General features: G+C 55.1%; 42 protein-coding genes and 1 tRNA gene (2 of these 43 cut by a window edge). 29 read left to right on the top strand and 14 right to left on the bottom strand.

Translation table 11 applies throughout. The annotated features are described in order from the left end of the window. The 6 genes from FEM03_RS01030 to FEM03_RS01055 form a co-directional block, all read left to right on the top strand. Positions 1-21 carry the final stretch of a YceI family protein gene (locus FEM03_RS01030; RefSeq protein WP_166442526.1) on the top strand. It extends 909 nt beyond the left edge of the window, so the window shows 21 of its 930 coding nt (coding positions 910-930); its start codon lies off the left edge, out of view; the stop codon is at positions 19-21. Between the two features lie 40 nt (positions 22-61). Continuing rightward, on the top strand, positions 62-853 hold the full coding sequence (locus FEM03_RS01035) for a hypothetical protein (RefSeq protein WP_138084314.1): 792 nt from the start codon (positions 62-64) through the stop codon (positions 851-853). 55 nt (positions 854-908) lie between these two features. After that, complete coding sequence (locus tag FEM03_RS01040) at positions 909-1,874, top strand: AraC family transcriptional regulator (protein ID WP_138084315.1); 966 nt, start codon at positions 909-911, stop codon at positions 1,872-1,874. 216 nt (positions 1,875-2,090) lie between these two features. After that, complete coding sequence (locus FEM03_RS01045; protein WP_138084316.1) at positions 2,091-5,783, top strand: hypothetical protein; 3,693 nt, start codon at positions 2,091-2,093, stop codon at positions 5,781-5,783. Positions 5,784-6,062: 279 nt separating this feature from the next. Continuing rightward, positions 6,063-12,299 (top strand): alpha-2-macroglobulin family protein, encoded by a 6,237-nt coding sequence (locus tag FEM03_RS01050; RefSeq protein ID WP_138084317.1) that lies wholly within the window; start codon positions 6,063-6,065, stop codon positions 12,297-12,299. A gap of 9 nt (positions 12,300-12,308) precedes the next feature. Further along, positions 12,309-12,836 carry a Pycsar system effector family protein gene (locus FEM03_RS01055; protein WP_138084318.1) on the top strand — a complete coding sequence of 176 codons (528 nt, stop codon included), beginning with the start codon at positions 12,309-12,311 and terminating at the stop codon, positions 12,834-12,836. A 362-nt stretch (positions 12,837-13,198) separates the two neighbouring features. On the opposite strand, the gene FEM03_RS01060 is transcribed toward FEM03_RS01055, so the two are convergent. Next, positions 13,199-14,191, bottom strand: coding sequence for an alpha-ketoacid dehydrogenase subunit beta (locus FEM03_RS01060; protein ID WP_138084319.1), 993 nt, complete (start codon positions 14,189-14,191; stop codon positions 13,199-13,201). 35 nt (positions 14,192-14,226) lie between these two features. Further along, on the bottom strand, positions 14,227-15,303 hold the full coding sequence (locus FEM03_RS01065; RefSeq protein WP_138084320.1) for a thiamine pyrophosphate-dependent dehydrogenase E1 component subunit alpha: 1,077 nt from the start codon (positions 15,301-15,303) through the stop codon (positions 14,227-14,229). A gap of 164 nt (positions 15,304-15,467) precedes the next feature. Here FEM03_RS01065 and mnmG point away from each other — a divergent pair, with 164 nt between their 5' ends. After that, positions 15,468-17,381, top strand: a complete 1,914-nt coding sequence (gene mnmG / locus FEM03_RS01070; RefSeq protein WP_138084321.1) for a tRNA uridine-5-carboxymethylaminomethyl(34) synthesis enzyme MnmG — start codon at positions 15,468-15,470, stop codon at positions 17,379-17,381. A gap of 38 nt (positions 17,382-17,419) precedes the next feature. Here mnmG and FEM03_RS01075 read toward each other — a convergent pair whose 3' ends face one another. Both FEM03_RS01075 and FEM03_RS01080 read right to left on the bottom strand, forming a co-directional pair. Next, positions 17,420-18,220 (bottom strand): hypothetical protein, encoded by an 801-nt coding sequence (locus tag FEM03_RS01075; protein WP_138084322.1) that lies wholly within the window; start codon positions 18,218-18,220, stop codon positions 17,420-17,422. A gap of 139 nt (positions 18,221-18,359) precedes the next feature. After that, entirely contained in the window at positions 18,360-19,307 is a 948-nt protein-coding gene (locus FEM03_RS01080; RefSeq protein ID WP_138084323.1) for a GDP-L-fucose synthase family protein, read from the bottom strand. Between the two features lie 113 nt (positions 19,308-19,420). Between FEM03_RS01080 and FEM03_RS01085 the strand changes: the two genes are divergently transcribed. The 10 genes from FEM03_RS01085 (at position 19,421) to bamJ (ending at position 31,861) form a co-directional block, all read left to right on the top strand. Next, positions 19,421-19,495, top strand: a tRNA-His gene (locus FEM03_RS01085). 37 nt (positions 19,496-19,532) lie between these two features. Continuing rightward, positions 19,533-20,258, top strand: coding sequence for a ribonuclease III (gene rnc / locus FEM03_RS01090; protein WP_138084324.1), 726 nt, complete (start codon positions 19,533-19,535; stop codon positions 20,256-20,258). A 330-nt stretch (positions 20,259-20,588) separates the two neighbouring features. Further along, positions 20,589-21,686 (top strand): chorismate synthase, encoded by a 1,098-nt coding sequence (aroC, locus tag FEM03_RS01095; protein WP_138084325.1) that lies wholly within the window; start codon positions 20,589-20,591, stop codon positions 21,684-21,686. Positions 21,687-21,854: 168 nt separating this feature from the next. After that, the gene (locus tag FEM03_RS01100; RefSeq protein ID WP_206170786.1) at positions 21,855-23,558 is read left to right on the top strand and encodes a tetratricopeptide repeat protein; all 1,704 of its coding nucleotides are present in this window, start codon (positions 21,855-21,857) and stop codon (positions 23,556-23,558) included. Positions 23,559-23,637: 79 nt separating this feature from the next. Further along, the gene (locus tag FEM03_RS01105; RefSeq protein ID WP_138084327.1) at positions 23,638-26,004 is read left to right on the top strand and encodes an ABC transporter permease; all 2,367 of its coding nucleotides are present in this window, start codon (positions 23,638-23,640) and stop codon (positions 26,002-26,004) included. A gap of 50 nt (positions 26,005-26,054) precedes the next feature. Further along, positions 26,055-27,320, top strand: a complete 1,266-nt coding sequence (locus tag FEM03_RS01110; protein WP_138084328.1) for an efflux RND transporter periplasmic adaptor subunit — start codon at positions 26,055-26,057, stop codon at positions 27,318-27,320. A 567-nt stretch (positions 27,321-27,887) separates the two neighbouring features. Further along, positions 27,888-29,312 carry a sulfatase gene (locus FEM03_RS01115; RefSeq protein WP_138084329.1) on the top strand — a complete coding sequence of 475 codons (1,425 nt, stop codon included), beginning with the start codon at positions 27,888-27,890 and terminating at the stop codon, positions 29,310-29,312. 95 nt (positions 29,313-29,407) lie between these two features. After that, positions 29,408-30,898 (top strand): DNA-3-methyladenine glycosylase 2 family protein, encoded by a 1,491-nt coding sequence (locus FEM03_RS01120; protein WP_138084330.1) that lies wholly within the window; start codon positions 29,408-29,410, stop codon positions 30,896-30,898. Then, positions 30,895-31,401: a methylated-DNA--[protein]-cysteine S-methyltransferase gene (locus FEM03_RS01125; protein WP_138084331.1), complete on the top strand. Its 507-nt coding sequence runs from the start codon at positions 30,895-30,897 to the stop codon at positions 31,399-31,401. The genes FEM03_RS01120 and FEM03_RS01125 overlap by 4 nt, the downstream gene beginning before the upstream one ends. A 64-nt stretch (positions 31,402-31,465) precedes the next feature. Continuing rightward, positions 31,466-31,861 carry a BamJ family beta-barrel-assembly machinery protein gene (gene bamJ / locus FEM03_RS01130; RefSeq protein ID WP_138084332.1) on the top strand — a complete coding sequence of 132 codons (396 nt, stop codon included), beginning with the start codon at positions 31,466-31,468 and terminating at the stop codon, positions 31,859-31,861. A 54-nt stretch (positions 31,862-31,915) separates the two neighbouring features. On the opposite strand, the gene FEM03_RS01135 is transcribed toward bamJ, so the two are convergent. Together FEM03_RS01135 and FEM03_RS01140 are read right to left on the bottom strand one after the other, a co-directional pair. Continuing rightward, positions 31,916-32,422, bottom strand: a complete 507-nt coding sequence (locus FEM03_RS01135) for a hypothetical protein (RefSeq protein ID WP_138084333.1) — start codon at positions 32,420-32,422, stop codon at positions 31,916-31,918. Positions 32,423-32,442: 20 nt separating this feature from the next. After that, positions 32,443-32,955 (bottom strand): hypothetical protein, encoded by a 513-nt coding sequence (locus FEM03_RS01140; protein WP_138084334.1) that lies wholly within the window; start codon positions 32,953-32,955, stop codon positions 32,443-32,445. Positions 32,956-33,049: 94 nt separating this feature from the next. Here FEM03_RS01140 and miaB point away from each other — a divergent pair, with 94 nt between their 5' ends. The 5 genes from miaB to FEM03_RS01165 all read left to right on the top strand — a co-directional run bounded on the left by miaB (position 33,050) and on the right by FEM03_RS01165 (position 38,225). Then, positions 33,050-34,426 (top strand): tRNA (N6-isopentenyl adenosine(37)-C2)-methylthiotransferase MiaB, encoded by a 1,377-nt coding sequence (miaB, locus tag FEM03_RS01145; RefSeq protein WP_138084335.1) that lies wholly within the window; start codon positions 33,050-33,052, stop codon positions 34,424-34,426. 43 nt (positions 34,427-34,469) lie between these two features. Then, a complete protein-coding gene (locus FEM03_RS01150) occupies positions 34,470-35,060 on the top strand; it encodes a hypothetical protein (protein WP_138084336.1) in 591 nt (196 codons plus the stop codon). 7 nt (positions 35,061-35,067) lie between these two features. Continuing rightward, positions 35,068-36,015 (top strand): glycosyltransferase family 9 protein, encoded by a 948-nt coding sequence (locus FEM03_RS01155; RefSeq protein WP_138084337.1) that lies wholly within the window; start codon positions 35,068-35,070, stop codon positions 36,013-36,015. Positions 36,016-36,060: 45 nt separating this feature from the next. Continuing rightward, positions 36,061-36,711 carry an adenylate kinase family protein gene (locus tag FEM03_RS01160; RefSeq protein WP_138084338.1) on the top strand — a complete coding sequence of 217 codons (651 nt, stop codon included), beginning with the start codon at positions 36,061-36,063 and terminating at the stop codon, positions 36,709-36,711. Between the two features lie 614 nt (positions 36,712-37,325). Continuing rightward, positions 37,326-38,225 carry a sigma-70 family RNA polymerase sigma factor gene (locus FEM03_RS01165; RefSeq protein ID WP_138084339.1) on the top strand — a complete coding sequence of 300 codons (900 nt, stop codon included), beginning with the start codon at positions 37,326-37,328 and terminating at the stop codon, positions 38,223-38,225. Between the two features lie 78 nt (positions 38,226-38,303). Here FEM03_RS01165 and FEM03_RS01170 read toward each other — a convergent pair whose 3' ends face one another. Both FEM03_RS01170 and FEM03_RS01175 read right to left on the bottom strand, forming a co-directional pair. Further along, positions 38,304-38,960 carry an SDR family NAD(P)-dependent oxidoreductase gene (locus FEM03_RS01170; RefSeq protein WP_138084340.1) on the bottom strand — a complete coding sequence of 219 codons (657 nt, stop codon included), beginning with the start codon at positions 38,958-38,960 and terminating at the stop codon, positions 38,304-38,306. Positions 38,961-39,051: 91 nt separating this feature from the next. Further along, a complete protein-coding gene (locus FEM03_RS01175) occupies positions 39,052-39,810 on the bottom strand; it encodes an STN domain-containing protein (RefSeq protein WP_206170801.1) in 759 nt (252 codons plus the stop codon). Here FEM03_RS01175 and FEM03_RS01180 point away from each other — a divergent pair. From FEM03_RS01180 to FEM03_RS01205, 6 genes are all read left to right on the top strand, one after another. Beyond that, positions 39,773-40,942, top strand: coding sequence for a M29 family metallopeptidase (locus FEM03_RS01180; RefSeq protein ID WP_166442528.1), 1,170 nt, complete (start codon positions 39,773-39,775; stop codon positions 40,940-40,942). The genes FEM03_RS01175 and FEM03_RS01180 overlap by 38 nt on opposite strands. Positions 40,943-41,008: 66 nt before the next feature. Then, positions 41,009-41,761, top strand: coding sequence for a putative 4-mercaptohistidine N1-methyltransferase (locus FEM03_RS01185; protein ID WP_206170787.1), 753 nt, complete (start codon positions 41,009-41,011; stop codon positions 41,759-41,761). A gap of 327 nt (positions 41,762-42,088) precedes the next feature. Then, positions 42,089-47,230 (top strand): alpha/beta hydrolase, encoded by a 5,142-nt coding sequence (locus tag FEM03_RS01190; protein ID WP_166442529.1) that lies wholly within the window; start codon positions 42,089-42,091, stop codon positions 47,228-47,230. Further along, positions 47,227-48,240, top strand: a complete 1,014-nt coding sequence (locus FEM03_RS01195) for a carboxypeptidase-like regulatory domain-containing protein (RefSeq protein WP_138084343.1) — start codon at positions 47,227-47,229, stop codon at positions 48,238-48,240. The genes FEM03_RS01190 and FEM03_RS01195 overlap by 4 nt, the downstream gene beginning before the upstream one ends. A 326-nt stretch (positions 48,241-48,566) precedes the next feature. Next, entirely contained in the window at positions 48,567-50,663 is a 2,097-nt protein-coding gene (locus FEM03_RS01200) for a sulfatase-like hydrolase/transferase (RefSeq protein ID WP_206170788.1), read from the top strand. 105 nt (positions 50,664-50,768) lie between these two features. Continuing rightward, positions 50,769-52,004 (top strand): PQQ-binding-like beta-propeller repeat protein, encoded by a 1,236-nt coding sequence (locus FEM03_RS01205; RefSeq protein ID WP_138084344.1) that lies wholly within the window; start codon positions 50,769-50,771, stop codon positions 52,002-52,004. A gap of 30 nt (positions 52,005-52,034) precedes the next feature. On the opposite strand, the gene FEM03_RS01210 is transcribed toward FEM03_RS01205, so the two are convergent. Continuing rightward, positions 52,035-53,081 (bottom strand): GGDEF domain-containing protein, encoded by a 1,047-nt coding sequence (locus tag FEM03_RS01210; RefSeq protein ID WP_166442530.1) that lies wholly within the window; start codon positions 53,079-53,081, stop codon positions 52,035-52,037. 145 nt (positions 53,082-53,226) lie between these two features. Between FEM03_RS01210 and FEM03_RS01215 the strand changes: the two genes are divergently transcribed. Beyond that, positions 53,227-54,639: a TonB-dependent receptor gene (locus FEM03_RS01215; protein WP_138084346.1), complete on the top strand. Its 1,413-nt coding sequence runs from the start codon at positions 53,227-53,229 to the stop codon at positions 54,637-54,639. Between the two features lie 12 nt (positions 54,640-54,651). On the opposite strand, the gene FEM03_RS01220 is transcribed toward FEM03_RS01215, so the two are convergent. The 5 genes from FEM03_RS01220 to FEM03_RS01240 form a co-directional block, all read right to left on the bottom strand. Then, positions 54,652-55,485: a GDSL-type esterase/lipase family protein gene (locus FEM03_RS01220; RefSeq protein ID WP_138084347.1), complete on the bottom strand. Its 834-nt coding sequence runs from the start codon at positions 55,483-55,485 to the stop codon at positions 54,652-54,654. A gap of 65 nt (positions 55,486-55,550) precedes the next feature. After that, positions 55,551-56,408 carry a class I SAM-dependent methyltransferase gene (locus FEM03_RS01225; RefSeq protein ID WP_138084348.1) on the bottom strand — a complete coding sequence of 286 codons (858 nt, stop codon included), beginning with the start codon at positions 56,406-56,408 and terminating at the stop codon, positions 55,551-55,553. Further along, positions 56,326-56,907: a ferritin family protein gene (locus FEM03_RS01230; protein ID WP_138084349.1), complete on the bottom strand. Its 582-nt coding sequence runs from the start codon at positions 56,905-56,907 to the stop codon at positions 56,326-56,328. Before FEM03_RS01230 ends, FEM03_RS01225 begins: the two co-directional genes overlap by 83 nt. Next, positions 56,904-57,167 (bottom strand): hypothetical protein, encoded by a 264-nt coding sequence (locus FEM03_RS01235; RefSeq protein WP_138084350.1) that lies wholly within the window; start codon positions 57,165-57,167, stop codon positions 56,904-56,906. The genes FEM03_RS01230 and FEM03_RS01235 overlap by 4 nt, the downstream gene beginning before the upstream one ends. Positions 57,168-57,195: 28 nt before the next feature. Beyond that, positions 57,196-57,671, bottom strand: partial view of a ferritin-like domain-containing protein gene (locus FEM03_RS01240; protein ID WP_138084351.1) — the 3' portion only. 238 nt of this gene lie beyond the right edge of the window; 476 of the gene's 714 nt are visible here — the last part of the coding sequence; its start codon lies off the right edge, out of view — the gene reads right to left on this strand; the stop codon is at positions 57,196-57,198.

Consider the following 57,671-nt stretch of genomic DNA (forward strand, 5'->3'; position numbering starts at 1 on the left):
GTGGCCAACTTGAAAGACTGACCAGTTAACATCGGCAACATGCGCTCGAGAGCCTCGTTCGATGAGACACTTCTTTACAATACTAACGCTGTTCTTCGCATCCATTGCGCCATCATCAGGAGATTATGGGGCTTATGCTGACCGCGTAAAAATCTGGGCTGAAAGTGAAGCACTACTCGTGTTGCATAACCATGACTGGAGCGATTCGAAAAAGATAGCTGATGCCTTTGATCCATTGCGGGACGAAGAGGTGCATTTTCACTCAAAAAATCAGTTCGCTTACGTAAAAGTTCTCAGCAAGGAAAATGGAGAAGTTCTTTGGAATTCTCCTTCACCCGCCTTCTCCCATTTATGGGTAAGTCCCGACTCCAACTACGTGATTGGTCTTTCCAACATCAAAATTAACAACCCCTATCAACTCGTTATTTTTGATCGCTCGGGTAAGGTGCTCTACAAGCATCACGTCACGTCATCTAAAGCTGAATTCACCCAGAATGAACTGGAAGACTTCTTGTTCAAATATCCAGCCACCAAAAAAATATTGTTAACCGGCAGATTGATTCACGACGGAAGATCATACATTGACTTCGCGCGCATGGGCATGCCAGTTGCCATTCCTGAAAAAGCTTGGGAAGAACTTAAAAATAGATCAAAGCCCGATCCCTTCGTTCCGTGGGTCATTGAGAGTGTCACCAATTCGGTCCGGTGGTTCGATGAATCTGAACCCAACCTCGCGATTGTCGAAGAAGATTCAAAACGCTTTCTGATGATTGATAGCATTTATGGACCGCCTGCCTCCGAAGACAACCTTTCCAAGATGAGAATTAAAATCGAAATACCCCGCTCAGAGTAATTGGGAACTCACCGTGCACTACGCTGTCTTGACTTACTAAGTGCCTATCGCGGACATGAGCCCCAAACAGCAGCTGATTCACTTCCTGGGCCAACAGCCTCATGAGGTCTTCAAGCTCAGCGGACGCATCGACAGCCGCCGCTACCTTCCGCGCACCTTTCCCTCCGAACTTCCACTCATTCTCAGCCTTCAACAGTATCCGGGCTACCAGCGCATGGTCGGCGAAAACTGGCTGCACTGGCATGATTACTTCGAGTTCTTTGTCGCTTTGAGCGGCAATGGACATTTTCGCAGCGGACATGACCTGTTCCATTTTCATCCGGGCGACATCGTGGTGGTCGATCCACTCAAAATCCACGGCGTGTGGGAGATGGACGCCAAACACACGGCTCTGGTGGTCCTTTTTCCACGTCACCTTGTCGCGAGCGACACCTCCGGCACCAGTCTCGACGAAGCGTATCTGGCTCCGTGGGAACAGCGCAGTGGGGGAAGGCTGCCTCTCATTCAACACGATGATCCCGCCGCCGCCAACGTTCATTCCGCGCTGCTGGCATTCGCTCAAACTTGGTTCAATCCTTCGCCCGCATCCGACCGATCATTGCAATTGAAACTGGAGCTGCTCACCGTGTTGTTTCATCTGCGTCAGGCGTTTCCGCTCGAACCCTCATCTTCCGTTCCAACAGCGGATCGCGCCTTGCAGACCGAGCGTTTGCGCCGGGCCCTCGACTACCTCTCACAGCATGCCCACGAACCGCTCACCCAGTTCGACGTTGCCAAAGCCGTTGGCATGAGCACCAGTCGTTTCCGCGCCTTTTTCAAGGCCACCACCGGCTGGGGATTTGCCCAGTTCGTGCGCGAACAACGCGTGGAACGCGCCGCCAAACTCCTCCGCGAAAGCAGCGACAGCGTCGCAACCATCGCCCATCTCACCGGCTTCGCAGACCAAAGCCATCTGTTGCGCTGCTTCAAAGCAAAACACGAAGTCTCGCCCCTGACCTACCGCCACCGCCATCAGGGGTAACATACCGCAGGCATTGGGGAGCATACGCATCCTGCATATCGTTCTCGGCATCTTGCGTAGAGCACAATTCACCAAGATCCACCGCACTTCACACCTCGTCTCCAAAATCACCGCGAGCGAAATATACGAATTTTCAGGCGAATCATCCAAGCAACACCCGCCTCCGATTTTTTATTCTTTGGCAGTTAACTGTCCCCGCACCCTGCCTCACTCATCATGACGAACCACATCAAACTTCTCGCTGTCGTCGCCTGCCTCACCCCCTGCCTCGGCGGCTTCTCCTTCTCCCAACAGGTCATCCCGGAATCGCCCGCCATCTGGCGTGAAGTGACCGGCGTGATCACCGACTACTCCACCACGCCCGCCACCCCAAAATTTACCCGACCGCACATGCCCGGACTGCGTGTCACCTCCGATGGTCGCGTCGGCATCATCGTTGAAGGCGGCGGCACCGAAGGAAGCACCCCGCGTTTCGCCCTGATGATGCCGGAGAAAATGACGCAGCCATTCCTGCTCAGCAATCCCTACGGTCCCGACTCCGCGAACTCCCACACCATGAGTTCGACCACCTTCAAATGGATGGACGGCTACACCACCGCTTTCCAGAGCCGCCTGCAATACACCGACGGCGTTAAAGGCGTTTCCCACGCCGCGCTCTGGAACGACAACCCTCCCACCGTCAATGCCAGCGGCCAGGACGTGTATGACGTCAAAGTTTTCGTCAGCAGCAACACCAATGTCAACGAAGTGCGCCGCACCCAATTTTTCGTCACGCCCATCCGCATCATCGTCAGCAATCCCAAAACCGCCAGCGCCGCCATCACTTCCATCACCAAAACCGGCACCACCATCGCCGGGCCGGAATTTCCCTTCCACGCCGCCGGATTCGAACCCGTCGTGGCTGGCGATGGCCGCTTCCTCATGATCCGCGTCGGTTCCCCCAGCATGCCCTGGACCAATCCCAACACCGGGGCCGCCATGCCCGCCCAAGGCTGCGACATCGTCTATTCCTACTACCCCAGCGGCAACAGCGCCGACGCCTCGCAGTGGACCAATCTCATCCCCATCACCTACGCGCCCTACGACAACCGCATCAATACCAAATTCGGCTTCGCCATGGCCCCGTTCCGCGACGCCGAAGGCACCCTCATCACCCCCGGCGAAGACCTCGGAGCCTCCTACCCCTGGCTTGATCGCGACGCCAAAAACCTCTTCATCGAAGCCATCAACGACACCCTCCATTACAGCGTCAGCGGCAACTGGAACAACAGCCGTTACCCGCAAACTGCCGTTCCCGAAGAACCCGCCTCCTACCTCGGTGAAGACGGTGGCAAACACCAGGGCGTCTCCTTCCTCGGCCTGTGGAGTCACGGCAAACTGGTCCAGATCGACAACCTCAACAACGACATGGACTACGCCATCGGCCTCGGCGATTCCGGCAACGGACCCCAACAACGCCTCGTCAATCTCTTCCAGCCCAACAGCGGTCCCTACGGCAACGAAAGCGGCTGGCTGCGACTCGGCTATGGTCGCGCCACCATCAAGATGCCCAAAGGCGAAAACGACAACGGCAACATCATCGACTCCCTCGAAAACCTCCTCAACTACCGCACCAAATTCTTCCCCGTCACCCTGCGCGACGTCGTCTGGCCCCTCACCAACGGCAAACAAACCGATGAACTCGCCTTCGATGACTACGTCGATCCCGACGCCTTCATTGTTGCCAACATGACCGGACTGCTCACCTTCAACGTCGCCGGTGCCGCCAGCTCCAGCGGCAGCAACAGCCTCGTCCACCATAGCGGCTGGAACAACACCACCAAAACCTTCTCCAACCCCGTCAAACTGCAAAACGCCGCCACCGCCCCAACCACGCATTGGATCACTCCCAAACACGGCCTCGTTATTGGCAATGGCCGACTCGAACCCGCCGCCACCGGAGGCGTCCATGGCAAAGGTTTCTACATGAACGGCAGTATCGGCCTTGAATTCACCGTCGACGCCCAACCCCAAAGCGTCTCCAGCAAGGACTGGTATGTCGGCCTCTTCGTCGACTGTCGCCACATCGACGACAGCACCGAACGCCGCCTGCTCACTTTCCCCGACAACACCTCCATCCGCCTGCGCGGTCGTCGTCAGATCATCTATGCCGATGCCGCAGGCGTCATCGTCAACCGCATCACCATCCCCCTCGTCAGCACGTCCACACCCGCCAGTGACCTGCTCGATGACCTCCTCCCCGACCGCGGCTGGGCCCACCTCGCCTTCCAGATTCGCAAAGGCGGAGCCGAAGTCGACTTCCACCTCAACGGCCTCCTCTACCACCGCTGGCAGGACGTTTATACCGGCCTGTTCCAGCTTCCTCCTGGCAAACTCACCATTGGCAAACCCGCCAGCGCCGCCGTCACCGGCTTCCATGGTTGGGTCGATGACTTCAAAGTCTTCGCCCACGCCGTCGATCTCGAAACCGCCGCCAACCACGCCAACGGCACCCTCATCGGCCTGCCCTCCACCTACACCGGCCAGTGGAAAACCAAGTTCGCCGACCGCTTTCCCACCTGGGCACACGAAGAGGTCACCAAGGTCTTGAGAAACAACGGCGAAGCCACCCATCCCCGCTACGCCGTCTTCTACAACTACATGGCCGACAACCAGATCCATCGCGGCAGCATCCCCGCCGGCACCGTTTCCTTGCGCAACAGCATCCACTTTCCCGAAGGCCCGCTGTTTCACAACGCCCCGCGTCCCGACTCCGTCACCAACCAGTTCTGCATCACCTGTCACCACACCAACGGCAAAGGCGGACTCGATCTCGAAGCGCTCGAACTCGACACCATGCTCCTCGCCAAAGAAGACAATCGCCGCCAGCCCATGCAACCCCCCAAACGCATCCATGGCCGCATCCCTGCCGGACTCATCGACAGCACCAACCAGCCCACCGCGCTCACCGACCTTCCCGCTGGCGGCAAATTGATCGACGAATGGATGCTCAGTGCCTACACCGGACCCGCCGTTGTGCAATCCTTCACCCTCGTCGATGCCAACACCGGCCGCGACCTAATGCCACTAACCAGCGGAGCCGTCGTCGACCCCGCCAAACTCGGCACCACCAACCTCACCATCCGCGCCAACCTCAACACCGCGCAGGGAAGTGTCGCCATGCAATACGACAGCAACTCCGTCAACACCCGGCACGTGCCACCCTATGCCGTGTTTGGCAACGCCTCCAACCCACTGCTCGGAGCCACCCTAACTCCCGGTGCCCACAGCATCAAAGCCACCCCCACCGGCGGTGCTTTAACCACCGTGAACTTCACCGTCGCCGGGGGCACCACCCGAGTCATCGCCGATTATCGCGACGACTTCAAACCCGTCGCCCCTCTGCCCGGCTGGAGTTACTGCTGGAACCAGACTGGTGCCGTCTCCAACCCGCTCTCCTACCGCAACCTCGCCTGGACCCCCAGCTCCAGTCGCTACGGTGTCAGCGGCCTCGTGGTTCCCGACATGACCGTGCCAGAAGGAGCGTATGCCTCCCTCAACTCCACCGGTGGCCATCCCGGTCGCGGCACCGCTCAAGCCACCGCCGCCGACCGCTTCGCCATTGCGGGTTACACTGTCAAACTCGCCGGTTACTACGGCATCAGCAGCAGCTTCGTCACCATCGGCACCGCTGCCAGCAACGGCGGACAAGTCGTCATCTACACCGACACCAACGGCGGGGCCACCTTCACCAACAAACACACCTCCACCTTCGCCCCCACCGTGGCCCATCCCTTCAACGGCAACGTCGGCTATCTTCAACCCGGCGACACCATCTACGTTGGCATCGGCCCCAACGGTCACGATGGCAGCGACAGCTTCACCCTCGACTTCAGCATCGTCTATAAAGAGTCCAGCAATCCTCTGTAACGCACCTCACTTACCCCAAGCCCGCATCTTCAAAGGTGCGGGCTTTTTTGTTTGGTGGTCGTTCTATCCCTACTCACAACCACAGATGAACACAGATAGACACAGATACTATCTCCATAAGCCCATCAACAGAAGCCCATCTGCGTTCATCTGTGGTTAAAAGAATTCATCCCCTCGGTCACATCACAAAAACTTCCCACAAAATTCCAAGATTGCCGCCGCTCATGCGTGAGGACTAAGATAACCCACTGCCAACGTTCCCCACCCGTTCTACACCTCATGAAATTTTCGAATCCTTCCATGTGGACCATCACGCTTCTGGCCCTGCTTTCTTCCCTTGCATTCGCGGCCCAAAATCCCACGCCCGAAGACGCCCTCAAAAAAGCCACCAAACTCTCCAAACAAGGCAACCACAAAGAAGCCTACGACCTGCTCATCCCCTTCCTCCACGACAAGGACCGCGTCCAAGACCCTCAACTGGTTGCCGACCTTATGCTAACTGCTTTCCGCGGTTCCATCGCCCTCGGCGAGACCGGCATTTCCATCGACGATTTCCTCTCCACCACCATCGCTGCGCATCCCACCAACTGGCGCGTGCTCCAACTCGCCGCCGAATGGTTCATCCTAAGCAGCGGCAGCCAGGGAAGCATCGTTGACGGCAAATACCTCCGCAACCGCTGGGACGGCCAACGTGCCCAGTCTTTCGAACGCGACCGCGTCCAGTCCCTGCGATGGATGCACCAGGCCGGCGAACTTGTCCTGCAAGATCCCGACGCCAGCGCCGATCAACGCGCCCAGTTGCTCATCGCCGAAGCCGAACTGTGGCTCCGCAGTCGCGCCGCCTGGCAACTGCAATCCCTCACCGACCTCACCCAGCTCCCGGAAGTCGAAATCGTGGAAGGCGGTCGGGGCAGGGGATTCGCCCCGTGGTATCCGCAAGGCGACGGCTCCACCGGCTATCCGGTCGATGCCCAGGGCAACATCGTCTATTTTAAAGTTCCCGCCTCCTGGGAAACCGCCGCCAACGATGGGGAACGCTGGCGCTTCCTCTTGCAACGCGCTGCCGACACCCAGCCCAACGCCTCCGTGCAAGTTAGCTACCGACTAGCCGAGCAATTCAGCCGCTGGTTCGATGTCAGCACGCTGCAAGGCTCATCCGTCTGGAACCTCATCGGCCAACGCGCGGAAGCGGGGAACGATCAGGCATCGCAAACCAAAAAGAGCATTGTCGACCTCCCCTCGCTTGCCGAAAACGAAACCATCACCCGCCTCGCCACCGGCATCAAACGCCATACCCTGCCCGACGAATTCAGCTACCTTTCCATCCTCAAAGAAATCTCCTCAGGTAACACCCCCTACGCCCAATCTGCCCTTCAACTCCGCGCCCAAATCTATGAAAACCGTCGCCAGCGCGACACCGCCGCCGACCTCTGGCAGGAGCTTCTCGACCGATTCGGCAAAGACAAAAATATCCGAACCATCGCCGAAGTCCGACTCAAGCAACTCCTCGGCAACCTTGGCAAACTCGAAACCAGCGAACCTCAACCTGCCGGTGAACCCGCCACGCTTGGCCTCGTTTTCCGCAACGCCTCCAGCGTCAAACTCACCGCCCGCCCCATTCTCGTCGACAATCTCCTGGACGCCACCCGCGACGAACTGCGCGCCCGATCCAAAGGCAAAGCAGTCGCCGATCGCAACGAATGGCACTGGCTCACCCAAGCCTTCGGAGCCATCCTGCAAAACACACTCGACATCAAAAAGCGCAAGATCGATCAATACATTGGCAAACCCGTTGCCACGTGGGAACAAGCCCTGCAGCCCGCCGCCAAACACGCCGACCGCCGCATCGTCCTCGAAACCCCCCTTCGCGATGCAGGCGTTTTTTTGGTCGAGGCCACCTTTCCCGACGGCAACACCCACCGCTGCATCCTTGAGCTCGTCGACCTCATCACCCTCACCAAACCGCGTCATGACACGCCCGGTCAGTTCGGTTTTGTATTGGACGCCAACACCGGCAAACCCGTCGCCAACGCCACGATCCAAGCCATCGGTCATCGCCAGGAATACGGCGACAACAACAACCGTCCGCAACGTCTTTGGCTGATCTCCGAACAGCAGCTTCAATCAAACGAACAAGGCGCCTTCACACTCAGCACCGAAGATGCAAAACCTTACCAATGGCTGCTTCAGGTGAAGTCACCCGATGGTCGCCAAAGCGTCCTCGGTCTCCATCACTATTATCATCAGCATCAAACCACTGAATACGACAATTACCAGCAGCAGAAGGTCTTCCTCACCACCGACCGGCCCGTTTACCGGCCTGATCAAAAAGTCCATCTCAGCGTCTGGGCCCGCCGTGCCACTTACGAAGAAAACAAAAACGGCAACGAATTCGCCGAACGCAAATTCACCGCCGAAGTTTTCAATCCACGCGGCGAAAAGCTCTTTTCTAAAGATGGCATTCTCGATGAACAGGGAACCGCCGACCTCTCATGGATGCTCGCGGAAAATGCGGCGCTTGGTGCTTATCAAATCAACCTTCGCGTGGATAACATGATCACCCAGGGCAACCTCTCCTTCCGGGTCGAGGAATACAAAAAGCCCGAGTTCGAAGTGATCGTCAAAACCCCCGAACAACCCGTGCTTCTTGGCGAATCTTTTGAGGCGACCATTGAAGCTAAATATTACTTCGGCGGCGCGGTCACCGAGGCGCAGGTTCATTACAAAATCGAACGCACCCGTCACGACTCCACCTGGTTTCCCGTTCGTCCCTGGGACTGGCTGTATGGACCCGGCTACTGGTGGCGCAACTCCGATTATCCATGGCTTCCGGGACACCGCAGTTGTATTGCCTACTGGCCGTCCTGGTGGCCTCGTCATACCGATCCTCCTGAAGTCGTCGCCGAAGCCACGGTTCCCATCGGTCCCGATGGCAAGGTCAAAATTCCCATCGACACCGCCCTCGCAAAGGAACTTCACGGCGATCAGGATCATCGTTATCAAATCACCGCTGAAGTGGTCGACTCATCGCGGCGCATGATCGTCGGCAGCGGATCCGTCATCGCGCCCCGCCAGCCCTATCAAGTTTACGTGTGGACCGACCGCGGATTCTACTCCGCCGGAGCCGAAGCCAAAGTCTCCATCACCGCCCGAACCCCCGATGGCAACGCTGTCAAAGGCAAAGCCGTGTTGCGGGTCTTGTCCATCACTTACAAGGAAAATCAGGAACCCGCCGAGAAAGAAGTCGCCCGTTTTGAACTCCAATCGGACGGCGATCAAGCCAGCACCCAAACTCTCCAATTTCCTGTGGCCGGCCAGTATCGTCTCGCGGTGGATTTCGAGGATCAGGCAGGTCACCAAGTCGAAGGAAGCGCCCACACTTCCGTGCGCGGTCCCGAATTTGAAGGCAAAGACTTCCGCTTTCCCGATCTCGAAGTAATCGCTGAAAAAAGCGAATACCAACCCGGTGAAGACGCCTCATTTACCATCAATACCAACCAGGTCGGCGGCACCATTCTGGTATTTGAACGGCCACGTTTTGGAGCTTATTCAAAACCTAAAACCCTCACCATCGCCGACGGAAAAAGCACCACGTTTACCCTCCCCGTCAGCTCAAACGACCAGCCGAACTTCTTCATTGAAGCGGTGACTGTCCATGGCGGCAAGATTCACACCCAAGTGGTGCAAGTTCCCGTTCCGCCGACCAAACGAATCGCGGAAGTGAAACTAACGCCTTCCCAGGAAACTTATCAACCACAGGCAAATGGAACCGTGCAAGTGCGCATCACCAACGCCGCTGGTGAACCGATCCAGGGACGTGTGTTGCTCACCGGCTATGACAAAGCTCTCGAGTATATCTCCGGCGGCTCAAACATACCGGCGGTGCGCGATTTCTTCTGGGGTTGGAAACGCAGCCACCATCCCACCGATTTCAGCTCGCTGGACACCGTGCGGCCGCATCTGCCCAACGAAGGTTTCCAATGGCAGCCCATCGGCGTGTTCGGTCGACAAGATGTCTCCATTGGGAATGGCATGATCAGCAGAAGCAGGGGCGACGGGATCGTAATGGAGAGTGCCAGTGGTGGCATGCTCGCCATCAGCGCCGCACCCATGTCCGCAGTCGCGCCCGCGCCAATGGCAAAGGCCCAGGCGGCCGACTTATTCGCCGCTGCACCACAGGAAGGTTCAGGTTCTGCCCTGGCCGAAGCCGCGCCAATGATCCGCCAGGAGTTTGCGGATCTTCTCACCTGGAATGCCACGGCCAAGACCGATGCCAATGGGGTCGCCAGTCTTCCGCTCGACTTTCCGGATGACCTCACCACTTGGAAACTCCGCGCCTGGGCACTCGGACCCAATAGTGAAGTCGGCGAGGCACAGGTGGAAATCATCTCCCGCAAAGACCTCTTGGTTCGCCTACAAGCCCCGCGCTTTTTTGTCGAAAGAGATGAAGTCGTTCTCTCCGGCATCGTGCACAACGATCACAAGGATACTCAAAACGTGCGCGCCGTTCTTGAACTCGACGGAAAGAACCTCGCCCCCATGGACGACACGTCCGTCGAACAACGTTTTGAAGTTCCCTCAGGTGGGGAACATCGTTTCGACTGGCGGGTGAAAGTGCTCGCGGAAGGGGAGGCCACCATTCGTATCAAAGCACTCGCCCAGAAGGAAAGTGACGCCGTGGAAAAAACGTTTCCCGTCTTCGTTCACGGCATGGAACGTCAGGATGCCTGGAGCCTCGCCATCCGGCCCGATCAAGCCGATGGAAAAGTCACCTTCAACGTTCCCGAAAAACGCCGCCCCGCACAAACACGACTCGAAGTTCGCTACAGTCCCAGCCTTGCCGCCGCGATGGTGGATGCGCTGCCATTCCTGATCAGCTACCCACATGGTTGCACTGAACAAACCTTGAACCGCTTTGTTCCCACCGTCATCACCCAACGTGTGTTGAACGATCTCGGACTCGATTTGAAAGCCATTCGCGACAAACGCGCCAACTTCAATGCCCAAGAACTCGGCGATCCAAAACGCCGTGCGGAACAATGGCAGCGCTGGAAAGATCAAGGACCTGTCTTCGATCCCGAAGAAATGAAAAAGATGACCGCCGCTGGCATCGAACGCCTACAGTCCATGCAAGCCGGTGACGGCGGATGGGGTTGGTGGCCGGGTGCCAGAGAGGGCAGTGTCCATCTCACTGCCCAAGTGGTGCAGGGTCTGATCCAAGCCAAAACCGCTGGAGCTGACGTTCCCGCCGATATGCTCGCCAGCGGTCTTCAATGGCTGGAGCGTCATGAAAAGGAAGCGCTGCGCCGATTGATACTGCCCAAAGAACATCAGCAACACAAAGCGTGGCCCGACCATCAGGATGCCCTGACCCATGGCGTGCTGGTCTCCGGCGGATTGGGCGACTCCACCATGCGCAGCCGCCTTTACGAAGACCGGCTCAAGCTCTCCAAATCGATGCAGGCCGTCGTCGGACTCGCCTGCCATGCCCTCAACGAGATCGAACGTCGCGACATGATCATTCGCAACCTCGAGCAATTTCAAAAACTCGATGAAGAGAACCAGACCGCCTGGCTGGATTTTGGCAACGACCATCGCTGGTGGTCTTGGCACGATGACGAAATTGAAACCCTTGCCGCCTATCTTCAGCTGCGCATTGCCCGCGATGCCAAAGACGCAGTTTCTCCACAATTAGTCAAATATCTGCTTAACAATCGTAAACACGGCACTTACTGGCGCAGCACCCGCGACACTGCCGCCGCCATCAGCGCTCTCGCTGCTTACATCAAAGCCTCCGGCGAAACCGCCGCAGACATGTTGGTGGAGCTTTGGATGGATGGCAAGATGTTGAAAGAGGTTCCCATCAACAAAGACAACCTGTTTACTTATGATCATTCTCTGGTGCTCACTGGCGACGAACTTCCCACCGGCGATCATCAGTTGGAAATTCGTCGAAAAGGAAAAGGTGCTTTGTATGCCAATGTCTATCTCACCTGCTTTACTCTAGAAGATCACCTGCGCGCTGCCGGCCTCGAAGTGAAGGTTGAGCGCCTGTTGTATAAGCTAGTTCCCGAAGACACCAAAGACCTCGTGGCCGGTGCCCATGGCCAGGCGTTAAATCAAAAAGGGCAACGTTACCGTCGCGAAGCTTTGCCGGAAAACGCGAGTGTGACCAGTGGTGATCTAATTGAAGTGGAACTCATTGCGGAGAGCAAAAACGACTACGAATATCTGATGCTTGAAGACTTCAAACCTGCTGGTTGCGAAGCCGTTGACTTACAGAGTGGTTATGTTTGGGATCAGGGACTGAACGCCTATCGCGAATTCCGTGACGAGAAAGTGAGTTATTACATCGAGAACTTGCCTCGTGGTCGACATAGCATGACTTACCGTTTGCGCGCCGAAATTCCTGGTAGGTTCAGTGCCCTTCCCAGTGTGATCAGTGGCATGTATGCGCCCGAGTTGAAGGGTAACTCTGAGGAGAGAAAGGTTAGCATCGCGGATCAGAAAAAGTAGCTCATCATCATGACTCCACCTATTGAATTACCTGGCCCAATCCCGACCGCATCCCCCGTAAGTGTCATCAACATGCTGCGCAGTGCGCAACAGCATCACATCATGCTGAGCTCCATGGCCGATCAGAAATCGAGCTTTCTCATGGGTGCCTCAGTGGTGACGCTGACCTTGATTCTTGGTAAGTCCGAAACCAGCGTGGCGCTGATGTGCCTCGCCTTGGGGGCACTGCTCTCAGCCATCTTTGCCGCACTGGCACTGATGCCAAGGTCTTCGCGCTCCAAATCGAAGTCACAGTCCTTGAGTTTCAATCCGCTGTTCTTTGGTCACTTCACTGACATGGGCGAGGAGGAGTATTTGAAAGTGATGGCCAAGATCATTGAAGAGGACCGGACCGTCTTTGAGGCGATGAGTCGCGACATGCACCAGATGGGTATGGTTTTGCGCCATAAAAAGTTTTTCTATCTCTCGTGGGGCTACCGTTGTTTTGTAGTGACACTGGTCATCACGCTGGTGGTTGCGGTGTGGGGATTGTGGTAACAACTGTTGGCACTAGGCCAAGCCACCAAAGGAGGACAGTGCCCATTCAACTTACTTGAGAAGACGATGCTGCCCTGAAATTCCGAGGCTCATTATTTGTCCCAACGGGACTATTCATAACAGCCCGGCACGAGGTGCCGGGTATGGTGTAAACAAATGGAATCGTCCTGAAGGGACGGCTCATGCACTCAATATAACCACATTCTGCTGCATGAAGCGTCCTTTCAGGACGCAATTACCTGCTGATCGAGAACCCGGCACCCTGTGCCGGCCTGCTATAAGCCGTCCCGTTGGGACGAGAGTTCATGATGCACGAACAATCGCTAAACCGTTCACTATCAACCAGTTAAGCGAATTTCAGTTCAGCAAATCTCCAACACTTTCGCCACGACCACGTCAGGGTAGGGGAGTTGCACTTTCTCAATCGGAGGACTGTAAAACGCGGGGGTATCGATGGCATTGACGCGTTGCACGGGTGCATCAAGGTCATCAAAGCAATGCAACTGGATCATTGCGGTCAACTGGGCACCGACGGAGAGGAAAGGTTTGTTTTCATCGACGCAGACGACGCGATGGGTTTTGCGCACCGACTCGTAAACGGTTTCTTCATCCAACGGACGAATGGATCGAAGGTCGACCACTTCAGCGCTGATCCCGTGTTCTTCTTCAAGAATCTCAGCGGCTTTCAGACAGGTATGAACCGCACGACCATGGCAGACCAAAGTAACATCGGTCCCTTCGCGTTTGACGTCCGCAACGCCGAGGGGAATGAACAACTCGCCATCGGGGAGTTCGCTATTGTCAGGCACATCCCATTTTTCGCCGTAGAGAAGGGTGTTCTCCATGAACATCACCGGATCATTGTCACGAATGGCTGCCTTCATCAGACCTTTGGCATCGTAGGCGGTGGCAGGAACCACACACTTCATGCCGGGGAAACTGGCCATGATGTTTTCGGGAGTGTGGGAGTGGGTGGCACCGACATTGGTGCCGCCGTTCGCTGGTCCGCGAATCACGATGGGGCAATTGATCAACCCACCGGACATGTAACGAACCATGCCCGCGTTGTTGATGATCTGATCCCAGGCGACGGTATAAAAGCTCCAGAACATCAACTCCATGACGGGGCGGAGTCCGAGCATCGAAGCGCCGACACCCATGCCGATAAATCCGGCTTCACTAATGGGGGTATCAATGATGCGTTTGTCGCCCCATTTGTCCCAGAGACCTTCGGAAACTTTGTAAGCTCCGTTGTATTGGGCAACTTCTTCGCCCATCAGAACGACCATCGGGTCGCGGGCAATTTCTTCATCAATGGCTTCGCGGAGAGCTTGACGGTAGGTGATCTGGCGCATGGAAAAGAGAGAAAAAGGTGGGGAAGGGGAGAAAATTAATCGTTGAAGAAATGGCGACCTGTTGCGCCGGCTTCGGTCTGGTTGTCGACTTCCCAATACACGTCGTCAAACATTTCTGAGGGATCGGGGTATTCACTTTGATCGGCGAACACGGCCGAGTCTTCAGCTTCCTTGTAGGCAGCCTGGTCGATAACCTTGGCTTCTTCTTCGGTGAAAACCCCTTCGGAGACCAGATGATTGCGCCAGATGTTGATCGGATCGTGGTCGCGCTGGTAACGCTCGATTTCTTCCTTGGTGCGGTAGCCGTCCTTGTGTTTGGAATCAGCGACCGAATGCCCGTAATAACGGTAGGTGGAAATTTCGAGAAGCGTGGGCTTTTTCTCATTGTGTGCGCGTTCGATGGCAACCTGAACGCGTGAGCGAACTTCGTAAACATCTTCGCCATTGAGCAGTTCCCAAGCCATGCCGTAACCTTCGGCACGTTCGGCAAGGCAGCTTGGATAGGCGCTGGACCGTTTTTGACTCGTGCCCATGGAGTAGCCGTTGTTCTCGATGATGTAGATCACCGGCAATTCCATCAAAGCAGCCAAGTTAAGGCTTTCATGGAATGCACCTTGGTTGACGGCACCGTCGCCCATGAAAGTCATGCAACAGCCCTTAAGCTCTTTGTATTTTAGTCCGAAAGCAATGCCGGTGCCGAGGGGAGTCTGACCTGCAACAATCCCGTGGCCACCCCAGTAGTTTTTGGAAGGGGCGAAGTAGTGCATCGATCCACCCTTGCCTTTGGAGCAGCCGGTCTTTTTGCCGAACAACTCCGCCATGCCCTCGTTCATGCCCATGCCAACGGCAAGAGCATGACCATGATCGCGATAGGCGGTGATCATGTGGTCGTTTTCTCCCATCAAAGAAGCGCATCCGACGGCGACCGATTCCTGGCCGATGTAAAGGTGGAGGAAGCCGCCCATCTTCTCACCATTGTAATGTTTCAGCGCAATTTGTTCAAAACGGCGGATACGACTCATGTCGCGGAATATCGCGATCTTTTCGTCTTTGCTCAGCGCCTTATTGATGGGGGCGTCTTTGTGTTTGATGGATTTTTGGACGGCAGCCATGGTGAGAAAATCAGATGGTGACTGTAGGCGGGGAGGCAGGGAAGGCAAGAGGGGATTGAACTTCGGTTAAAGCAGAGCCAAAGAACCCTTCCATACAGCCAGAAGTGTTCCACGTGGAACATTTTGCGGATCGTTTCAAGCGTGGTAAGGTATGCGTTCTCACCATGTCAGACCCCAAGAGCTCTCTGTTTACCTATCCTAAAATCTACGACGTTATCGTGTGTGGTGCTGGGCATGCCGGAGTGGAAGCTGCTTTAGCGGCGGCTCGCTTGGGTTGCCAAACTGTGATGCTCACCCAAAATTTGGACACCATCACCCAGATGTCCTGCAACCCGGCCATCGGGGGTCTCGCCAAGGGTCATGTGGTTAGAGAGATCGATGCACTTGGAGGAGCGATGGCTCTCAATACCGATGCTACAGGCATCCAATTCCGCATGTTGAATGCCAACAAGGGACCCAGCGTTCAGGCCCCTCGTGCGCAATGCGACAAGAAGGCCTACCAGTTCCGCATGAAGTGGGTGGTGGAGAATCAGCCCAACCTCGACCTTCAGCAAGGAAATGCCGCTGAGATCCTGGTGGAAGGTGACAAGATCAAAGGCATCCGCACATCCCTGGGGGTCATCTATCTCGCCAAGTCGGTGGTGATTTGTTCCGGCACGTTCATGCGGGGTCTGCTCCATGTAGGTCTACAAAATCAGTCAGGGGGAAGGATGGGGGACACCATCTCCACTCTGAGTGATTCTCTTCGGGATCTTGGGTTCGATGTCGAGCGCTTCAAAACCGGCACCCCGTGCCGCATCAATGGCCGCAGCATTGACTTCTCCCATTGCGAGGAGCAGCAGGCAGACGATCCACCCCCTCGCTTTAGCTACCTAAGCGGTGTGCTTCCCGATGAGGAAGGGCTGTTTACGCTGAATCGATGGGGGAAGAAAATGTTCCACGTGGAACATTTACCCTGCTGGGTGACCTACACCAATCCTCAGACCCACGACATCATCCGCGCCAATCTTGATAAATCACCGATGTATTGTGGGATCATTGAGGGCATTGGACCCCGCTACTGCCCCAGCATCGAAGACAAAGTGGTGCGTTTTGCCGACAAAACACGCCATCAGATCTTCCTCGAACCCGAAGGAAAACAGACCAACGAATTCTATGTGAACGGAGTCTCGACCAGTCTGCCACATGAGGTTCAGCTGGAATTTATCCGCAGCATCGCAGGATTGGAGCGCGCTGAAATTGTCCGCCCTGGGTATGCGGTTGAATACGATTATTGCCCGCCTACTCAACTACAAAACACCCTTGAAACCAAACGGGTGGAAGGATTGTATTTCGCCGGTCAGATCAATGGCACCTCAGGTTACGAGGAAGCCGCTGGCCAAGGATTGCTGGCGGGAGCTAACGCCGCCCTCAAAGCATTGGGCAAACCACCCTTTGTTTTGCAACGTAGCGATGCCTACCTCGGAGTGCTGGTGGATGACTTGGTAACCAAGGGCGTCACGGAACCTTACCGGCTCTTCACCAGCAGGGCGGAATACCGGTTGTTGCTGCGACAGGACAATGCCGATTTAAGACTCACTGAAAAAGCGGCGGCCTCTGGTTTGGTCGATGATTTTCGACTCGACCACACCCGGAACAAGATCGCCAATCTGAAAAAATTGAGGGGTGAACTGGATCAGACCAGCCATCAAAGCATGAAGGTGTCGACCTGGCTCAAGCGACCGGAAAACGTGTGGGCTGCTTTGCCTGAAGATCTGTTGCGCGAACACGATGATGAATTGTGGGCCATCGCTCAGAATGACATCAAATATGCCGGCTACATCACCCGGCAGGAAGATCAGGTCAATCGTGCAGCGCGGATGGAGCACGAAGCCATTCCTGAATGGGTCGACTATGCCGGTCTACTGGGACTCAAAAAGGAAGCGCGTCTCAAGCTCGCCTCCATTCGCCCGGCGACCTTCGCTCAAGCATCGCGCATTCAAGGGGTGACGCCTTCCGATCTTGCGGTGGTTAGCATCGCGGTAAAACGCGGAAGCGCCCGCGCCAATGAACCAGCGTCTGCAGCTCCTGTTGAATAGCACACGAGCTACCCAATCCAGTCTTGCCGCACAACCGTTCAGGGGACGAGAAACACATCACCCGTTCTCGGATCACGCGCTTTCTGACCTGGAGTCAGACCGCGCACGTCCAGCATGTTTGCGGATTCCTGTTTGGCTCCGGGAGGATAAACAAAACCGCTGCGTCCAGGAACGGGAGTCGCATACGCCGCTTTTGGCTCTACCGTGGTGCCAGCACCTGATCCCAATGCAGGGCCAGAGTTGGAGTTCGAGCTTTTTGGTTCCACCTTGTCGATCCTTCTTTCAGTTGGTTTTTGAATCGAAGGTGAAGACTCCACTGCGTCACGATCGCGATTCGTTGAACGTTTCTCCAAATTGAGCTTGGGCCCTGGGGCAGCCTGTTCTGGCGAAGGGAGGTCGGGGGTGTAATATTCTGTCGTATCACGGCGACGATTGTCGTCATAGCCATCCCGATCCCGCCGATCCAAACCCGGTTCCATATCGTCTTCATAACGATCTCTTGGATCGGTGTCTATTGGTGCACGGCGCGACCTTGGACCAGAATCTTCAGGATAGTCACGATACGGTTCAGGATTCCGGATGCCGGAGCTCTTGTCGGGCAGACGTCGGACGCGCCGACGTTCAGCCTCTTCATCCTTGGGCGCCCCTTCAAGCACACGCGCCGCTTTAAAGAAAATTCCGCTGATTCGTTTGTGAACTCGATTGGCCACTTCCCGGGGAGATGGCGGACTTGAGTATGCAGTGCTGCTGCCCACCACCAATGTTGTCGTCACTAAAAGTGAAGAAGCCATCCATACACGGAATCGGGCGTTTGAAAGAGAAAAGGCGGAGAGTTTCATAACGCAGCGGGATGGAATGGGTTTGAACGGGAGATGAGTTCTCCAACTAATCGATTGAGGATGCAACGACGGTTGCCTCGACCTTTTGACGGGCCGATGCCTCCAAGTATTCAAATGAACCGTCAGTCAGTCCAACAATCTACAGTCTTGCGTCCCCTTGTTCAAGGTGTTCCAGGAAGGACGCGTAAGCCTCCCGCAAACCATCCTTCAACTCCCGTTTGGCGGTCCATCCCAACGCACTTAAACGATTGACACTTAAAAGCTTACGCAATGTGCCGTCCGGTTTGGTGATGTCCTGAACGATGTCTCCTTCGAACCCGACCACTTCTTTCACCAGATGGGCGAGTTCGGCAATGCTGATTTCCTGCCCGGTGCCGACGTTCACCCAGTCCGGTGGATCGGGAACCGTCAGAAGATGAAGACAGGCTTCAGCAAGGTCGTCGACATGAAGAAATTCGCGCAGCGGACGACCGCTGCCCCAAACCACCACTTCGGAATCACCCGCATGTTTCGCCTCGTGAAAGCGGCGAAGCAGCGCGGGGATGACGTGGGAGTTTTCGCGATGATAATTGTCGCCCGGCCCATACAGGTTGGAAGGCATGGCGGAATGAAAGAGCACTCCATATTGCTGGCGGTAGTATTGGCAAAGTTTGAGACCTGCGATCTTTGCAATCGCATAAGCTTCATTGGTCACCTCTAGCGGACTGGTCAACAATGCTTCTTCAGGAATGGGCTGTGGGGCCTCCCGCGGATAAATGCACGAGCTGCCGAGAAACAACAAACGCTGCACCCCAGTTCGCCAGGCTGCGTGAATGCAGTTGGCGGCAATCATGAGGTTTTCATATCCGAACTCGGCGGGATAGGTGGCATTGGCATGAATGCCTCCAACTTTCGCAGCAGCGATGATGACGTGATCAGGGCGATGCTTGTCAAAAAATGCTTCCACCTGATCCTGGCGCTGAAGATCGCATTCATTTCGAGTAGCCGTTAGCAGCTGCATGTCACTGTGTTGCGAAAGCGCACGAAGCAGCGCATTCCCAACCATCCCGCGATGGCCGGCGATGAAAATGGTCGCAGGAGAAGACATCCTTCTCTTTGGCGCATGGCCTCATTGACTGCAAGTGTTTGCACGGTGACTTACACTTTCCATTTGCCTAATCACTGCTAGTGAAGTAGCATCGTCACTCGCTGCGCGAAATGGTGGTCGTAGTTCAACGGTAGAGCCCCAGATTGTGATTCTGGTTGTTGCGGGTTCGAATCCCGTCGATCACCCCAGCGCGTTGCTTTCTTGAGCCACTTCTCAACTTACGCAATGCATTCTCTGGAGGCGCGATTACCACACCGATTCGCCGACCCAGCTTTGTTACGTCAGGCCTTGACCCACTCGAGTGCCGGCTTTGATTTACGCAAACGAATTGCGGACAACCAACGGCAGGAGTTCCTTGGCGATGCGGTGCTGCAGCTCGTCCTTTCGGCAAAGCTTTATCAACTCTATCCCGGTGAAGACGAGGGGCTGTTGACCAAGTTGCGCACGCGTTTGGTGCAAACCGGTGCCTTGGCGCGCGTCGCCCGCACCTTGAAACTGGGACCGAGCATCCAGATGAGCCGGGGCGAGGAAGCCAACGGCGGAAGGGAACGCGACAACATTCTTGCGGATGCCATGGAGGCCATCATCGGAGCGGTGTTTGTCGACGGAGGCTACCAAGCGGCAACGGCATTTATCGAAAAGCTATGGGAGTCTGAACTTGCGTCGGTGGCCGCTGCACCCGTGGAGCACAATCCAAAGGGACAGCTCCAAGAAATCCTTCAGGACCACAGTGGCAAGCCTCCGGTGTATGAGATCATCAGCAGTGAAGGACCTGATCACTTGAAGAACTTCAACGCCAAGGTCAGCTGGAACGGCGTCGAACTCGGTCAGGGTGCCGGCAAGAGCAAGAAGGAGGCTCAGACGGCTGCGGCTCTCGAAGCCATGAACTCCACGCTGGTGGTCGCCCTCAAAAACAAGCTGCTACCGACGGTCCCGTTGACTTCAAAATGACAACGAAAGCTAAAAGGTGCGGAATGATCCACTCACGCGGCCTCAAAACCCTGTGAACATCTCCGCGCATAACCTTGGTATCAACTCTGACATTGTTCGCATCATTGATTTTCAGGACTGAGAATTCGCATCTCCTGCACAGCAGTCTTCACAATCCAAAACCCGTGGAACCAGCCTGTAATGGACGTAGAACAAGCCTATTCACATCTTCACAGGGACTGTTACTAGTGAATATGAGAAAGTTCTAAAAAATACCTATCAGTTCTGCGAACAACATCGTTGTGGCGAAGGGTTGCGTTCCGCCATTCCACTGGCACACTGATCCTCCTCATGGCCAGTCAATTCGGCACTCTCTTTAGAATCAGCACTTTTGGTGAATCCCACGGCATTGCCGTGGGTTGTGTGGTGGATGGATGTCCTCCTGGACTTGCCCTTGATGAGTCGGACATCCAAACCGAGCTGGATCGTCGTCGCCCTGGTCAGAGTCGCATTGTGACCCAGCGCAAGGAGGCAGACCGCTGCCAGATCCAGTCAGGCGTGTATGAGGGCCGCACGCTGGGCACACCGATCAGCATCGTGGTGATGAACCAGGATCAGCGCTCGGATGCCTACAAAGAAATGGAGAGCGCCTATCGGCCATCCCATGCGGATTACACCTATGATCAGAAATATGGCCTGCGAGCGGTCGCTGGTGGTGGTCGCTCCAGTGCCCGCGAAACCATCGCCCGGGTCGCAGCCGGAGCCATTGCGCGCAAGGTCTTGGAGTCGCAGTTCTCGGCTTACCAGTGTCTGGCGTTTGTGAAGACGGTGGCGGGCATTGAGGCGACGGTGCCGCAGGGGGGAGTCGATCCTGCCGTGATTGAATCCAACATCGTGCGCACCTGTGATCCAGTCGCGGCGGAGAAGATGATCGAGCTGATCGAAAAAGTGCGTGGAGAAGGTGACAGCGTTGGCGGCGTGGTGGAATGCCATGTGCGCGGCGTGCCGACCGGCCTTGGCGAGCCGGTGTTCGACAAACTGGAGGCGGATCTGGCCAAGGCGATGTTGAGTTTGCCGGCGACCAAGGGATTTGAGATTGGCAGCGGTTTTGGCGGGACTTTGATGACCGGATTGCAGCACAATGACGAGTTCTACACGTCGGAGGATGGCCGGATTCGCACGCAGACCAATCGCAGTGGCGGCGTGCAGGGCGGCATCAGCAACGGCGAAGACATCATTTTCCGCGTCGCCTTCAAACCGACCGCAACGGTGTTGCGGGAACAGAACACGGTGACCAGCTCGGGCGAAGCGACGACGCTCAAAGCTCGTGGCAGACATGATCCTTGTGTGCTTCCCCGTGCGGTGCCGATCGTGGAAGCGATGGTGCATTTGGTGTTGTGCGACCACTGGCTGCGTCAGCAGGCATTGCGGGCGGCTTCACCTTTATGAGGCCAACCCTTGAAATCCGTGGGGCAATTTGGAAAGCTTTCTGCTTTTCACCACGTGTATCTATCTCCTTGAGGCACTTTGCCATCATCTTTCGTATCTGTTAAAAGTGCAGTCGCCATGAAACGGATCCTTTTTCCCATTCTCCTGATTGGATCGCCATGGGTGACGATGAAAGGGTCTTCCGCCCTGCCGGGCGAATCAGCCCCGGCGTCGGATCAGCAATTGACCCTCGAAGGGTCGAAAGTGGCCTCGGCTCACGCGCACTATCTGTTGGCGCGACAGTTGGAATCCGAGGGGCACATGCGCGAGGCGTTGCGCCATTATCTGGCGTATTTGGAGCAAGGATCGTTTTCGGAAATGATCCCGCATATCGCGAGTTTTGCGGCAGTCTATGATGGACTGGATGCGGCGATGGACATCCTCGATCGGGCCATTGAGAGCCAGCCTGACAATCCCCAGCCGGCCATCACCCTTACTCAAATGGCTCTGACGCGTGCAGCCAACGATGACCAATTGCAGGAACGCGCAGCCAAGGTTTTAGCCCGGACGCTGGAAAAATTTCCTGATCGTGCCGAAGTTTATGAGAATGCGGTGAGCTATTATCTGGCGCTCGGCAAAAAGGACGAAGCCCAGTCGTTGTTGGAAAAAGCGTTGCTGGTAAAACAACAAGACCCACTGTTTTGGCTGAGCCTCGGTCGAAGTGCCCAGGAGCTTTGGCCGCTGGCCGATTCCGATCATCGCGATGCCCATCTGCCAAAGATTAATCCATATCTCGCGAAAGCCACCGCCTTGGCGTTGGGTCAGGGAAATGAAGAGGCGTCGCTGCAGGCGATGGATTTTTATCTTTTCACCAATCAGTTTCCGGAGGCGATCGCCGCGTGTGAAGCAGTGGTGAAACAAAAGGGCAGTCTTGAAGCGCACAAACGTCTGTGGCGTTTGTATGATGCCAGTGAAAGACCTGCGGAGGCATTCGAGGCTCTGTCGAAGCTGGTGGAAGCTTACCCGCAGGATGTTGAACACCGTCGATATCTCGCCTTGCATTACCGCAATCGCAGGGAGTGGGACAAGGCAGCGGAACATCTCGAAGCGGCATTGCAGGCAGGCGGTGGGGGCCTGTCTGATTACCTGATGATCAGCAATCTGTTGCTGGTCGGTAAAGATGAAGAAAAACTCGACCGCTTCACGGCCCGTGGTGAGCAGTTGTTTCCACAAGATCCGCACATGGGTTTTTTCCGCGCCTCTGCCTTGGCCCAGCTCGACAAGTTCAAGGAAGCAGTGGACCTGTTTGAAAAGGTCTCCAAGACCGCTGAAACGGCAGCTCCCGATTTGTTGGATGACTCGTTCTATTTCTCATGGGGAGCGGCGCTGGAACGCAATGGGGAGTTTGATGAAGCCGCCCAGCAATTTGATCGCAGCATCCAGTTGACCCCCCCTGACCAGTTGGAGCGTGCGGCGCGAACGATGAATTACCTTGGCTACATGTGGCTGGAGCAGAACCGGCAATTGGACAAGGCGGAGCAGTTGATCAAAAAAGCGAATGAACTGGTGCAGAATGAACCGGCCTACATCGACAGCCTGGGCTGGATGCATTTCAAAAAAGGTCGCCATGCGGAGGCTTTGAAGGAGTTGCTGCGCGCGGAGTCATTGATGGAAGAACTGGCTCCGGAAGACGCGGAAATCCTTGAGCACATCGCGCTGACTTATGAACGGCTCGATGATGAAGCCAAGGCAAAGGAATACTGGCAGAAGACATTGGATCTGGATCCCACCGATGAAGAAATTCGTCAGCGTGCGATGAAAGGCTTGGGCATGCAGTTGCCTGAATCCAAGCCAAAGCATCCATCCGATGAAGAAGGTGTGAGGCTGCCGTAAGTTCTGTGCGAGGCTCATCAGCCTCGAGTGGCGGGGTTTGACGAAACCGGCATCCGTGGCAGGTTGAAATGGAGAAATCATGCTGGCCCCTCTCGACCGAAAATTGCTGCGCGACTTGGGGCGCATGAAAGGCCAGATGGTGGCGGTGAGCCTGGTGATGGCTTGCGGTTTGACCATGATGATCATGACGCGATCATTGATCCTTACCCTGGAGGGAACGCGTGATGCCTATTATCAAACCAACCGCATGGCGGATGTGTTTGGATCGTTGAAACGCGCTCCCATGGCCATGGCGGATCGGATTGCGCAACTACCGGGCGTTGCTGCGGTGGAACCACGAGTCGTGGTGGAAGTGACGCTGGATTTGCCCTGGCTGACGGAGCCGGCGACAGGGCATATCGTGTCGTTGCCGGAGGATCGGCCGCAGATTCTGAACCAGCTGTTTTTACGCAAAGGCCGCATGCCAAGGTTGGATGAACGTCGCGAGGTGGTGGTCGGTGAAGCGTTTGCGTTGGCGAACAAGCTGGAGCTTGGCGATACGGTCGCGGCGATCATCAATGGGCGGCGCGATTCGTTGGTGATCACGGGCATCGGCCTGTCGCCGGAGTTTGTTTTTGAGGCGCGCGCCGGAGAGACGTTGCCAGACAACAAACGGTTTGGGGTGATCTGGATGAACTACCGTGCGGTGGCGGTGGCTTACAACATGGATGGCGGATTTAATGATGTGTGTGTGGATTTGGCTCCCGGTGCGAACGCCGAAGAGGTGATCGAGCAGATGGATCTTCTGCTGGAGAATTATGGGGCGTTTGGAGCGTTCACGCGAAAGGACCAGCCATCGGCTCGGCGGCTTGATGATGAATTGAGTGTGTTGCGGGCCTTGTCGGTCGTGTATCCAATTGTGTTTTTGAGTGTGGCAGCGTTCATGGTCAATGCGGTGCTGGCGCGGTTGATCCGCCTGCAGCGTGAGCAGATCGCGCAGTTGAAGGCCTTGGGATATTCATCATGGCAGGTGGGGGTGCATTATTTGAAGTTTGCGTTGGTGATCGTGTGTTTGGGAACTGTGCTCGGTGGAGTGGCGGGCAAATATCTGGGCACGGGACTGGTAAACATGTTCACGCAGTTTTTTAAGTTTCCGACGTTGGAGTTTCAGTTCGATTATTCGGCGCTGGGACTGGCGTTGGTGGTGAGTGCAGTTTCGGCCACAGTGGGCGTTTATGGCGTGGTGAAACAGGCGGTTTCGTTGCCGCCGGCAGAGGCCATGAGGCCGGAACCACCGGCGGACTTCAAACCGTCGTTGTTGGAGCGGATGGGATTGACGAAAGGGATGTCACCCGGATTCCGAATGGCCTTGCGCAACATCGAGAGGAAGCCGTTTCAGTCGATCTTCACGATGGCGGGTTTGGCTTTGGCGACGGGATTGATGGTGTTGCCGGGGGCGATGGGCAACAGCATTGATTATCTGCTGACGTTTCAGTGGAACCTCGCGCAGCGTCAGGACGTGGTGGTTTTTCTAACCGAGCCCGCAGGTGGCAGCGGCTTTCATGATCTGACGCATCTCCCCGGAGTGCAGCATGCCGAACCGGTGAGAAGTGTGCAGGCGCGCTTGAGATATGGTCATCGCTACCGGCGCATGGCCGTGACGGGACTGCCAAGAGATGCGGATCTGAACCGGTTGTTGAATGAAAAAGGCGACCCGATGACCATGCCCGAGGACGGGGTGATCATGTCAAAAATGCTGGGGGAAATTCTCGGGGTCGAAGTGGGTGACGAAGTGCAGTTGAATGTGTTGGAGGGTCAGCGGCCGACTCGTTCAGTGGTGGTGCGCGGATTGTTGACGGACTATTCCGGGGTGGCGGCCTATATGGATTTGGAGGCGTTGCGTCGCTTGATGCGCGAAGGCGATACGGTAAACGGGGCGTATTTGAAGGTGGATCAAACGCGGTGGGAGGATTTTATGAAGGAGGTGAAGGAGACGCCAAGGGTGTCGATTGTGCTGGTGAAGCGGGAGCAGTTGGCGGCTTTTCGGGAGACGATTGGGCAGACGATTGGGATTCTACGTTCGCTGTATTTCACGCTGGCGATCATTGTGGCCTTTGGTGTGGTTTACAACAGCGCGCGCATTGCGTTGTCGGAACGCAGTCGCGAGCTGGCGACGTTGCGGGTGGTGGGATTCACGCAACGCGAGGTGGGCAGCGTGTTGCTGGGTGAGTTGAGCATTCTGGTCCTGGCATCGCTGCCGTTTGGACTCTTGTTTGGTCGTGGACTGGCGATTTTTATCATGTCGTCGTTCAGCACGGAGTCGGTGCGCATGCCGCTGGCGGTGAGTCCGAGCACCTATTCCATTGCAGTGATCGTGGTGCTGACCGCGTCGGCGTTATCGTTCTGGGTGGTGAGCCGCATGCTGAGGAAGCTCGACATGGTGGGCGTGTTGAAAGCGCGGGATTGAGGATGAGTTTGTTGCTGCGTTTGGGGAAAGCGGGTCTAATTTAGGATAACATGTCTGTCAGCAGTGCTTCGACCAACGAGGAAAAAGAAACCGCGCCTTGGGAGGCGAAACGAACCCAGCCGAAACGTGGTCGTTTGCGCAAGGTGATCACCTGGGGACTGGGACTGGGTTTGCTGGTCTTCATTGGTTACGGCTTGAAACCGCAGCCGGTGGAAGTCGAGGTGGTGAGCGTGACGCGTGGACCTTTGACGGTGCATGTTTCGGAAGAAGGCAAGACACGCATTCGCAACCGCTATGTGCTGTCAGCGCCGGTGGCGGGTCAGATGCAGCGGGTGCCGTTCAAGGCAGGCGACAAGATCAAGGCGGGTGAAACGGTTTTGACGGCGATCGAACCGACGCTGGCTCCGCTGTTGGATGCCCGCAGCAAAGCGCAGGCGGAAGCACGGGTGGCGATGGCGGAGGCGGCGTTGAGCCGTGCCGGTGAGGCGGTGCAGATCGCGAAAACGACCGCGCAGTTTGCCGAGACCAATTGGGAACGGGTGAAGAAGATTGCGGATACCGGGAGTGTGTCGGCTTCAGATCAAGACAATGCCGAAAGTGCAGCCATGGTGGGCAAGCAGGAAGTCCAGTCAGCAGAGTTTGCTTTGCAGGTGGCGGAGTATGATCTTGAGCAGGCCAAAGCAGCATTGATGCAGATGGAGTCGCCGAAAGTTGCGGGTGCAGTGATTGAAGTGAAGGCACCCGTGACTGGCGATGTCTTGAAAGTCATGCAGGAAAGTTCTGCCGTGGTGACTCCTGGAACGGCCATCATGGAAGTGGGTGACCCACGCGACATCGAGATTGAGGCGGAGATCCTTTCGCGCGACGCCGTGGCCATTGAACCCGGTGCGATCGTGAGCATTGAACAATGGGGCGGTGAGCCATTGCGTGGCCGGGTGCGTCGCGTGGAACCGGCCGCCTTTACCAAGGTGTCAGCATTGGGGGTTGAGGAACAGCGTGTGATTGTGTTGGTAGATTTTGTCGATCCCCCACCGGAAGTGCAGCGACTGGGGGATCGCTATCGTGTTGAAGTTCGGGTGGCGGTTTGGAAAAAAGAAGACGTGATGTTGATCCCGGCGGGCGCGGTGTTTCGTGAAGGCAATTTGTGGCGCACTTTTATCTATGACAACGGCAAGGCCAAGGCGGTCACAGTGGAAGCGGGAAGAAGTGATGGTCGAATGACTGAATTGGTCAGTGGGTTGGAAGTGGGTGCTGAGGTGTTGCTCCACCCGCCAGACACGGTGATGGATGGGGTATCCGTGAAGAAGCGGAATTAGAAAAACAGCGCGGCTTTCTGATAACCAATGCGTTCGTAATACCCGAATCCGCAGATGGAGTTGGATTGCCCGTCGTCTCATGAGAGTCAATAATTACAATTATGTGTGCTTCGGATGCCGGACGTCAATTCGACATCCTTCATCAGCGGATCGGGCACCGAAATGCCTCACCTGTGAAGCCGAATGTTTCTGCCTCGGATACAAAGTGGAGGTTCCCCGACATGCCGATGTCAAAGCTTGGCAGAATCTCGAAAAAGAGTGCCGACGTCGACAACAGATGCACGAAGAAGAACGGATGCTCATTCGGGTTAGACGACAACATTTTCTGGAGCAAGAGATCCAGAGACTCGAAGCGATGCCTGAAAACCGGGATCGCAGGCGACAGATCAAAAACTTACAAGATCAGCTCGCAAGGATCATCGAAAATTAGGCCAATCATGAGTTGTAGGTCGAAGCGGAACTTCGCAGTGCCTCCCTACCTAGGGCGACTCTGATTATAAGTTCCCAATGGAATCGAATGATTGCAGAACTTGATGCTTTTACTGTAAACAAGTTAGCAGTCCCGCCATGAAATCAACGCTTCCTTGTTTCATCTTTCTCTTTTTGTGCTCGGTGGCCCCGGAACTTTTTGCGGTCGAATCGAAGCGACCCAACATCGTCTTCATCGTTGCCGACGATCTTGGATACGGCGAGCTTGGTTGCTACGGCGGAAAGGAGATCCCCACACCGAACCTTGATCAGCTCGCAGCGGATGGGTTGCGATTCACCAATGGCTACGTCACGGCGCCGTTCTGTGCGGCTTCACGCGCGGGGTTGCTGACCGGGCGTTTTCAGACTCGCTTCGGGTTTGAGTTTAATCCTATTGGCGCAAAGAATGTGGAGCCGGGTATTGGTTTGCCGGTGAGCGAGAAGACCGTCGCTGACCGGCTCCGCGATGTGGGTTACGTAACTGGTCTTGTCGGGAAGTGGCATCTCGGGGGAACGGCGCCTTTTCATCCGCAGCGTCGGGGGTTCGACGAATTTTTTGGCTATCTGCATGAGGGCCATTTTTATGTGCCGCCGCCGTGGAAAGGCGTGACGACCTGGCTGCGTCGCAAGACCCTTCCGGGTGGCGGCAAGGGACGTTGGACTTCGCCCGATGGTCGCGTGGTGTGGAGCACTCATCTGGGGATCAATGAGCATGAATACGACACCGACAACCCGCTCCTGCGTGGAAGCCAGCCGGTGGAGGAAAGGGCAAATCTGACCGATGCGTTCACGCGTGAGGCTTGTGATTTCATCGAGCGGCATCGCACGCAGCCATTCTTTCTGTATCTTGCTCACAGCGCGGTGCACAGTCCGATGCAGGGGGCGGACGACTACATGAAAAAGTTTGCGCACATCGAAGACATCCAACGTCGGATCTTCGCGGCCATGCTGGCGCATCTGGACGACAGCGTTGGTGCGGTAATCGCGAAATTGCGCGAGACGGGTGTCGAAGAAAACACGCTGGTAGTTTTCTTGAGTGACAATGGTGGGCCCACGAAAGAACTCACGTCGAGCAACGCGCCGCTGCGCGGAGGCAAAGGGCAACTGTGGGAGGGAGGCATTCGCGTGCCGATGATTATCTCATGGAAAAGTGCGGGACGGGTCGGACGGGTGATCGAAGATCCGATGATTTCAATGGATGCCACGGTCACGGCATTGGAAGTTGCAGGTGCCGGATCGGATGAGTTAAAAAAGCTCGACGCCATAAGTCTGATGCCGTTGCTGACTGAACAAATGAATGAAGTGCCAGATCGTCCGCTGTTCTGGCGGATGGGCAAAAGAAACGCGATGCGCAGTGGTGATTGGAAGCTCATCCGCGATGGCGGGGAATGGGAGTTGTATGACCTCGCGCGTGACATCGGCGAATTGAACAATCTTGCCGCCCGGGAACCCGACCGCGTAAGGCAGATGTCCAGGTTGTGGGAAGAATGGAGCGCTGAACAAAGTGAACCGCTTTGGAAATGAACGGGCGGATGAAGTGTTTCGGTTTCAGGTAGATTGATTTCCATCCATGTCCGAAAACGGCGAGCGCGATCTTTCAGATGCGTTAGCTTGTAGGCATGTCAGCACCTCCAGATCCGGAACTTTGCTATCATGCGTTGAAGGCGCATGACCGGCGGTTTGACGGGGTGTTTTTTGTGGGGGTGACCTCGACGGGGATCTATTGTCGACCGGTCTGCACGGCGCGGGTGCCGAAGCGCGAGAACTGCCGCTTTTTTCATCATGCAGCGGGAGCTGAGGCGATGGGGTTTCGACCATGTTTGCGTTGCCGACCGGAGCTGGCGCCGGGTCTTTCAAATTCAGATGCGACTGCCAGCGTGGATGCGATTGACCGGCTGTCCCATGCGGCTTTGCAACAGATTGAGTTGGGTGCCTTGAGTGATGGCGAAAGCCTGGAGTCGCTGGCGGAAGACTTGGGAGTTTCGTCCCGACACTTGCGTCGGGCGGTGCAGCAGAGCTTTGGCGTGAGTCCGATTGAACTTGCCCAGACGCACCGGCTGCTGATGGCAAAGCGGTTGTTGACCGAGACATCGTTGTCGGTCACCGAGGTTGCCTTGGCAAGTGGGTTTAGGAGTTTGCGACGGTTCAATGCGCTGTTCCAGACTCGCTATGGGCTGAATCCCACGGGCCTTCGGAAGGGCGTTTCCGCTGGTCAGAAGACAGACGGCGATCTGTTGCTATTGACGCTTTCCTATCGTCCTCCGCTGGCTTGGCGGGTGCTGCTTGCTTATCTAAAACGACGTGCCATTCCCGGGGTGGAGCTTGTCACTGATACCCACTATGCGCGCACGGTTTCGATTGGTGATTGTCGGGGTTGGGTGCGCGTGAGTCATCTCGAATCGATTCATGCTTTGGAGGTCGAACTCTCATCAAGTTTGCTGCCAGTGCTACCCAAGGTGCTTGGGCGCATTCGACAAGTGTTTGATCTGGACGCGAATCCGGAAATGATCGCCGCTCATTTTTCCGGTGATCGACTGTTGGGGCCGATGGTCCAAAGAGAACCCGGGCTGCGCGTTCCTGGTGCTTTCGATGGTTTTGAAACGGCGTTGCGCACCATTCTTGGTCAGCAGGTGACGGTCGCAGCGGCCACAACGATGATGGCCCGATTGAACGCGGCATTTGTGGAACCAGCGAGCACGCCCATCCCCGAATTGAATCGGTGGCCATTGCGTGCGGGTCGGATTGCAAGTCTTCAGATGGATGATCTAGGCAGGCTCGGCGTCATCCGCCAGCGGAGCGCGTGTATTCTGGCCTTGGCGGCCGAAGTGGTATCGAAAAAGGTTCGACTTGCACCCGGATTGCATGCGGCCCAAACGATGAGTCGGTTGCTTGATATTCCGGGCATCGGCGCCTGGACGGTCGAATACCTGAGCATGCGGGTGTTGCGCTGGCCGGACGCGTTTCCGGCTTCGGATCTTGGGGTGCGAATGGCTTTGGGTCGCATCACGGCCAAAGAAGCGGAAAAACGCTCATCAGCCTGGAGACCTTGGCGCGCTTATGCGGTGCAACACCTCTGGCATTCCCTTGAAACCACAAAAATCTCGTCATGAACCCGATCTATTTTTCTTATTATGCGAGCCCGGTTGGAACCCTGCTGTTGAGCAGTCACGGACAAGCCTTGAATGGCGTTTGGATCGTGGGAGAAAGTCACGCACCTCGAGTAGATGCGACCTGGGTGCCAGATGAGCACCGGTTCGCAAAGGCCAAGGAACAGTTCGATGCCTATTTTGCGGGTGAGCTTCAAACCTTTGATCTCGAACATGCCGCGTGCATGGGCACCGGTTTTCAACAGCAGGTCTGGAAAGCGCTGGCGGAAATTCCTTATGGTTCAACGATCAGTTATGCGGAGCTGGCACGGCGGATTGGAAATCCAGCAGCGGTGCGGGCGGTGGGATCGGCGAATGGTCGTAATCCGATTTCGATCATCGTGCCGTGTCATCGGGTGATCGGAGCGAATGGTTCGCTTACCGGCTACGGCGGTGGATTGGCGGCAAAAAAGTGGTTGTTGGAACATGAAGCGCGACACGCGTTCTCGACGTTCACGCTTCAATGATGATGATTGACGGGGCGGACTTGCGATGCGAAGCAGGTGGTCCACTTAACCGATTTTTCATTTTATGGCTACTGCACGCGAAAAAGGCATTCAATTTCTCAAGGACAACGCCACCAAGGAGGGCGTGACCACCACAGCCAGTGGGCTACAATACAAAGTCCTCACCGAAGGAACCGGTAAAAGCCCAAAGGCGACCGATACGGTGGTGGTTCACTACAAGGGCACGCTTCTCAATGGCGAGGAATTCGACAGTTCTTATGCGCGTCGTGAACCGGCGGAATTTCCGTTGAACCGCGTTATCAAGGGCTGGACCGAAGGGGTGCAGTTAATGAACGTGGGTTCGAAATTTGAGTTCTACATTCCTTCCGAGCTTGCTTATGGCAGCCGCGGCGCGGGCGGTGACATCGGCCCGGATGAGACGCTGATTTTCCAGGTGGAATTGCTGAAGATCTGGGATTGATCGCAACTAAGATTTGAATTGGGGAGGGACAGGAATGTCCCTCCTCCTATTTGATTAAGCCCAGCGATTCCAGACGGCTTTAACGGCGGGTTGGGCTTGTTCCCAGCTGAGACGAGAATCGCCTTTCGCTTCTTGCCAGCGTCCTTTGAGGATGCCTTCGAGATCTTCGAAACTGCTGGTGCGTTGCAGCTCTTTGGTTTCGTAGCCAAGCCGGTAGGCGGGGGCGTAGTCGGCAAAGTTATATTGAGGATCGAAGTAGGCTTCGTTGCCGCATTGCTGCTGCCAGTGCGATTCTTCCGACTCTGGACTGATGGCTTCCACGGCGCGGTCGGTTGGATCTTGGGACTCAGCCACATTCTTGCCCATGAGTCCGCCGGCAACTGATCCAGCCGCGGCACCAATCACGATGCCCACGGGACCACCGACGGCACCAATGGCAGCACCGGTGAGACCTCCGCCCAAGGCACCAACTCCGGTTCCAACCGGGTGGGAGCTGGGTTCACCCGTGATGGGATCGAGGTTCTGATCGTGTTCCAATTCTGCTTCGCGTTCGGTTTCCATGGGTGTTTATTTGGTTCGGTTTAACTCTCCCGGGTAGCATTTCGGTCCCAGGCGGCTTTGATGGCGGGTTGGGCCTGTTCCCAGCTCAGCGGTGATTTGCCTTTCGACGACTCCCACAAATAGCGAAGGTTGGCTTCTTGATTTTCGAACCTGCTGACGGATTGCAGTTCCTTGGTTTCATACCCGAGACGGTAGGCGGGGGCATAATCGGCATACGTAAACCGATCGTCGAAGTAGGGTTCGTCGTGGCAGTGGTAGGCCCAGTAGGACGCTTCGGAGGCGGGGGTGGAAGAGGAAGGGATGCCGTGGGATTGAAGGTGGGCGGGTTCGGCCACATTCTTGCCGAGCAATCCTCCGGCGACCAGGCCTGCCACCGCTCCGATCATGGCGGCGATGGGACCACCGACTGCACCGAGGGCGGCTCCGGTGATGCCTCCGCTGAGGGCTCCGATACTGGTGCCGACGGGGTCGATGGCCGTTCCCGCAGGAGCGGGGTCATGGGAAAGTTGGCGGTGCTGGCGCTGGCTGGTCATGATAAAGGGGATTCGTGCGCCAGGGAGTTTCTGCGCGTGCTTTTGGCGTGGACGTTGTCAACTGGACGATTGTGTGTCATGGTGGCGGCCCTCCATGCCGCGCGTTTATATCAAGACTTATGGCTGCCAGATGAATGAACGTGATTCCGAACAGGTTTCACAAATGTTCATCGAGCGTGGCTATACCATGACGCCGACGGAGATGGATGCGGATGTGGTGCTGATCAACACGTGCTCGGTGCGCGATCAGGCGGAGCAGAAGGCGATTGGCAAGATGGGGATGGTGAACAAAAATGTGCGGCGTCACCGTCCGCATTTGGTGACGGGTTTTATGGGGTGCATGGCGCAGAGCCGTGGCGGCGAGTTGCTGGATCTGGGAAAATCGAAGGTGGATCTGGTGGTGGGCACGCAGAAATATCACCGCGTGGTGGAGTATGTGGAGCAGCTGGTGCGCAATCGTGAAGAGCGGCAGATGGATGAGGAACGGTTTTCGATCGTGGATGTGGCTGAGGAGGAGGCTTCGCAGAACAGCATTCGCGATCACATTTTGAAGGACGGGCAGGCGACGGCGTTTGTGAGCATCATGCAGGGCTGCAACATGAAATGCACATTTTGCATTGTGCCTTACACGCGGGGCGGAGAGCGCGGCAGGCCGATTGCGGAGATCGTCGAGGAGGTGCGTCGGCTGGCGGATCGCGGGGTGAAGGAGGTGACATTGCTGGGGCAGATCGTGAATTTGTATGGTCGGCATGAGTTCCCGGCGGTGGATGGCAAGAGTCCGTTTGTGCAATTGCTTGAAGGAGTGCATGGCGTGGACGGGATTGAGCGGATCAGGTTCACGAGTCCGCATCCAATTGGATACAAAAAGGATCTGATTGAGGCGTTTACGTATCTGCCGAAGCTGGCCGAGCATGTGCATCTGCCGTTGCAGAGCGGGTCGGATGCCATCTTAAAAAGGATGCACCGGCCTTACACGACGGCGCGATTTGAGGAGTTGGTGGCAAAAATTCGCGAAGCGCGGCCGGGGATTGCGGTGACGACGGACATCATCGTGGGGTTCCCGGGCGAGACGGAGGAGAATTACCTGGAGACGCGGGCGTTGTGCGACCGGGTGAAATTTGAGAACGCGTTCATTTTCCGTTATTCAAAACGACGTGGGACGCCTGCGGCAGAAATGGATGAGTCGATCCAGGTGTCGGAACGGGTGAAAGAGGAGCGGAATCAGGATTTGCTGGCGCTGGTGAATGGTCACGTGCAGGCGAAGTATGCGGAACTGGTGGGGCAGAAGGTGGAAATTCTTTGCGAGGGTCCGAGCAAAACGGTGTCGACACGACTGATGGGGCGCACGCGGACCAACAAGATCGTCGTGTTTGATGGCAATCCGGCGCGGCATGTAGGGCAGATTTTTGACGTGCAGGTGAGCGGGTTTGAGAATTTCACGCTTTACGCGGATGCGATTCTCTCCGACTAGCAGCGTCGCACTTCGACGACCGATTTCATTTCCACCTTCCTCCATGCAAGCTCTCTACGACTGGATTTTTCATCAGAATGCCGATGGCAGCGGGCTGACGCTGAAGACGGCGGGCCTGATCCTTGGGCTGGCTTTGCTGGGCAAACACCTTTGGGCTTGGTTGAATGTGGACACGGTCAGTTCCTTTCTGAAGGCATTTCCACGCAGCCGGTTCTGGGGCGTGGCTTTGATGGTGGTTTGCCTGGCGTGGAGCATGTTCCTCGCACTTCACATGGACATGGGAGAGTTTTTCACCATGCGGCGCTGGCTGCTGATGATTTTGCCGGCGACTTTCATTTTGGTGGTGATGTATGTGCCGGAGTTTCTGGCAGTGCGGGCATTGGGGACTCTGCTGCTACTGGCGGCTTCGCCGGTGTTGCATGCGTCGTTTTTGCAGCCTCAGATCAGCCGTCTGCTGCTGCCGATTTTGGCATATGCATGGATCATCGGTGGCATGTTTCTTGTTGGGATGCCCTATCTGATGCGGGATGCGGTGACGTGGTTGACCCAGTCGAAGGGCCGGATGAAAGCGGCGGCGCTGGCGGGAGCGGCTTACGGGGCGTTGATTCTGGTGTTTGCGCTGACCAGCTGGTGATTGGCCTATGTCGATGGGCAAACAACGGCGGGTGCTGGTGATCCGCGGCGGGGCGGTGGGCGATTTCATCCTGACTTTGCCGGCGATTGAACTGCTGCGCGAGAATATCGCGGGGGTTCATTTGGAGGTGTTGGGTTATGCGCCGATCATTGAGCTGGCGAAGGCGGGGGGACTGGCGGAGCAGACACGCAGTCTTGAGCATGCGTCGATGGCCAAGCTTTTTGTGCCGAATGCCACGATTGATCCGGCATTGGTGGAATACCTGTGCGGGTTCAATTTGGTGGTGAGTTATCTGTATGATCCCGACGGCTATTTTCGGGGGAATCTGGAGCGGATCGGGGTGAAGACCCTGCTGGAGGTGCCGCATCGAGTGGAGGCGGGCAAGGGACATGCGGCGGAGCAACTGGCCAAACCGTTGGAGAAGCTGGCGATGTTTTTGGATAATCCGGCTTCACGATTGAAGATCGAATGTGGGGAAATGTTGGAAGGCGACGTGCTCGCGGTGCATCCAGGCAGTGGATCGCTGTTGAAGAACTGGCCGGTCGATCGTTGGATTTCTTCGGGCGCGGCATTGATGAAGTCTTTTCCACAGTTGAAGCTGGCGTTGATCACCGGCGAGGCGGAACGGGAACGGGGCATCACGGAGAAGGTATTGGAAGGATGGAAAGGGCTCAGGGTGGAGCACTGGGATCAATTGCCTTTGCCGGAGCTGGCCAGTCGGTTGTCCGGTTGTCGGGGATTTATGGGGCATGACAGCGGCATTTCGCATCTGGCGGCGGCCTGCGGGGTGCCATGTTTGTTGTTCTTCGGTCCGACCGATCCGGCGATCTGGGCGCCGAGGAACAGCGGCGTGGAAGTTTTTGTCGAGGCTGGAGGAAATCTTGCTGGGCTGAGCCTGTCGCAGGGTTTGGCACTGATGGAGGATTTTGCGACGAGACTGGTCAATAAAAAATGATGCGCAAGCTTGTCCGTTGCGCTTCTTCCACTAAATAATGTGCTCATGTCCGAAAAAGAACGCCCCAAATTCCGCACCTTCCTGATGTTCGGCGCCCCGGGCAGCGGCAAGGGAACCCAGGGGGTCGTGCTCGGCACCATTCCCCGTTTTTATCACATGGCTTGTGGTGATGTTTTCCGTTCGCTCGACACCCGCACTTCGCTGGGTCAGGAGTTCATCAATTATTCCAGCCGGGGTCACCTGGTGCCGGACGAAGTCACCGTGAGGTTGTGGCGGGTGAACATCAATGACCGGGTCAAGACCCACCAGTTCAAGGCGGACATCGACTTTTTGGTGCTCGACGGCATTCCGCGCAACGTGGAGCAGGCTCGTTTGCTCGAGGAGGACATTGACGTGTTGCAGGTGTTCCATTTGAGCTGTCCCGACCGGGCTGAACTGGCGCGGCGTCTGCGCAAGCGGGCGCTGAAGGACAATCGTTTTGATGATGCGAATGAAGAGGTGATCCAAAAACGCATCCGCACCTATGAGGAGGAGTCGAAGCCGATTCTTGAATACTATTCGCAGGGCAAATATGCTGGACGTCAGGTGGTGACGGACATCAACGCAACCGAGACGCCGGTGAAAGTGGTGCACAGCATCCTCAGTCGCATCATGGAGCTGGATGAGTGGAAAAAGGTGGGCAGTCTGGTGGTGTGAAGATTTGTCCCCAGCTATCAACCTTTCTGATTCAGCTGCATTTCATTCAGGGGCGAAGAACTTGGCCGTAGGTGCCCAGACGCCGTTGCCAATCCGATTCTGATCTTTCAAAGAAGGCGAAGGAGAGGGATATGGGTTTTGAGCGCCAAGGGCGCGGCTCTACGACAGCCTTGGGCAACGCCCAAGGATAGACGGACCGTTCTTTGAAGGGCTGAAAGCCCGCCTTATCGTGTCGACGGTTGTAAACCAACTGCGTGGTCTTAGTCATAAAGCCCGGGTTGTTGCCCCGCTTCTAGCGCGCTCGAACGAACCCCACGCCAAAAATTCTTTAAGAAGCATGTCACAAAATTTGTTTCCCTTACAACTGGGTGAAAGCGTAATTGATTGGGCGTGAGGCGGTGTTTAGCATTGCCTGCGCACAAAAAGTTCGCTAAGAATTAATTTCGAATCGCGTTATAAACAGGGGTGGTCCTGCCGCCATAACAATTAGAATTGCAAACAAAGTGCTACATTTCTGGCAGAGAAAATGCTAAAAAAATTTGGAAGAAGTCTAAAAAACCTGTGTTAGACTCTTCACCCCCCAAAAATTAATTTCCCCTTTCACACACTTTCTTATGGCAAGCATGGAACTCGACGGCGGCATTAAAATCTATCTGCGCGAGATCGGCAAGACAGATTTGCTGACTCCCCAACAAGAGGTGGATCTCGCCGAACGCATCAAAAAAGGCGATCCAGAAGCTCGCTCCCACATGATCCGCGCCAACCTTCGGTTGGTGGTGAAGATCGCCCAGGATTACGCCAACTACGGTCTTCCTCTTCTCGACTTGATTTCTGAAGGCAACATCGGCTTGATGAAAGCCGTGGAGCGTTTCGACCCCAACAAGGGCGGCAAACTCTCTACCTATGCGGCCTGGTGGATCAAACAATCGATCAAACGCGCCTTGGCCAACCAGTCCAAGACCATCCGCCTTCCTGTTCACATGGTGGACAAGATCAGCAAGATGCGTCGTGTGGCCATGGCGATGTCTGAAGAACTCGGTCGTGAACCCACGGATGACGAACTTTCCGAAGAGATCGGCATTGACCGCGGCAAATTGAGCCAGTTGAAGGTTGCTTCGATGCGTCCTGCCTCCCTTGATGCGCCAATCAGCGACGACGACTCCACCGAATTCGGTGAAATCGTTGGCGATGAAAACGCGCAGACGCCGTTTGATTTGCTCAGCCACAAGAACATGCACAGCCAGCTCGACGGATTGTTGACCGTGCTGGATGAACGTGAGCGCAAGATCATTGATGCCCGTTTCGGTTTGAATGGCCAGAAATCCCGCACACTTGAAGAAGTGGGCCAGGAGTTTGGCGTCACCCGCGAGCGTATTCGTCAGCTGCAAAACATCGCGTTGCGCAAGCTTCGCCGTGCCTTGCAGAAGAAGGAAGATCCGATTCCAAAAGCGCTGCGCAATGCCGGTGGCAAAAAAGGCCGCAAGAAGAAGAAGGAATCCGTGATCGCGGATTGATTCGTTCTCTCGAAGGGAGCGCGGACACTCTTGTCCGCTTCAGTTTCTGGCTGAGTGGACACGAGTGTCCGCGCTCACTTAAGTCCAGCGGTGGATCCGACTGTCCAGATTAAACACCTGACCGGAAGTGTGCGGCATTTGCTTGTCCAGAAACGCAATGAAACGAGCCACGCTGGCCGGATCATTGAAGCGGTTGAGCACGTGGGATTGTTTGAAATTCTCTCGTTGGGCATCGTTGAGATGAGCGGTCATCCGAGTCTCGAGAAAACCGGGGAGCACGACGTTCACCCGGATGTTCCGCGATCCATATTCACGAGCCAGACTGGCGGCCAAACCGTGCAGTGCCGCTTTAGAGGCGGCGTAATTGGATTGGCCAGCGGTGCCGTTGAGAGCAGCATGAGAACTGATAAAGACAATGTGGCCATTGCGCTGCTTCGACATCATTTTGAGCGCGGCTCGGGAAATAAGGGAGTGCCCGGTGAGGTTGACCGACAGGACTGCCTCAAAATCTTCCGCAGTCATTTGGAGTAGGGGTTTGTCCCGAATGATGCCGGCGTTGCAGACGAGGAGGTCGAGTTGACCAAGCTGCTTGATGTATTCCCAAACGGAGTCTGCGGAACGGATGTCCAGCTCTGCCTTTCCTGGGGCATAAACAGAGTATTCCTGGGCAGTTAGTTCGGATTTCAGTGCCTGGGCGAGATCACCATGCCCCCCCGTTATGAGTGCGATGGGCATGATCGGAGTGAGTGGGTTGAAAAAGGCATGCGCGTGTTGAGGGCTGACGAGCCAGACTCTCAACTCTCAACTCTCAACTCTCAACCATTTCTCATGGCACCGGTTTCTCCGAGAACATGGCGGCATTCTTGTCGTAAGTGAGCTTGGTGCCGGAAAGCTGGGCAAGGTAATTGAGCACTTCGGTCAGCGGAACATTGGACAAATTGATGCTCACAGGACGATTCCCGAGATCACCACTCTTGAGGATGATGTTGGGGGTGATTTTTTGATCAGTGGCCTTGCGCGTATAAAAGCGCACCGCTTCAATGGCTTCATTGAGGGCGACATTGTCAAACTCGATCTTTTCGATGATGATCTTGTCGTAGCTGTTCTTGAGGGTGGTGTTGTCGACGCCAAGAATTTGTTGGATCTGCGCGAGCATGGCACGCGTGGGCACGTGATCGGGATTTCGGGCAGCCACGACCCGCAACTTTTCGCGGGCCTGTTCCATGTGACCGGCGTTGTAGAGGGCGCGACCTTCCTCATAAAGCGCCTGCAGATTTTGGGCGTGTCCCTGAAGCGGGGAGATGAAAGCGGCCAGGGCCGCGAGTAATAGAAGCGGTTTGATGTTCATGGCTGGAGCGGGTGACAGGTTGGATTGTGCCCAGAAATGGAATTTGACGTCAAGAGTTTTCCGATTCGGGGCCGATAAGCAATCCCCGGGACAAGAATGCGGGAAGAAGCCAAACATTTTAAAAACCTCACCAGAGTGTTGATCGTATCGTTCCATACAGCGCGCTTTTGGGCGTGTGATGATGTTTTCTTTATCCACCATGAATACCACCGTGCAGACCGCCGCGACCGGACGCAAGTTTCCGAAATTCGACCTTGGCCGACTCCTTACCTCCGTTTTTGAGCCGACCTATGGCCGGAAAGTTTGCATCCTCATCGATCTTCCCGATTTGGCGGAGGCGAAAGATTATGCGTTTTTGAAAAATCCCCAACGCGCGGTCCAGCAAAAGGCTCACGAAGTTTTTTATCTTGGTTTGAAGAATGGCGTGGCGGAAGAGCTGGCTTTGTCGGGTGGAGAAATGTTTGCGTATGTGGAAACCGGTGGGAGCAACCTGGATTTGCCAGATCGATGTGTCGATATGGTGGGCAATGAACTGAGCCTGGAGAAGGACATTTATCCAAATTATGACCTGATCCTATGCATCTCCACCTTTAGCGCCACCGCTCCTCTCACGGCGTTTGCCAAGCAGTATGGATTTCGTGGGGCCACCTTGCATGGATTGAACGACGTCATATTAAATTCAGGGTTGGCGGTGGATTACAATGACGTGAGTCGGGACGCGGAAAAACTCCGTCTCGCGATGACGAAGGCGGAGTGGGTGGAAATCGATTTCACCGTGGATGGCGGCGAAGACATGACCGTGCGTCTGGAGCTGGGTGGTCAGGAAGCGCAAAAAAGTCACGGACTTTGTCGTGGCGATACCCCAGACATCGCCAACTTGCCGGCGGGAGAGGTCTATTTTGTGCCACAAGGTGCCGAGGGGACCTTTCCGTTGAAGTATGAAGACGGCACGCTTGGAAAACTGACGGTAACCGGCGGTCGAATCATCAAGGCGGAGTTGATCGAAGGCAAGCAGTCCACGATTGATGAGCACAATCGCAAATTGCAGGATGATCCCATGACGGGCGTGTTGGGCGAATTGGGTTTTGGCACCCAAGTGCTGCCGGTTTCCGGAGCGGACATTCAAGACGAAAAAGTGCTGGGAACCTGCCATCTGGCGACCGGTCGGGACGATCATTTGGGCGGCCACATCACGCCGGATTTGTTCAAGAAACGTCAGAACGCCACGCATGATGACATTCTGTTTGCCCCGCACAAAACACCGAACTTTGACATCAAACAGGCACGCATGCATCGGGATGGTCAGACCATGGTATTGATCGAGCATTTTCAACCTATGGGATATTTGCTGAAGGCGTTGGAGATTTAATCTGATCATTGAGGTGAAGGCCTGCTTGATGCGGGCTTGGTGTGATGAATGGATGATGAAGTCCCCATGATCGAAGAAAACATTTACGAAACGCCCAAGCTGCATGTCGAATACCTGCTGTTTCATTACGGCAGTGATGAGGAGGTGTTGCCATGGGAAAACGGACCGAAGGAGGCGCTTGGATTTGCCACGCGCACGGTAAGTGAATTGCTTCGCCCGGAACTGTTGCCTGAGACCGCAGGGACGCGGGCGCTCGACCTCGGTTGCGCCGTCGGACGTTCTTCATTTGAACTTTCCAAGGTGGTCGAAGAGGTCATTGGGATTGATTACTCGATGAGTTTCATTGAAACCGCCGAGCACATTCGTCAGCATGGATCGGTGAGTTACCCGCGCGTGGATGAAGGTGATTCATTTACCCCCTGCACCGCGCACCGGCCGGAAGGGTCCTTTTCGGAACGGGTAAAATTCGAGCAGGGCGACGCCATGTTGCTGCGCGAAGATTTAGGTTCGTTCGATGTGGTGCATGCCGCCAATTTGTTATGTCGACTTGCCGATCCGCAGCGTCTTTTGCAACAACTCCCCGCATTGGTGAAACCCGGTGGGCAGTTGCTATTGGCAACCCCATGCAGCTGGTTGGAGGAGTTCACTCCCAAAGACAACTGGCCGGTGGGTTCTACGTTCGAGTGGCTGAAAGAACGTTTGCTAGGACACTTTGAGTTAGACGAACAAAAGGATCTCCCTTTTCTGATCCGCGAACACGCCCGCAAGTATCAATGGAGCGTGGCACTAGGAACACGCTGGATCCGCCGGTCGGACTAGCCCAAAAGGAGCAGGGACATTCTTGTCCCTGTCATTTTTCTCCCGGAGCTGACTCCGCTTCGCGGCCCCATCAACCTGCTATCCATTAGCAAAAAAATATAATCTTGTTATCCCGGCTAAAAGATAAGCCTGGATAACCAAACTTCCGGATATCATCTCCTTGGTAACATTATCAAGATTGATTGCTGATCAAAAATAAGCATCAACCATTCAAAAATCTCATTTATCGCATGCAATAAAAATATCGACACTCCGCGCCCAAACTGATTTCATCACTGAATAATTCGCCAACGAATTAACAATAAAATCATTCAGCTGTCCCCCGCGATGAAATCACAGCTCAAACTCCCCCGGCCTTCATCTGCCCGAAGCCAACTATTCCTCCCGCATTTCCGCTCCCGCTGGATCGCCGCCCTGCAATTCCTCTGCACTTTCTTCTGGACCCTGCAACCCCTTCCCGTCGTCAATTCCTACCAACACGACTCCAACGGCGACGGCATATCCGAAGAGCATCCCAACCCCACCGACCCCAATGACAGTTGGTGGAACCTAGACAGCGACGGGGACAACCTCACGAATGCCGAAGAAGTCGCCTTCGGCTCCGATCCCTATTCCATCGACTCAGATACAGACTCCATCACCGACCGTGATGAACGTGACCTCACTCAAACCAACCCCTGGCAATGGGACAGCAATAGCGATGGCTTTTCGGATCACGACGAATTTTACGGCTGTTATTCTGTGAACTATCACCGCTTCTCCGACCCCAGCGATTCCGCCTACAATTACCCCTTCTACTCTTTCGCCGATGCGGACGGCGATGGGATGAAAAATCACGAAGATTATTACCCGCTCGACCGCGACAACGACGGCATTGAAGATTGGCAGGATGGTTATCCAGATGATTTCTACAACGGTAACTATTACAGCGATTACACCACCGACAGCGATGGGGATGGCATGCCGGATTACACGGATCCCTACCCTTATGACTCCTCCAACGGATACTACTCCATGGACAGCGACTACGATGGGACGCCAGACTACCTGGACTCCTATCCTTATGATCCAAGCAACGGATACGATTACGGGGATTACGACAACGATGGGATTCAGAACTACGCCGATCCCTACCCTTACGATCCGAACAACGGTTCTTCATCAATAAACGACCCCGACAGCGACGGCGATGGCATGCCCGACCACTCCGATCCCTATCCTAGCGATCCCTACAACGGCACTTACAATCCCTACGGTTTCGACGACGACAACGACGGCTATGTCAGCTATTTCGACTCCCATCCCGGTGACAGCACCCTATGGGATGATTGGAACGGCAATGGCATCAACGACAGCACTGAACCTGACACCGATGGCGACGGCATCATCGATACCAACGACGCCTATCCTAAAGACCCCTGGAACAACGCCGACAGCGACAGCGACGGCCTTACCGACCTCCAGGAAATCGGCTTCGGCTCCGTTCAGGGAATCGGAACCAGCGCCTACCACAACGATACCGACAACGACGACCTCACTGACTACGAGGAAGTCATGATCTACAAACTTACCCACCCTACCATAAGTCCCACCAATCCCAAAAGCCTTAGCGGCGTCTACCTCGACTACCAAATGGTTGACGCCACCGACACCGACCTCGACGGCATCCCCGACCGCATTGAACAATGGTATGCTGCCAATGGAGAACCTATGGACTACACCAACCCCGCCGATGGCGGCGGCGACCTCGACGGTGATCGCATCAACAATCGCACCGCTTACGAGCAAGGCTGGAGCCTCATTGCCTACCGTGGCCAATATGATTCCGACCTCGACCGCATGACAGATGCTCAGGAAGACTACTGGAGCTCCATCTACCCCGGCAGCTTTAACAAAAACCGATTTGCCGACGCGGTCGAAGACTACGATCAGGATGGCCTGTTCAATTACGAAGAACTCGAACAGAATCTAGACCCCGGGAATCCTCACAGCAAGTTCACGGGCATCACCGACGGCCAGTATGCGGCATGGCAACGCGCCATCGGCACTCCTGGCTACTATGGCTACCTTGACGGCCAACCCATCTCAACACCGCCCTCTCACGGCGAGCAAGCCGATTGGGACGGCGACGGTATTCCCGAGGGCTACGCCGCCTTTGTCAACGATGGTCATACTGTTCCCAACGGTCCCACCCATCCGGTGGATCAAGACAACGATGGCATGAGCAATGAATGGGAGCACCGGCACCAATTCGAGCCGCGTGATTCTCGCGATGCCGGACCGGCGACGGGCTTCGTGGTCGCCACCGAACCCACCGAAGGAAGAAACGAAAGCACCGAATCCGAATGGCAGGCTTATGAACTTGCCGTCTTGGGAGATTTTGACCGGGATGGGTTGAGCAACCTGCGCGAATTCCTACTCGGCACCCATCCGAAGATCGCCGATACCGATGGTGACGGCATCAATGATGGCACCGAAGTGCAGGCTGGAAGCAACCCCACCGACATCAACTCCGAGCCAACTACCGTCACCCCGATCACCCCGCCGAGAATCAACCTCGAACTTAGCGGCATCCATCTCCAAGGCGGCACCGGCAGCGGTAACTCCGGGACAGGCGGCGGCAACTCAGGAGGTGGCAGTGGAAACGGCAGCGGCAATAACAATGGTCCTCAACCCACCGAGGAAGAACTCGACAACGCCACACGCCTCACTCCCTTTATCGTTCAGTATAGCGGATGGAAAGGCGGCTCCATCAGTTCCGCAGGAGGCAGTTACTCTCCAGGAACCCCCGAAGGCGTCGGTATGCGTCCCGTTGCGTCAACTGCGCCATCAACCCCAAGCACCTACACCGGCTACATTCAAAAATATCGATACAAGCAACAGGGCGCGAATGACGCCCCGACCCCGGAACCTGTGGGTGATCCCATTGAGCACGCCGGTCTGTCAGGCGACTCTGCTGCGTGGATCACTGCCAACAGCACCCCGCAACCAGCCTATCACATCATCAAAACCAGCGTGGAAGCCCAGCGCGAACTCGACGGTAGGTTCATTCAAGCCCACAAAATCCTCATCACCACCGATTCGTTCAACGCCCCGGTCAACACCCAACAGGAAGCCATCGACGAAGCCACCTATCAAAATCTCAACCGTAACCCGGAGCCCACCAAGTATGCGTTGGGTCCTGTCACCACCTGGCAGAGCGCCTACACGGGAGGCGGCCCGGTCGAAAACCCGGAACCCGGTGAACCAGCGATGGAGGAATACATCATTGAAGCTGTTCCCGAACAAAACCATCCGCCCACGCACACCTACACTTCTCCGACCCCGGGATGGTATGGCAATCTGTTGAGCTATCCCGTCCAGTCCCAAAGCGAAGAGCATCAGGGTGAAAGCGTCAACCTCAGCCCCAAGCTTGAAACCCTGCCGAACGGAGACTTCTTCATCAAAAGCGTTCCCATCAAATGGAACGGAGGACCAGTAGCCGTGGCAAAAAACCGTTTGGAAGAGCGAGAAATTCAATATACAGGACCCGGAGGCGAACAAACCATGACAGGCTACTTTGGCACCGCGCAGCATGGCAAGGTCAGGGTGATCTGGACCAGCGAATGGGGTGGCATGCTGGATGAAACCACCAAAGCCGCCTGGCAATCACGTTATTTGGTGGCATTGGTTGATGTGACCGAACCCCATGATCAAAGCGGCCCGCAGACCATTGAGTATAAATGGGTGAAGTCCTTGAAGGAATTTATGGCCCAAAGCCAACCCACCGAAATCAAAGCTCCCGCCCCGTTTGCGGCCATGCTCAAATCCCAGGCCTTGGTCCTCCTCCCGGTGGAGTTACTGGTCGATCACAATCGCGATGGCGAGTTGAATACTTCGGATAACCCGACGGAAGAGAAACCTTTCCGGTTTTGGATCAATAACGATGATGATCCTGAATCAAATGATGAACTAGACGATGAGCCTGTTGCTGTTAGCGCAAGCAACGGCGGAATCCACTCTCCCCATATTGATGGCATCCGTGACTTGGAAGATTTTACGAGGCTACACCTAAATGTAGAGAGCATTTTAGAAATGCTAAAATCGGGTGATATGGAACTTGGATTCAAATTCGTGGAAGGCGACGGCTCTCCGCTCATTCGTATCTTTAATGCGGTTGACTTTGAGGAAGGTTCCGAAAGTTATCTCAAAGATAAAGATAAAGCGACTGAACAATGCACCGGTGAATTCCGACAAAAATTACTGTCAGTTGGTCGCTACAGTCAGGAATATCTCCCTAAGACATTCTGGCAGTCTGAAAAAGGCAACCGTCCTGTAGCCCATTTTATCTGGGAAGCGTCAGCCAAAGGCAAAGCCAAATTGGTGGTCATGTTTCGCAACAAATCTGGAACAGAATCAGAAGCTTGCGGCGTTTGGCTCAAGCTGATGGATGTTCACGAAATGTATCAACGCGCACGCATCACGGCTGAGCCAGAAGAAATAGATGATCCTTGGGATGATGATCGACCTGATGCGTTGCAATGGGTATGGGATCCAAATGGAAATCCACATGTCGAAGATCCAGACGTCGAGGAAAAAACTTTGATTTTTGTGCATGGATGGCGCATGACTTACCACGATTACGACAGTTGGGGGCAAACCACCTTTAAGCGCTTATGGCAGATGGGTTATAAAGGCAGGTTCTACACATTTCGATGGCCGACGCATAGTGGTGATAATGACGGGTTGCCAGACATTTATAAACCAGGAGCCACCACCTACAATCCTAGTGAATATCGCGCATGGCTCTCTGGGCCTGCCCTTGCGAACTTTGTCAACCAGTTGCCGAACGCTAATAATAGGTGTTTGTTCGCCCACAGTATGGGCAATGTCATCACCGGATCTGCTTTGAGAAATGGCATGAACTTAACGCGCTACGCTTTATGCAACGCAGCGATGGCAGCGCAAGCGTATGGTGATGAAACGGTCGATTTCAATTTCACCACTCCCGACACTGATCCTGACCAATCCACAAAAGATCAGTTTGGAATCACAGATAAATTTTTTGAAGCGACGCCGAAAACAAACTTCTTCCTAGAAACTGATTCAGCCCTCGCGGTATGGGAAACAAATAATCAACTCTTCAAACCAAATGAATTTATAATTCATGCCTATGCATATCGCCCAGGATTTCCTGTGGGGGAAAAATTAATTTACGGAGTTGTGGGGGCTAGCTTAGCGTCTTCACGGATAGTAACACAATTATCTGAAGCAATGGGATATGTGACGAAATCTCGCACCAAGGCTGCGGGAACGAGAGCCTGCACAACAAACACTTGCATTACAAGTGCGGTAAACATGGGAGTTGGAGGATTTAATTTTGGTGATGAGCATAGTGCCCAGTGGGTTTACTCCATTCAGAAAAACTATTATTTTTGGCTGGATATTGTGACTAAATTTGGATTTGGGATTGGAAACCGCGAGCCATGAAATCAAAAAAATTCATTTATATCAGCCTCGCCTTTCTGATTGCGATTATGCTGTTACTTTTTTTGTTGTGGAAAAGCAGGATTGATGACCGTATTGACGCAATAAATCCGACCGGGCTTTCTCATCGGACATCAAAGACAAATCATCCGACAAATACCAATATACAAAATCAAAACGAACCCAATCCAGAGAAGCTACGCGAATTTGAACTCGCATTTTTAACGCCCATTACATTCTATGGTAAAGTTGTCGACCAATATGGCGATCCAGTTCCACAGGCAAATGTTCGTCTGGCTGCAAATGACAAACCATGGGGTAAATCATCCAAACATGATAAATTCACGAATGGTGAAGGCCTGTTTTCCATCGCTGGAATTAGAGGCATTTCGCTATTTGTCGAAGTTAGTAAACCTGGTTATCACCAACTACCAAAAAGTGAGAACCAAGTCGGGTCTGGCAGCAGTTTTCCCTATTCCACCCAGTCAGTTAAGGGCCCTCATCGGCCTGATAAGGAAAACCCTGTGATGTTTGTTTTATACAAACAAGGGGTTTTGGAACCTTTAATCAAGATTGGGCGCAAGCAGTTTAAAGTGTCTCGTGATGGGATGCCAACAGTGATTAATCTTAACCCAAATCTTACAGGCAATGTCCATCAAATGACCATCAAGTGTTGGAATAAAGAAAAGGATAAACCTCCAGGCCAACGCCAATACGACTGGACATTGGAAATCGCCGTGCATCAAGGCGGCCTCATCCAGAGGAAAGACTCTTTCGACTTTATCGCTCCATTGGAGGGCTACCAACCATCTGAAGCCATTCAAATATCAGCGTCTCTTCCGCTAGGTGAGTGGCGCGATACTGTTATGCGCTCCTATTTTGTCAAGTTCAATGACGGCGTGATGGCGAGAGTGGATATAGAAATGATTGCGCACGGTGATCACTTTGCCATGTGGAAATCGTATTTAAATCCCAAGGCTGGCTCACGTAATCTTGAATCCGATTCCAAGTAGCGAATGTTCTTCGTTATGCACACGTGCCGGGGGTGCCGGGGGTCAGTCCACGCATTGCAACCTGTCCCCGTCCCCGAACCAACGGCCATGCTCCACGTTTTGGTGCCGCCCTGGCCTGTTTCGGACTGGGCCGTCGACGTTGAAGTCCTGGGGATAGCCGAGACGATGGCACGGAAAGCATTGCGAGTGAAGTGCTGTGGCTCGGACGAGAAATCCACGTGGAGTGGCTAGTGCATTTGTTGAGCCAATGCCCGGGCGAGACAGGCGGCCGGACATTTTCAATTCCTTGGATAGCTGGGGTGGATTGGCTTCGTTAGGACAGGGCCATGTTGTTGTTGTCTTTACGTCTCCTTGTTCTGTCGTCTCTTTGGTGGATCTCTTCGTTCTCTTCTCTGCAGGCGGGAGTGGAGAAGCCGAATGTGCTGTTTCTTTTCGCGGATGATCTCAGCTATGAGGCGATCGGCAGTGCGGGTAAGCAGGGCATCGATATTGATACGCCCAACCTTGATCGGTTGGCCAAAAGTGGCACCCGCTTCACACGGGCTTATAACATGGGATCGTGGTCACCGGCGGTTTGTATCGCCAGTCGCACGATGTTGATGACGGGTCGCACGGTGTGGCGTGCGGGGCAAATGGCGGCAGAAGATGTGGCGGCGGGCAGGCTGTGGCCTTTGTGGATGAAACAGGCGGGGTATTCGACGTGGATGAGTGGCAAGTGGCATGTGAAGGCTCCGGCTGAAAAGGCTTTTGAGGTGGTGAAAAATCTGCGGGGTGGGATGCCGAAGGATTCCAGTCAGGCTTATTGGCGACCGGTTTCAGTGGACGATAATTCCTGGAATCCTGCCGACCCGAGCTTAGGAGGCTTCTGGACGGGCGGCAAACATTGGAGCGAAGTGACGGCGGATGACGCGGTGGAGTTTCTTCAGACGGAGAAAGATTCAGGGAAGGAAAAGCCGTTTTTCATGTATGTGGCCTTCAATGCGCCGCATGATCCGCGACAGTCGCCGCAGGCTTACCTGGATCGCTATCCGCTGGAACGCATGACGTTGCCGAAATCGTGGTTGCCGGAGTATCCCTATGCGGAGGCGATGGGCGCGGGTCGTGGATTGCGGGATGAAAAACTGGCTCCCTTTCCGCGCACGGAGCATGCGATCAAGGTGCATCGTCGTGAATACTTTGCGCTGATCACCCACCTTGACGCGCAGATTGGCCGGGTGCTGGAGGCATTGGAGAAATCGGGCAAGGCGGACAACACCGTGGTAATATTTACAGCCGATCATGGTTTGTCGGTCGGAAATCATGGCTTGATGGGCAAACAAAACGCCTATGAGCACTCGACGCGGGTGCCGTTCTTCATCAGTGGCAAGGGGATCCCTGCGGGCAAAGAGGTGGAGTCACCGATCTGGTTGCAAGACGGCATGGCGACGACGTTGGATCTCGCGGGCCTTGCGAAGCCAGAGGGCGTGGAGTTCAACAGCGTGCTGCCGCTTCTTGGAGAATCTCCGAAGACAGTGGCGCGGGATGACGCGGTCTATTTGGGTTATCTCGACGTGCAACGGGCGGTGACAGCGGAGGGACACAAGCTGGTCCTCTATCCGCAAGCGGGCCGGGCGCGTCTGTTCAATCTGACGGATGATCCAGAAGAAATGCGTGATCTGGCGGATGAAGTCAGCTCGCAGCCGTTGATGATTCGGCTGTTCTCCAAATTGCGGGAGTTGCAGTCGCGCTATGCTGATGGCTTGGATCTGGAGCAAACGTTTTCGAAGTTGGTTAGTCAGCCGAAGAACCAACCAGCAAATTCAAAAGCAAAAACAAAATCAAGGAAGCCCAATCCTTCATTGCGACCCATTGAGGACAATCCGTCGCTGCCCCGGGTGTTGATCGTCGGAGATTCAATATCGATTGGCTACACCATTCCGGTGCGGGAGCTGCTCGCGGGCGTGGCCAATGTGCACCGCATTCCGACCAATGGGGGACCCACCAAGAACGGCACGGCCAACATCGACAAGTGGCTCGGGCAAAAAGATTGGGACGTCATTCATTTCAACTTTGGACTGCATGATTTGAAGCACATGAGCGATGGCAAACGGCAGGTGGAGGTTGAGGACTACGAAAAAAATCTGCGCCAGTTGGTGGAGCGGATGAAAAAAACCGGGGCAACCTTGGTGTGGGCCAACACCACGCCGGTTCCCAAAGGCACACTTAAACCCGTGCGCACTTTTGGGGATGTGGAAATCTATAACGACATCGCCGCCAGGGTGATGAAGGAAAACGACGTGCGCATCAATGATCTGAATGCCTACATCACGCCCAAGCTGGATATTTTGCAAAGGCCCAATGACGTGCATTTCAACATCAAGGGTTCCGAGTATCTGGCAAAAAAAGTCGCAGACGAAATCAAGGCGGTCCTGCCTACGAAATAAGCATGGGTTTATGCTGGTATTGGGCGGTCATTTCCGCTTGGATGAATGAATCACCGGGAAACATCCGTGATTCATCAGCCGTATATCCATGACCGCTCAGAAACTATGAAAGCTGTTCATCTCTCTTTTGCCCTCCTGCTCGCCTGCCATTGCAATGTCGCCCAGGCAAACGACTGGCCCGGATTCCGCGGCGCTGACCGAAGTGACATCCAGACGGAATCGGGGCTGTTGAAGAAGTGGCCGAAAGATGGGCCGAAAAAGCTGTGGATGTCTGAAGAAGGCGGGCTCGGGTATGCAGGATTTTCCATCGTCAACGGCACGGTTTATACAATGGGGGCCAACGATGATTTTGAAGAGTTTCTGCTCGCGCTGGATGCAAAAACGGGCGAGGAAAAATGGCGCACCGCCATCGGTGCCCGCTACACCAATCGTTGGGGCGATGGACCCCGTGGCACCCCCGCCGTGGATGGGGAACATGTTTACACTCTGGGGGCCAGGGGCGATGTCATCTGTGTCAAGGCAGCCGATGGCAAGGAAGTTTGGAAGGCGAATCTCGTTGAGGAATACGGCGGCAAACTGCAAAACTGGGGTTACACGGAAAGCTTGCTGGTGGATGGCGATCGCGTGATTTGCACACCTGGCGGAGAAAAAGGCACCCTCCTTGCCTTGAACAAAAAGACCGGAAAAAAAATCTGGCAGACCAAAGATTGGACGGATGTCGCGCAGTATTCGTCACCGCTGGTGGTGGAGCATCAAGGTGTGCGTCAATACATTCAGCGCAGCATGACCAATGTGGCGGGCATTGAAGCGGAGACTGGAAAAGTTTTGTGGATGCAACCTTTCGCCGCTGGCAAGGTGGCGGTGATTCCGACGCCGGTTTATGCCGATGGCAAAGTTTATGTCAGCGCCGGTTACGGGGTGGGCTGCATGATGTTTGAGATCGGCGCGAACAAACCCAAAGTGGTCTACGAAAACACCAACATGGTCAACCATCATGGCGGTGTCATTCTGGTGGGAAAACACCTCTATGGTTACTCCGACAAGGGTGGCTGGACCTGTCAGGATTTCGCCACGGGGGAAGTGGTCTGGCAGGAAAAGAAACTCGGCAAGGGTGCCATTCACTGCGCGGATGGCCAGTTGTATCTGCTTGAGGAAACCAGCGGCACGGTGGTGTTGATCGATGCCTCTCCCGATGGCTGGAAGGAGCACGGTCGTTTTGTCATCGAACCACAGACCGAACAACGTGCCAAGGATGGCCGCATCTGGACGCATCCCGTCGTCAGCAACGGCCAGCTCTACTTGCGCGACCAGGAGCTGATTTTTGCTTACGCGGTCAAGTAGTTCGTCGGACTTGGCGATCTAGACTGGGCCCTAGCCGTTGTTCTCGAGATGCGAGACGATGCGGTCGCGTCCGGTTTGTTTGGCGCGATAGAGTCCAGCATCCGCCAGTTGGATGACCTGATCAAAGGTCACGCTGGCGGCCGGATCAAAGTAGGCGAGGCCCATGCTGATGGTGATCGAAATCTCCGCGCCGCCGACGGAGATCGGCTTTGACCGGATGGCTTCGCGCACTGCTTGGGCAATGGCGATCGCTTCGGTAGCCTGCGGATCGCTGATGCTGACCAGAAACTCCTCGCCACCACGGCGGCAGGCAAAATCACCTGTGCGGAGACTGCGCAAGATCCGTTTGCTCACTTCGCGGAGCACCTCGTCGCCGGCAGCGTGACCGTAGGTGTCGTTGACCTTTTTAAAATGGTCGATATCGATCATGCCAATGCAAAACTTCTCGTGATTTTGGACGGCCAGCTCGTGTTGTCGGGCGAGAAACTCCTCCCCGCCGGCGCGATTCCATAGTCGGGTCAGCGGATCAATGAGCACGGCTTTTCGTGCGGCTGCCAGATCCATGTTCATGCGAATCTGCGCCTCGGCGAGCTGGGTGGACTTGAACTCAATTTCCACCATCGCGGCGAGGTCCTGCAAATCCTCCAATTGATGGGCCGTGAGCGTGCGAGGTTTTTGGTCGATGACGCAAAGCGTGCCAATGGTGCGGCCATCGGGGGCCTTGACAGGATGGCCGGCGTAAAAGCGGATATTCGGATCGCCCGTCACCAGCGGGTTGTCGTGGAATCGTTCGTCTTTCGTGGCGTCCTCGATTTGAAACGTCTCACTACCCAAAATCGCATGACCGCAGAAGGAGGAGTCTCGAGATCCTTCGCTGATGTTCAGGCCCTGGATGGACTTGAACCATTGGCGCTGGCTGTCGATCAGAGTGATGGCAGAGATGGGCACGTCGAGCAGACGTGAGGCCAGTCGCGTGACCCGCTCAAAGCGCTCTTCCATGGCAGTGTCGAGCAGGTTGAGCGAACGGAGCGAGGCGAGTCGGGCCTCTTCATCGGGAGGCAACGGTGCGGGTTGCATAGAGTCACATCCTGAACCGCTGCGCAAGAAATGCAATGTCCAACCTGAAGCCTGCAGTTTTGGGACAGCGGGTGGAGCTGCGGTTTTTCTTTGGCGTGTCTCCACGGCATTCTTTCTGCTCGGAATGAACATGCTGCGGCATGCCATGAGAGACGAAACTTTAGACACCCACCACAAGGCCCTCAAAATCAATCTTGATCCGCGTTGGTATGGAACCTTGGCAGAGATTGGTGCCGGGCAGGAGGTGGTGCGCTGGTTTTTTCGTGTGGGCGCCGCCGCAGGCACGGTGGCGAAAAGCATTTCCGCGTATGACATGGTGGTCAGCGACGCGATTTATGGTGGTGGAAGCCGTTATGTTTCGCGCACCCGGTTGCAGTCGATGCTCGACTTTGAGTTTCGATTGAACATTGATCGTTTGAGCGACAAACGCGGCGACAACACCGCGTTTTTTGCTTTTGCAGATACCGTGGTGGCGCGCAGTTTCAAAGGCGGCAACGAATGCCATGGCTGGATGGGGGTGAAATTTCAATCGCGTCCACGCGATGAGCCCAGCCAGATCCTCATCCATGTGCGAATGCTCGATGCCGAAGCGTCGCTGCAACAGGAAGCTCTGGGCGTGGTCGGGGTGAATTTGCTATACGGGGCCTTTTTTCTCCATCACGAACCCGAATTGCTGGTGGAGAGTTTGCTCGATAAACTGACCACGGGTCGCATCGAAATTGATGTCATCGAATTTAAGGGGATCGAGTTTCGAGCCGTCGACAATCGACTCATCAGCCTGAAGCTGGTCCAGCTCGGCCTGAGCGGCGCGGCGATGTTTGGTCCCAACAGTGAGGTTTTGCAGCCCTCCGAAGTGCTTTACAAAAAAGCCGTGCTGGTGGAACGCGGCAGCTTTCGTCCACCCACGCATGTCAATCTCGACATGCTGCAATGCGCCCTGGAAAAGTTCAAAACCGATCCAAGCGTGAAGGGCAAGGAGGTGTTGCCCATTTTTGAGCTGACCATGCGCAATCTGCTCGCCGGTGGAAAGGACGTGGATCGCAGGGATTTCCTGGCGCGGGCCGATCTGCTGGCTGCCTGTGGGATCACCGTGCTCATCTCCGACTACTTTGAATATTACCGCCTCGCTGCCTACATTTCGTGGCGCACCAGCGAACGGATCGGCATCGTAATGGGTGCGCCGAGTCTGATCGAGTTGTTTGAAGAAAAATACTACACGCAACTCCCTGGTGGAATCCTTGAGTCCTTTGGCCGTTTGTTTAAGAACAACCTCAAGCTGTATGTTTATCCTCTCAAAGATGGCGAGACCGGGGAACTGACCACCGTGGAAAATCTCGAAGTCGCCCCCGAACTTCGCAAACTCTACGGTTATCTGTCTGATCGCGGCAGCTTCGTCACATTGGACAACTTCAAGCCGGAATTCCTGAGCATTTTTTCCAGGGACGTCCTGAAAAAAATCGCCGCTGGCCAGGGGGTGTGGGAGGAGATGGTGCCGGAACAGGTGGCTTCACTGATTAAAAAGAGGAGCTTTTTCGGCTACAAACCTCCTCGTGAATGAATGAAGGACCGGCTATTTGACGACTGGCTCCCAAAGTTTCTGCAACACCGGCTCCATCTTCTCCGCCCAGATGCGATATCCTTTGGTGCTCGGATGCAGTGCATCGCCCATGACCTCTTTGGAAATGGTGCCATCCGATTCCAGAAAATGTGGACCGAGATCCAGGAAGGTGAGCCAAGGACGATGCGTCAGCTTTTCCAACCCCTGATTGATCTGACTGATGGAAGCGCGATGTCCTTCACCGGGTTTTGGCCCACGGGGAAATACACCAAGCAACAACACGCGCGTTTGTGGAGTGATCTGATGCACCTTGTCACAAACGGCAGCGATTCCTTCCACGATTTCAGTGGGGCTGTTGTTACGCGCATTGGCCGAACGATACAGATTGTTGGTGCCGATCAATATGACCGCCACTCGTGGCGTTTGTCCGGCGAGTTCACCATTGTCCAACCGCCACAGGACATTTTGGATCCGATCGAATCCAAAACCAAGGTTGAGGGCGTTGCGCGGCGTATAAAATTCGTCCCAGACGATTTGTCCTTTGTTGCGATTGGGCGTGGGGAGCCCGCCGAATAGATGGGTGATGCTGTCGCCGATGAAAACGAGATCGGCTTTTCGTGAGGCCACTTCTTTGAGCACATCCTCGTGACGTTGATACCAGTCATAAAAATCATTCTCCAACTTGGGAGTCGCCAGCAACGCCGTGTTGACGGATGGATTGAGCTGAGGATTCGCCGCAGTCGCAGGAACTTCAGCGTGAAGCAGCGAAGTTCCGAATAATGATATCGCTGCAAGGCCCCAGCAAATGAAAATCCATCCTGTTGATTCGATTAATCTTCTTACCATGATTCACCTTGTCATTTTCGGCTTCCTTGGACAACCCCAATTCTTGAACGAGCCAGGCAACCGGATCATTTGATGGCCCGCACAAACGTTTGCAGTCCAGTTCGGTCGGCATTGAGATGCACTGCCGACCAGGCCATTGGAGCCAGCATCAACCGGGTCTTGGCGAGATCGCGATAGTTCGTGTTCAACTCAAAGGAGCGCAGCAAAAAATCGGACTTTTCATCCTTGGTGGTGGCACTGGTGTAGAACATTCCGCCGGGATTTAGATGATCGAAAACGTTTTTGTAAAACACCCGCAACGCCTCGTCATGCAAGAACTCGCCCAATCCCGTGCTGATGATCAAATCGAAAGTTCCCTCGGGATAAGTTTCGGAAACCAACGCGTCTCCTTGAATCAAGCATGGATGCAACTTGCGAATCTCCTGCAAATGCTCCGCTGCCGCTCCCAACACTTCCTCATCCATATCCATGCCAACATAGTTCAGGCGGACCGTCAATTCGGGTCGGCGATGCAGCAATCGGGTCACATCGCGAGGAATACCGCAGGGCAACGCCAGCACCCGCAATTGATTGGGAGTTGCGTCCAGTCGTTCTTCCAAAGTTCGCTCTGCTTCTACGCACCGTTGTCGCATTCCCCTGGCAGCGGGAAGGTTCAAGAGCACGCGGTCCAACCACTTGCCCATAATCCCCTGCCCCGCCGGTTCATTGCGATACAAATGATCCGCAAACTTGTAACTGCCCGACCGCTCGATTCCCTCTCGACCGAACTCGCTTAGTCGCAAGAGATGATAAAGCGGAATCAGGTGCCACTGATGGTTTTGTTTGAACTTGGCAACGAGGTCAGTCGTGTGCCGCGTGAAGTTGGCAGGCCGCGATGTCGGATTCTTTGCCAAGGCCTGGGATGTCGTAGAGATGTTGTTCATAAGGTAGCAACTGGTTAAAAACTTCGTGATCAATCTTCTGATAATTCTGCATCAGGCGCACCGCGTCCGGCTGGCCACGCAACCAGTGGGCAACCCAGCCTAAATGATCTTTTTCATCTTCGATCATGCGCTCGTAAGCGCGATGTGCCGGTTCGGGTAAGTTTGGATCGGCTGATTCCGACGTGAAACGCGCATGCACCCGCCGCTCGAAGATCTGGGTGAAACATAGCACCTCCAGCAACGATTTGGGCGGTCCCGAATGATTCAGATAAAATGACTGATAACTGCGCAAAATGCGAATGTGGGGCAGCTCCAACTCTTTGATGACCTCCGCCCAAAGTCGTGAATGTTCAGCCTCCTCGGCAGCGTGAGTCGTGAGGCAATGGGCAACATGTTGATCCTCGACCAAACCCACCATGCGCCCAAGCAATAGCGAACCTTCCAGTTCACTCTGCCGATACCAGTTCAGCCTCCAGGCAAGATTTCGGTTGGTGTTCATCGATTGTATGAATAGACGATATAAGCCAAGATGCTGATAATCCCCGCGACCGCGAATCCGGTTCCAATAAGGAATGAGACCGCTGGCTTTTTTGGTTTCATGAGAGATGCCAGCACAAGCGTGGGTCCCTGAATCAGCAAGCTCACGCGCAGCAAAACATCGGCATAGTGCATCCCACCTGTAAATGCCAAAAACACCGCCACCAAAATTGTTTCGCATCCCAGGGCACAGAGGAGAATATGTCCAAGTTTAGCATTCATAGGATTTGTGATCGGTAATTAGTGATCTTCACGCCAGCACCTCCGTGAGCAATGAACTGATGCGCCTCCCCGTCAGCCGGGCGATTTTGCGGTTGATGGCGAGGATGGCGGAGAAGTCGTTCTTTTCGGCCACGGGCACATGTGGCACCACCAGTTCACCGATGTGTTTGAAATGCGCGGCTTCATCAATCACCGTATCGATTTCTTCAGGATGTTTCAACAAACGTTGGGCGAGCAGTTCGTAGCCAAACTGGCAGTGCCTGACTTCATCCTTCGCCACCAATGAAAGGATATGTGCCAGCACGGGTTCGGCACTTCGTTTGGAGTCCTTGAAAAAATTGTGGGCGGCAAAATGCTCGCTCATCATGTAACGCGTGAGCAGTCTGGCAGGATGATCATACTTCAAACCAAGGTTGCGTCGGCGCACTTCAACAATTTCTTCCTCGTTTATGGGTCGGTAACCCACCGCTTCCAGATACTGCGCAAACACATGAAAATGTTTGT

The sequence above is a fragment of the Phragmitibacter flavus genome (genome assembly GCF_005780165.1).
Lineage (GTDB): Bacteria > Verrucomicrobiota > Verrucomicrobiia > Verrucomicrobiales > Verrucomicrobiaceae > Phragmitibacter > Phragmitibacter flavus.

Excerpts from the sequence above, each read along its gene's own strand:
- FEM03_RS01035 (WP_138084314.1), top strand. The coding sequence starts at position 62 with ATGAGACACTTCTTTACAATACTAACGCTGTTCTTCGCATCCATTGCG.
- FEM03_RS01040 (WP_138084315.1), top strand. The coding sequence starts at position 909 with ATGAGCCCCAAACAGCAGCTGATTCACTTCCTGGGCCAACAGCCTCAT.
- FEM03_RS01045 (WP_138084316.1), top strand. The coding sequence starts at position 2,091 with ATGACGAACCACATCAAACTTCTCGCTGTCGTCGCCTGCCTCACCCCC.
- FEM03_RS01050 (WP_138084317.1), top strand. The coding sequence starts at position 6,063 with ATGAAATTTTCGAATCCTTCCATGTGGACCATCACGCTTCTGGCCCTG.
- FEM03_RS01055 (WP_138084318.1), top strand. The coding sequence starts at position 12,309 with ATGACTCCACCTATTGAATTACCTGGCCCAATCCCGACCGCATCCCCC.
- FEM03_RS01060 (WP_138084319.1), bottom strand. The coding sequence starts at position 14,191 with ATGCGCCAGATCACCTACCGTCAAGCTCTCCGCGAAGCCATTGATGAA.
- FEM03_RS01065 (WP_138084320.1), bottom strand. The coding sequence starts at position 15,303 with ATGGCTGCCGTCCAAAAATCCATCAAACACAAAGACGCCCCCATCAAT.
- mnmG (WP_138084321.1), top strand. The coding sequence starts at position 15,468 with ATGTCAGACCCCAAGAGCTCTCTGTTTACCTATCCTAAAATCTACGAC.
- FEM03_RS01075 (WP_138084322.1), bottom strand. The coding sequence starts at position 18,220 with ATGAAACTCTCCGCCTTTTCTCTTTCAAACGCCCGATTCCGTGTATGG.
- FEM03_RS01080 (WP_138084323.1), bottom strand. The coding sequence starts at position 19,307 with ATGTCTTCTCCTGCGACCATTTTCATCGCCGGCCATCGCGGGATGGTT.
- rnc (WP_138084324.1), top strand. The coding sequence starts at position 19,533 with ATGCATTCTCTGGAGGCGCGATTACCACACCGATTCGCCGACCCAGCT.
- aroC (WP_138084325.1), top strand. The coding sequence starts at position 20,589 with ATGGCCAGTCAATTCGGCACTCTCTTTAGAATCAGCACTTTTGGTGAA.
- FEM03_RS01100 (WP_206170786.1), top strand. The coding sequence starts at position 21,855 with ATGAAAGGGTCTTCCGCCCTGCCGGGCGAATCAGCCCCGGCGTCGGAT.
- FEM03_RS01105 (WP_138084327.1), top strand. The coding sequence starts at position 23,638 with ATGCTGGCCCCTCTCGACCGAAAATTGCTGCGCGACTTGGGGCGCATG.
- FEM03_RS01110 (WP_138084328.1), top strand. The coding sequence starts at position 26,055 with ATGTCTGTCAGCAGTGCTTCGACCAACGAGGAAAAAGAAACCGCGCCT.
- FEM03_RS01115 (WP_138084329.1), top strand. The coding sequence starts at position 27,888 with ATGAAATCAACGCTTCCTTGTTTCATCTTTCTCTTTTTGTGCTCGGTG.
- FEM03_RS01120 (WP_138084330.1), top strand. The coding sequence starts at position 29,408 with ATGTCAGCACCTCCAGATCCGGAACTTTGCTATCATGCGTTGAAGGCG.
- FEM03_RS01125 (WP_138084331.1), top strand. The coding sequence starts at position 30,895 with ATGAACCCGATCTATTTTTCTTATTATGCGAGCCCGGTTGGAACCCTG.
- bamJ (WP_138084332.1), top strand. The coding sequence starts at position 31,466 with ATGGCTACTGCACGCGAAAAAGGCATTCAATTTCTCAAGGACAACGCC.
- FEM03_RS01135 (WP_138084333.1), bottom strand. The coding sequence starts at position 32,422 with ATGGAAACCGAACGCGAAGCAGAATTGGAACACGATCAGAACCTCGAT.
- FEM03_RS01140 (WP_138084334.1), bottom strand. The coding sequence starts at position 32,955 with ATGACCAGCCAGCGCCAGCACCGCCAACTTTCCCATGACCCCGCTCCT.
- miaB (WP_138084335.1), top strand. The coding sequence starts at position 33,050 with ATGCCGCGCGTTTATATCAAGACTTATGGCTGCCAGATGAATGAACGT.
- FEM03_RS01150 (WP_138084336.1), top strand. The coding sequence starts at position 34,470 with ATGCAAGCTCTCTACGACTGGATTTTTCATCAGAATGCCGATGGCAGC.
- FEM03_RS01155 (WP_138084337.1), top strand. The coding sequence starts at position 35,068 with ATGTCGATGGGCAAACAACGGCGGGTGCTGGTGATCCGCGGCGGGGCG.
- FEM03_RS01160 (WP_138084338.1), top strand. The coding sequence starts at position 36,061 with ATGTCCGAAAAAGAACGCCCCAAATTCCGCACCTTCCTGATGTTCGGC.
- FEM03_RS01165 (WP_138084339.1), top strand. The coding sequence starts at position 37,326 with ATGGCAAGCATGGAACTCGACGGCGGCATTAAAATCTATCTGCGCGAG.
- FEM03_RS01170 (WP_138084340.1), bottom strand. The coding sequence starts at position 38,960 with ATGCCCATCGCACTCATAACGGGGGGGCATGGTGATCTCGCCCAGGCA.
- FEM03_RS01180 (WP_166442528.1), top strand. The coding sequence starts at position 39,773 with ATGAATACCACCGTGCAGACCGCCGCGACCGGACGCAAGTTTCCGAAA.
- FEM03_RS01185 (WP_206170787.1), top strand. The coding sequence starts at position 41,009 with ATGATCGAAGAAAACATTTACGAAACGCCCAAGCTGCATGTCGAATAC.
- FEM03_RS01190 (WP_166442529.1), top strand. The coding sequence starts at position 42,089 with ATGAAATCACAGCTCAAACTCCCCCGGCCTTCATCTGCCCGAAGCCAA.
- FEM03_RS01195 (WP_138084343.1), top strand. The coding sequence starts at position 47,227 with ATGAAATCAAAAAAATTCATTTATATCAGCCTCGCCTTTCTGATTGCG.
- FEM03_RS01200 (WP_206170788.1), top strand. The coding sequence starts at position 48,567 with ATGTTGTTGTTGTCTTTACGTCTCCTTGTTCTGTCGTCTCTTTGGTGG.
- FEM03_RS01205 (WP_138084344.1), top strand. The coding sequence starts at position 50,769 with ATGAAAGCTGTTCATCTCTCTTTTGCCCTCCTGCTCGCCTGCCATTGC.
- FEM03_RS01210 (WP_166442530.1), bottom strand. The coding sequence starts at position 53,081 with ATGCAACCCGCACCGTTGCCTCCCGATGAAGAGGCCCGACTCGCCTCG.
- FEM03_RS01215 (WP_138084346.1), top strand. The coding sequence starts at position 53,227 with ATGAGAGACGAAACTTTAGACACCCACCACAAGGCCCTCAAAATCAAT.
- FEM03_RS01220 (WP_138084347.1), bottom strand. The coding sequence starts at position 55,485 with ATGGTAAGAAGATTAATCGAATCAACAGGATGGATTTTCATTTGCTGG.
- FEM03_RS01225 (WP_138084348.1), bottom strand. The coding sequence starts at position 56,408 with ATGAACAACATCTCTACGACATCCCAGGCCTTGGCAAAGAATCCGACA.
- FEM03_RS01230 (WP_138084349.1), bottom strand. The coding sequence starts at position 56,907 with ATGAACACCAACCGAAATCTTGCCTGGAGGCTGAACTGGTATCGGCAG.
- FEM03_RS01235 (WP_138084350.1), bottom strand. The coding sequence starts at position 57,167 with ATGAATGCTAAACTTGGACATATTCTCCTCTGTGCCCTGGGATGCGAA.